Raw genomic sequence first — 53,034 nt, forward strand, 5'->3', positions numbered from 1 at the left:
GTGGGAGCTGGCTTGCCAGCGATAGGCCGCGCAGCGGCCCCGCTTGAGGCCGAGCGCCAGGGGTGGGTTAGAAGCTGTCGCCAGGCACGCGAACCCAGCCCTCCATCAGCACGCGAGCACTGCGGCTCATGATTGCCTTGGTCACTGTCCACTCGCCTTTTACCTGGCGGGCTTCGGCGCCGACCCGCAGCGTGCCCGAGGGATGGCCGAAACGCACGGCGCTGCGCTCGCCCCCGCCCGCCGCCAGGTTGACCAGCGTACCGGGAATGGCCGCCGCCGTACCGATCGCCACCGCCGCGGTGCCCATCATGGCATGGTGCAGTTTGCCCATCGACAAGGCACGTACCAACAGGTCGATCTCGCTTGCCATTACCGCCTTGCCACTGGACGCCGTGTAGGTGCTGGGTGGTGCGACGAAGGCCACTTTCGGTGTGTGCTGACGCCCGGCAGCCTGGTCGACATGGTCGATCAGGCCCATACGCACGGCGCCATGGGCACGGATGGCCTCGAAGCGCAGCAGCGCTTGCGGGTCACCGTTTATGGCGTCCTGCAGCTCCGTGCCGGTGTAGCCGATATCGGCAGCATTGATGAAAATGGTCGGGATGCCGGCATTGATCAAGGTGGCCTTGAAGGTGCCGACACCCGGCACCTCAAGGTCGTCGACCAGGTTGCCGGTCGGGAACATGGCACCGCCGGCACCGTCCTCGTCCGCAGCCGGGTCAAGGAACTCCAACTGCACTTCCGCTGCCGGGAACGTTACCCCATCCAGCTCGAAGTCTCCGGTTTCCTGCACCTCGCCTTCAGTGACCGGCACGTGGGCAATGATGGTCTTGCCGATGTTCGCCTGCCAGATACGCACGGTGGCCACGCCGTTGCGTGGAATGCGCGCGCTGTCGACCAGGCCGCTACTGATGGCGAACGACCCGACCGCAGCAGAGAGGTTGCCGCAGTTGCCGCTCCAGTCGACAAAGGCCTTGTCGATGCTGACCTGCCCGAACAGGTAATCGACATCATGGCCCGGCTTGATGCTGGGCGACAGGATGACGGTCTTGCTGGTGCTGGAGGTCGCGCCGCCCATGCCGTCGATCTGCTTGCCGTAAGGGTCGGGGCTGCCGATGACCCGCAGCAATAGCGCGTCGCGGGCAGGGCCAGGGACCTGCGCCGGCTCGGGCAGGTCTTGCAGGCGGAAGAACACGCCTTTGCTGGTGCCACCACGGATGTAGGTGGCGGGTATTCTTGTTTGCGGTACGTGAGCCATTGCTTTGCTGTCCTGTCTGATGGGCATGAGACCCTCGGGATTGCTTTGCAGCCCATCGCCGGCAAGCCAGCTCCCACAGGGACCGTGCTGCCATCGAGATTGCGCGACTCCTGTGGGCGCTGGCTCGCCGGCGATGGGCCGCAACGCGGCCCCTGCTCTTGGGGTTAGGCGGTAGCTTCGAGGAAGTCCTGGGCGAAGCGCTGCAGCACCCCGCCCGCTTCGTAGATCGACACTTCCTCGGCCGTATCCAGGCGGCAGGTCACCGGCACATCGATGCGCTCGCCATTGGCCCGGGTGACCACCAGGGTCAGGGTAGCGCGCGGCGTACGCGCACCCAGCACGTCATAGGTTTCGCTACCGTCCAGCCCCAAGGTCTTGCGGTCGGTGCCGGGTTTGAACTCCAGCGGCAGCACGCCCATGCCTACCAGGTTGGTGCGGTGAATGCGCTCGAAACCTTCTGCGACAATGGCCTCGACACCGGCCAGGCGCACGCCCTTGGCCGCCCAGTCACGCGATGAGCCCTGGCCGTAGTCGGCACCGGCCACGATAATCAGCGGCTGCTTGCGCTGCATGTAGGTCTCGATCGCCTCCCACATGCGGGTCACCCTGCCTTCCGGTTCGATTCGCGCCAGCGAGCCTTGCTTCACGCTGCCGTCTGCGTTGCGCACCATCTCGTTGAACAGCTTGGGGTTGGCAAAGGTCGCGCGCTGGGCGGTCAGGTGGTCACCGCGGTGGGTCGCATAAGAGTTGAAGTCTTCTTCTGGTAGGCCCATTTTCGCCAGGTACTCGCCCGCAGCACTGTCGAGCATGATCGCGTTGGATGGCGACAGGTGGTCGGTGGTGATGTTGTCCGGCAGCACCGCCAGTGGGCGCATGCCACGCAGGGTACGCTCACCGGCCAAGGCGCCTTCCCAGTACGGCGGCCGGCGAATATAGGTGCTCATTGGCCGCCATTCATACAACGGTGCCACTTTCGGCCCGCGGTCTTCCTCGATGGCGAACATCGGGATGTACACCTTGCGGAACTGCTCCGGCTTGACCGCCGCACGCACCACGGCGTCGATCTCTTCGTCACTGGGCCAGATGTCCTTGAGGCGGATTTCCTGGCCATCGACCACGCCCAGCACGTCCTTCTCGATGTCGAAGCGAATGGTGCCCGCAATCGCATAGGCGACCACCAAGGGTGGCGAGGCCAGGAAGGCTTGCTTGGCATACGGGTGGATACGCCCGTCGAAGTTGCGGTTGCCCGACAGCACGGCGGTGGCGTACAGGTCACGGTCGATGATTTCCTGCTGGATCACCGGGTCGAGGGCACCAGACATGCCGTTGCAGGTCGTACAGGCGAAGGCGACGATGCCAAAGCCCAGTTGCTCCAGTTCTTTCTCCAGGCCAGCCTCTTCCAGGTACAGCTGCACCGCCTTGGAGCCCGGGGCCAGCGATGACTTGACCCACGGCTTGCGGGTGAGGCCCAGCCTGTTGGCGTTGCGCGCAATCAGGCCAGCGGCGATCACGTTGCGCGGGTTGCTGGTGTTGGTACAGCTGGTGATGGCGGCAATGATCACCGCACCATCAGGCATCTGCCCTGGCACTTGCTGCCAGCTGCCGGCAATGCCTTTGGCCGCCAGCTCGCTGGTGGCCACGCGGGCATGCGGGTTGGACGGGCCCGCCATGTTGCGTACCACGCTCGACAAGTCGAAGCTCAGGGTACGCTCGTATACCGCGCCGGCCAGGCTGTCGGCCCAGAGGCCGGCGACCTTGGCATAGGTTTCCACCCGTTTGACCTGCTGTTCTTCACGGCCGGTCAGGCGCAGGTAATCGATGGTCTGCTGGTCGATGGCGAACATGGCCGCCGTGGCGCCGTACTCCGGGGCCATGTTGGAGATGGTCGCGCGGTCCCCCAGGGTCAGGGCGCGCGCACCTTCACCGTGGAACTCCAGGTAGGCGCCGACCACTTTCTGCTTGCGCAGGAACTCGGTCAGGGCCAGCACCAGGTCGGTGGCGGTGAGGTTCGGCGCCAGCTTGCCGGTCAACTCGACACCGACGATTTCCGGCAGGCGCATCCACGATGCTCGGCCAAGCATCACGTTTTCCGCTTCCAGGCCACCCACGCCAATGGCGATCACGCCCAAGGCATCGACGTGCGGGGTGTGGCTGTCAGTGCCCACGCAGGTATCCGGGTAGGCGATGCCATGGTCGCAGTGCACCACCGGCGACATCTTCTCCAGGTTGATCTGGTGCATGATGCCATTACCCGGCTGGATCACGTCGACATTCTTGAACGCTTTCTTGGTCCAGTTGATGAAGTGGAAGCGGTCCTCGTTACGTCGGTCTTCGATGGCGCGGTTCTTGTCGAACGCTTGCGGGTCATAGCCGCCGCACTCGACAGCCAGCGAGTGGTCGACGATCAGTTGTACCGGCACCACCGGGTTGACCTGGGCCGGGTCGCCGCCCTTGTCGGCGATGGCGTCACGCAGGCCGGCGAGGTCGACCAGCGCGGTCTGGCCGAGGATGTCATGGCACACCACGCGCGCCGGGAACCACGGGAAATCGAGGTCGCGCTTGCGCTCGATCAGTTGGCTCAGCGAGGCGTCGAGGGTGGCCGGGTCGCAGCGACGCACCAGGTTTTCGGCGAGAACGCGCGAGGTGTACGGCAGGCCGTCGTAGGCGCCGGGCTTGATCGCCTCGACGGCCGCGCGCGCATCGAAGTAGTCCAGGTCGGTGCCTGGCAGAGGCTTGCGGTATGCAGTATTCATATCGTTATCAGGCTCGGTCACGGTACTCGGTATACAGATCTGGCCAATGGGGGCGCTGCGCAGTCCCTGTGGGAGCGGCCTTGTGTCGCGATTGGGCTGCGCAGCAGCCTTGGCGATCCATGCCTCAGCGCTGCTCGATCGGCACGAACTGGCGCTGCTCGACGCCGACATACTCGGCGCTCGGGCGGATGATGCGGTTGTTGGCGCGCTGCTCGAACACGTGCGCCGCCCAGCCAGTCAGGCGCGAACAGACGAAGATCGGGGTGAACAGCTTGGTCGGAATACCCATGAAGTGGTAAGCCGAGGCATGGTAGAAGTCGGCATTGGGGAACAGGCGTTTCTGCTCCCACATGGTCTTGTCGATGGCTTCGGAAACCGGGTACAGCACCTTGTCGCCCACCTCATCGGCCAATTGCTTCGACCAACCCTTGATCACCTCGTTGCGCGGGTCGGACTCTTTGTAGATGGCATGCCCGAAGCCCATGATCTTGTCTTTGCGCTCGAGCATGCGCAGCAGCTCGGCAGTGGCTTCCTGCGGGCTCTGGAAGCGCTCTATCAGCTCCATGGCAGCCTCGTTGGCCCCCCCGTGCAGCGGGCCGCGCAGCGTGCCGATGGCTGCGGTAACGCAGGAATACAGGTCGGACAGCGTCGAAGCGCACACCCGGGCCGTGAAGGTCGAGGCGTTGAACTCGTGCTCGGCGTAGAGGATCAGCGACACGTTCATGACCTTGACGTGCAGCTCGCTGGGCTTCTTGCCGTGCAGCAGGTGCAGGAAGTGGCCGCCCAGGGTGTCTTCGTCGCTGCTGCAGTCGATGCGCACGCCATGGTGGGTGAAGCGGTACCAGTAGCACATCACCGCCGGGAACAGGGCCAACAGCCGGTCGGTCTTGTCGCGCTGGGCTTCGAAGGTGAGCTCGGGCTCGAGGGTACCGAGCACCGAACAACCGGTGCGCATCACGTCCATGGGGTGGGCGTCGCGGGGAATGCGCTCGAGCACTTCCTTGAGTGCCGGTGGCAGGTCACGCATGCCCTTGAGCTTGTGCTTGTAGTCGGCCAGTTCAGCCTGGGAGGGCAGCTCGCCGTACAGCAGCAGGCAGGCGACCTCTTCGAATTCGGCACCAGCGGCCAGGTCACGCACATCGTAACCGCGGTAGGTCAGACCGGCACCGGCCTGGCCCACGGTGGAAAGCGCAGTCTGGCCGGCCACCTGGCCGCGCAGGCCTGCGCCACTGAGTACTTTTGCTTCGGCCATGGTGTTTCTCCTTTCTTGAACTTGTTATGGAAATCTGGCTGGCTAATCGGGCTTGCCTGTACCCGCCCTTTCGCGGGCAACCCCGCTGCCATGCGGGGCTGGTGTTGTCACTGGCTCAGCCCTTCTTCTGGGCAAACAACGCATCGAGGCTCTGCTCGAAGGCGTGGTAGCCAATGGCATCGTAAAGCTCCATGCGCGTCTGCATGGTGTCGATCACGTTCTTCTGCGTGCCGTCGCGGCGCAGCGCGGTGTACACATTCTCGGCTGCCTTGTTCATGGCGCGGAACGCCGACAGCGGGTACAGCACCAGCGAAACATCGACCGCAGCCAGCTCTTCGGTGGTGTACAGCGGAGTGGCGCCAAACTCGGTGATGTTGGCCAGAATCGGTGCCTTCACCCGGTCAGCGAAGGTCTTGTACATCTGCAGCTCGGTGATCGCTTCCGGGAAGATCATGTCGGCACCCGCCTCGATGCACGCTGCGGCACGGTCCAGGGCAGCGTTCAAGCCTTCGACGGCCAAGGCGTCGGTACGCGCCATGATCACGAAGCTGTCGTCGCTGCGGGCGTCGACGGCTGCCTTGATACGGTCGACCATTTCCTGCTGGCTGACGATTTCCTTGTTCGGCCGGTGGCCGCAACGCTTGGCCCCGACCTGATCCTCGATATGGATCGCCGCCGCACCGAACTTGCTCATCGAGCGCACGGTGCGCGCCACGTTGAAAGCCGAGGCACCGAAGCCTGTATCGACATCCACCAGCAGCGGCAGGTCGCACACATCGGTGATACGGCGCACGTCGGTGAGCACATCGTCCAGGCCAGTGATGCCCAGGTCCGGCAGGCCCAGGGAACCTGCTGCCACGCCGCCACCGGACAGGTAGATGGCCTTGAAACCGGCGCGCTTGGCCAGCAAGGCATGGTTGGCATTGATGGCGCCAACCACCTGCAGCGGGTGTTCAGCGGCGACGGCATCGCGAAAACGCTGACCGGGTGTGCTGTTCACAGTCATTTCTCACCTCGTGGGTTATTGTTGTGGGCGTCCAGATAGTGACGCTCGATATTGCGCTTGGACGCACCGATGTGACGGCGCATCAGAAGTTCGGCCAGTTCGCCGTCACGTTCGGCGATGGCATCGAGAATGCGATGGTGTTCGGCAAAGGCCTGGCGTGGCCGGTTGGGCGTGGCCGAGAACTGGATACGGTACATGCGCACCAGCTGGTACAGCTCGCCACACAGCATCTTGACCAACGTCTGGTTACCGCTGCCCTGGATGATGCGGTAATGGAAGTCGTAGTCACCCTCCTGCTGGTAGTAACCCAGGCCAGCCTGGAACGCGGCATCCCGCTCATGGGTATCGAGCACCCGGCGCAGCTCGTCGATATCGGCCTGGCTCATGCGTTCAGCGGCCAGGCGGCAGGCCATGCCTTCCAGGGACTCACGAATCTCGTACAGCTCGATCAGTTCGGCATGGTTGAGCGATACCACCCGTGCGCCTACATGGGGCACCCGCACCAGCAGGCGCTGGCCTTCCAGGCGGTGGATGGCCTCGCGCAGCGGCCCGCGGCTGATGCCATAGGTGCGTGCCAGCTCTGGCTCGGAGATCTTGCTGCCAGGGGCAATTTCCCCTTTGACGATGGCCGCCTGAATACGCCGGAAGACGTTTTCCGACAAGGTTTCCGATTCGTCTGCCAGCATCGGGCCAGGGGTGGAAAGGTCTTGCATATTGTCGACACCTTGGGAAATCTCTTCGCCAGAAGTTAACCAGCGAAGCCAATCAAGTCAAAGACAAATTCAATATTGTCGACAATCGTCTAAGAACGAACTTAGGCAAGCCAAGCGCTGTCAGATCGCGCACCGCTGGCGTCAATACGTCGTCGTGATAGAATGCCGCGCCTCCGATGGGGTATGGATAGCCTGTCTGTCATGCAGTCATGCTTGTTGACAGATGAACGAGGAAGCTTGCGCAGTAGTTGCCAGTCACCTTGACCTGAACCTTGCCTAGAACCTTGCACTGCATCGCGCCAGGATTATGAGACTCACACCCGTTTTATTGCTGCTTTGCCTCACCCTGCTGCCGGCCATTGGCCAGGCGGCCGGCAAGACCGTGTACGGTCTCAATGAATACGCACGCCTGGGCGACCTGGACCTGGAAGTGGCGGCCAAACTCGACACCGGCGCCAAAACTGCCTCGCTCAGCGCCCGCGACATCAAGCGCTTCAAGCGCAACGGCGAAAGCTGGGTGCGCTTCTACCTGGCCATCGATGCCGCCCACTCGCACCCGATCGAACGGCCCCTGGCCCGCGTCAGCAAAATCAAGCGCCGAGCGGGCGACTATGATGCTGAATCGGGCAAGGCCTACACCGCCCGCCCGGTCATCGAACTCGAAATCTGCATGGGCCAGGCCTTGCGCACCATCGAAGTCAACCTCACCGACCGCAGCGCCTTCCAGTTCCCGCTGCTGATCGGCTCCGAGGCGCTCAAGCACTTCGACGCGCTGGTCGACCCAAGCCTTAAATACGCGGCCGGCAAACCTGCCTGTGCCACCGACGCTCCCAAAGCAGAGTAATCCCGATGCGCTCTCTTACCCTCCATCTGAAAGTCCTGATCACCGTACTGGTGTTGTTGGGCGTGGCAGTCACGGCTTATCAGATCTTCTTCCTTGGCATCCCGGTGACCGAGGATGAAACCGACGACCTGTGGAACATCGACGCCAAGGTCGAGTTCGTGGCCAGCACCAAGGACCCGGTCAAGGTGCAGATGTTCGTGCCGCCACTGAACCGCGACTACGTCAGCCTCAACGAGAGCTTCATCTCCAACAACTACGGGGTGAGCGTCAACCGTGCCGATGGCAACCGCAAGGTCACCTGGTCGGCCCGTCGCGCCAGCGGCAACCAGACGCTGTACTACCGCCTGGTGCTGACCAAGCGCTACAGCAACGAAAAAACCGCGGTAAAAGGCCCGACCTTCCGTGACAGCCTGGCCATCGACGGCCCCGAAAAAATCGCCGCCGAGGCGCTGATGGCGCCTATCCGCCAGCATTCGGCCGACGTCGAGACGTTCGTCAGCGAAACCATCAAGCGGGTCAACAACCTCAACGATGACAACGTCAAACTGCTGCTGGCCGGCGATACCTCACCGATGAAAAAGGCCCAGGTGATCGACCTGCTGCTGTCGATTGCCCACGTACCGATGGAAAAGGTGCACACCATCCGCCTGGTGGCCGACACCCCGCAAACCCCCGAGCTGTGGCTGCGCAGCTACAACGGCAACGACTGGCTGTACTTTAACCCGGACACGGGCGAACAGGGCCTGCCCAGCGACCGACTGCTGTGGTGGACCGGTGACGACAACCTGATTACCGTCGATGGCGGCAAGAAGGCCAACGTCACGTTCAGCATGAACAACAGTGAAATGAACGCCATTCGCCTGGCCAAGCTGACTGACGAGAACACCGACGCCGACTTCCTCGAATATTCGCTGTACGGCCTGCCCCTGCAAACCCAGCAGACCTTCATGATCATGGTCATGATCCCGATTGGTGTGCTGGTGATCCTGGTGCTGCGCAACCTCATCGGTATCCAGACCCTGGGTACCTTCACCCCGGTGCTGATCGCCCTGGCCTTCCGCGAAACCCAGCTGGGCTTCGGTATCGTGTTGTTCACGGTCATCACGGCACTGGGCCTGTCACTGCGTTCGTACCTGGAACACCTGAAGCTGCAGATGCTGCCGCGCCTGTCCGTGGTGCTGACCTTCGTCGTGGTGCTGATTGCGGCGATCAGCCTGTTCAGCCACAAGCTGGGCCTTGAACGCGGGCTGTCGGTAGCCCTGTTCCCGATGGTGATCCTGACCATGACCATCGAACGCCTGTCGATCACCTGGGAAGAGCGTGGCGGCGGCCATGCCATGAAAGTGGCCATCGGCACCCTGTTTGCCGCATCGCTGGCACACCTGCTGATGATGGTGCCAGAGCTGGTGTACTTCGTGTTCACCTTCCCGGCCGTGCTGCTGATCCTGGTCGGCTTCATGCTGGCGATGGGCCGTTATCGCGGCTACCGTCTGACCGAGCTGATGCGCTTCAAGGCATTCGTGAAAAAGGCAGACGTGTGATGTTTGGCCTGATCAAGACGTGGAAAGCCCTGGAGGCCCGGGGCATCATGGGCATCAACCGGCGTAACGCAGACTATGTGCTGAAGTACAACAAACGCAGCCTGTACCCGATTGTCGACGACAAGATCATCACCAAGGAGCGCGCCCTCGCGGCCGGTATCCACGTGCCGGAAATGTACGGTGTCATCGAGACCGAGAAGCAGATCGACAAGCTTCACGAGATCATTGGCGGCCGCAACGACTTCGTCATCAAGCCGGCCCAAGGTGCCGGCGGTGACGGCATCCTGGTGATCGCCGACCGCTTCGAGGACCGCTACCGCACCGTTTCCGGCAAGATCATGAGCCACGAGGAAATCGAGCACCAGGTCTCGAGCATCCTCACCGGCCTGTACTCGCTGGGCGGGCACCGTGACCGGGCGCTGATCGAATACCGGGTCACACCTGACCAGATCTTCAAGAGCATCAGCTATGAAGGCGTGCCCGACATCCGCATCATCGTGCTGATGGGCTACCCGGTCATGGCCATGCTGCGCCTGCCCACCCGGCAGTCCGGCGGCAAGGCCAACCTGCACCAGGGCGCCATCGGCGTAGGCGTCGACCTGGCTACCGGCGTGACCCTGCGCGGCACCTGGCTGAACAACATCATCAGCAAGCACCCGGACACCACCAACGCGGTGGACGGCGTGCAACTGCCGAACTGGGACGGCTTCATGAAGCTGGCCGCCGGGTGCTACGAGCTGTGCGGGCTGGGCTATATCGGCGTGGACATGGTCCTGGACCAGGACAAAGGCCCGCTGATTCTGGAGCTCAACGCCCGCCCAGGGCTGAACATCCAGATCGCCAACGACTGCGGGCTGACCCAGCGCACCCATGCCATCGAAGCGCACATCGAAGCGCTGGCCAAGGACGGCCTGACGGAGGACGTCGAGCAGCGGGTGAAGGTGTCGCAGGGCTTGTTCGGGCACGTACACCCGGGCTGAGATCGCCGGGGCGGCTGCCACATCTCCTGGGGCAGCCGCCTTGCGTCGCGACCAGCCCCAGGCGCCAAACACAGGGTTGAATGTCGCGCCCAGTGCTAGGCGCTGCTCCCGCACAGGTCTACAATCGCCCTCCTCGCTTTTACATCGCCGTCCATACTGATGCCGACCTGTACGCTCCACCCCCTGCCCTACCAACCCGACCCAGCCGCCTATTTCGCCCGCCTGCGCCAGGCGCCCGGCGCCATCCTGCTCGACAGCGCCCGCCCTGGTGCCGAGCGCGGGCGCTTCGATCTGCTCAGTGCCTGGCCGCTGCAACAACTGCAAGCCGAACCCGCAGAGGATGGCCGCGCCTTTCTCGCCCGCCTGCGCGAGGGCCTGGCGCGCCTGGGCAGCGCCGATTTGCCCAGCGGCGTAGAACTGCCTTTCGCCGGCGGCCTGATCGGCTACCTGAGCTATGACTTCGGCCGCCGCCTTGAACACCTGCCAAGCAACGCCGTGGATGACCTCGGCCTGCCCGACGCGCAACTGGGCCTGTATGCCTGGGCGCTGGTCAGCGACCACCAGTGCGGCACCAGCCAGCTGGTGTTTCACCCAAGCCTGGCGCAACGCGAGCGCGAACGCCTGATCAGCTTCTTCGCCGGCAGCGAGCACACGCCCGATGGCGACTTTCAACTGCTCGCCCCCATGGCCGGCGACTTGCAGCCTGCGCAGTACCAGGCCGCCTTCGACCAGGTGCAGCGCTATATCCAGGCCGGTGACTGCTACCAGATCAACCTCACCCAGCGCTTTCGCGCGCCGTGCAAGGGCGACCCGTGGCAGGCCTACAAGGCACTGCGCCAGGCCTGCCCGACGCCCTTTTCGGGCTATCAGCAGTTGGCCGACGGCAGCGCCCTGCTCAGCTTTTCACCCGAGCGCTTCATTCGCGTCAGCCAACGCCAGGTCGAGACCCGCCCGATCAAGGGCACGCGCCCACGCGCCAGCGACCCGGGCGAAGACCGGCGCAATGCCCAGGCGCTGTTGCACAGCCCCAAGGACCGCTCGGAAAACCTGATGATCGTCGACCTGCTGCGCAACGACCTGGGGCGTACCTGCGAGGTGGGCTCGGTGAAGGTGCCGGAGCTGTTCAGCCTGGAGAGCTACCCCAACGTGCACCACCTGGTCAGTAGCATTACCGGCCGCTTGGCCAGCGGCAAGGACGCCCTGGACCTGATCGCCGACAGTTTCCCTGGCGGCTCGATTACCGGCGCGCCGAAGATCCGCGCCATGCAGATCATCGACGAGCTGGAGCCCACGCGGCGGGCACTGTACTGCGGCTCCCTGCTGTATGTGGACGTGCGCGGCGAAATGGACAGCTCGATCGCCATTCGCAGCCTGCTGGTCAAGGATGGCCAGGTCAGTTGCTGGGGTGGCGGCGCAGTGGTGGCCGACTCCGAATGGCAGGCCGAGTACGAAGAGTCGATTGCCAAGGTGCGGGTATTGCTGCAGACACTGCAAGGCCTGTGAGCGCCAGCCCGTCCAGACCCTGTTTTTTTGTTACCATCACCCCCACTACGAGCGCACAGCGCCACAGCCAAGATGGAAACCGCCTGATGAGCCAACCCTTCGACGTCGCCGCCCTGGCCGCGACCTATGCCAACAAATCCCCGCAAGACATCCTCAAGCTTGCCTTCGAGCACTTCGGCGACGACCTGTGGGTTTCCTTCAGCGGCGCCGAGGACGTGGTGCTGGTCGACATGGCCTGGAAGCTTAACAAGCAGGTCAAGGTATTCAGCCTCGACACAGGCCGCCTGCACCCGGAAACGTACCGGTTCATCGACCAGGTGCGCGAGCAGTATGGCCTGCCGATCGAAATCCTCAGCCCGGACCGCGCCCAGCTTGACCCATTCGTCAAGGAAAAGGGCCTGTTCAGTTTCTACAAGGACGGCCATGGCGAGTGCTGCGGCATTCGCAAGATCGAGCCATTGCGGCGCAAGCTGGCAACCGTCAGCGCCTGGGCCACTGGCCAGCGCCGTGACCAGAGCCCTGGCACTCGCAGCCAGGTGGCAGCGCTGGAAATCGACAGCGCCTTCTCCACGCCCGAGCGCACGCTGTACAAGTTCAACCCGCTGGCGCAGATGAGCAGCGCAGAAGTGTGGGGTTATATCCGCATGCTGGAGCTGCCGTACAACAGCCTGCATGAACGTGGCTTCATCAGCATCGGCTGCGAGCCCTGCACGCGCCCGGTGCTGCCGAACCAGCATGAACGTGAAGGGCGTTGGTGGTGGGAAGAGTCCACCCAGAAGGAGTGCGGGTTGCACGCTGGCAACCTGATCAGCAAGGCTTGAACCCATAACGCCGCTGTAGAACCGGGGGCGCAAAGCCCCCGGTGTTCGCGTTTCAGTGCACGGGCAGCTCGACCCCTTCGAACAGCGCTTCGAGCTCCTGCTTGTTGTGGCACTGGATTGCCTTGGCCATCACTTCGCGGGTCAGGTGCGGCGCGAACTTCTCGATGAAGTCACACATGAAGCCGCGCAGGAAGGTGCCACGGCGGAAACCGATCTTGGTGATGCTGGCCTCGAACAGCTCGCTGGCATCGAGTGCCACCAGGTCGCTGTCGAGCTTGGCGTCCACTGCCATGCCGGCAACGATGCCCACGCCAAGCCCCAGGCGCACATAGGTCTTGATCACGTCGGCGTCGGCGGCAGTGAACACTACCTTCGGCGTAAGGCCGCGGTGGTTGAAGGCCTCATCCAGCTTGGAGCGCCCGGTGAAACCGAACACATAGGTCACGATCGGGTATTCGGCTACGGCCTCCAACGTCAGCTTGGGCAGCTTGGCCAGTGGGTGACCTTGCGGCACGACCACGCAACGGTTCCACTTGTAGCAAGGCATCATGACCAGGTCGCCGAACAGCTCCAGTGCCTCGGTGGCAATGGCAAAGTCGACCGTGCCGTCTGCGGCCATTTCGGCAATCTGCATCGGCGAGCCCTGGTGCATGTGCAGGGACACTTCCGGGTATTGCTTGATGAAGCTGCTGATCACCGGCGGCAACGCGTAGCGCGCCTGGGTATGGGTGGTGGCGATGGACAGCGTGCCCTTTTTCTCGTTGGAGAACTCCTGGGCGATCTGCTTGATGCTCTCGACCTTGCGCAGGATTTCGCCCGCGGTATTGATGATGCGCTCACCGGCCGGGGTAACGCGGGTCAGGTGTTTGCCACTGCGCGCGAATACTTCAACACCCAACTCGTCTTCCAGCAGGCGGATCTGCTTGCTGATACCCGGCTGGGAGGTATACAGGCTCTGCGCCGTCGCGGAGACATTGAGGTCATGATGCGCCACTTCCCAGATGTAGCGCAGTTGTTGAAGCTTCATAGATTTCCCTCGGTTCAGCGATGAGTCAGCGGCAGCAAGCAGCGACGATATATAACTATATTAGTGGTTCCGGAAATAAATCTAGAACAATTTTGTTACATGCTGAGGATATGCCCTACAGCCGCGCTCACGTTTTCCTACGCCCCAAATGCTGCGCCAACGGCACCATGTAGACCGGGACCGGCGACAGTTGCAGCAGCCGCACCGCCGTGCGGCCGATTGGCACATCCACACCGGCACCGGCACTGTGGCTACCAAAAATCAGCAGGTCGACACTGAGCCGTTGCGCCTGATCCAGAATGACCTGCGCCGGATCGCCCTGGCGAACCCGTACGGCCTTGATGACGGCAAGGTCGGCCTCCTCGCCCAGCTCATCGCGAAAGTTCTCCAGCACGCGCTGCTCTATATTGGCCATTACCGTATTCACCCCTTGGCTGTGCAACTGGTCGAGCGTTTGCTCGTCGAGGTAGCTTTGCAGGAGAGATTCAGCGAACTGGCCCATGGGCTCGACCGCATGGATCACGTACAACTCAGCCCCGAATGTCCGCGCCAGCGCCAGCGCATGTTGCATGACAAACGGGGCATAGACACCGAGGTCGGTGGCGTACAGCATGGAGCGGATCATTCGACCTCCTGGACTGCCGCTGCGGCAGATCAAGCTTCAGCTTAGCAGCGCGGCAGAGGCACGCTTCGCCGTCCGGCGCGCTGCACGGGTGAGCTGTATCGGGCTGGGAATACCCCCCTCGAAACGCTCAGACCCGGCCTTGGTGCTGGTCGATGAACAACAGCGCCTGATACAGCATTTCCATGCGCGGCAAGCGGCAGCCAGCCGCCCGCGCCTGCGCCAGCGGCTCGGCATAAATGGCCTGCAACTCCAATGGGCGCTTGTGTGCATGGTCGTGGTACATGCTCGGCCAGTAATCAGGCATGCGCTCGGTGACCTGGAACAGGTGTTGGGCGTAGCCTTCCGGCAGCACATGGCCGCATGCTGCGGCACCCTGCACAACTTCTGCCATCAGCGCCAGGACCAGTTCACGGCTGGCGGCGTTGCCCATCAATGCAGTGGTGCTGGCACCCAGCAATACCGAGAGCCCGTTGTAAGGCACGTTCCACACCAGTTTCTGCCAGCGCGCCAGCGCCAGGTTCGGCATGGCGTGCGAGTCGATGCCCGCCGCCTGGAACAAGCTTGTGCCCTCACTGACAAGCGCCGTACCACCATCGCTGGCAGGCCCGCTGTGGTACCCCAGGTTCACGGTACCCAAGGCCTGATGCCGGATCACCCCTGGCCCCTGCCGGTTGACACAGATGAAGCACAGCCCGCCCAGCAGGTGCATGTCGCTGCGCAGTGCCGGGCGCAGCTGCTCCTCGACCCCCAGGCCGTTCTGCAACAGCACCACCTTGGCACCCGGTGCGGCAGCCTGCACGATCAACGGGGCCAGGTGGTCGTTGCTGGTCGCCTTGGCCCCGATCAACAACCAGTCACAGGGCGGCATATCGGCGGCCCTGGCATAGGCTTGCACCTTCAGTTGCAGGGTGCCGTGCTCGGCACTGTCCAGGCTCAGGCCATGCTCACATACCGCCGGGTACTCGCTACGCAGCAGAAAATGCACATCGAAACCGGCCTTGGCCAGCATCAACCCATAGAAGCCGCCAATGGCGCCACTGCCAATGATGCCAATACGTAGTGCGCGCGAATGCATGCCAATCTCCAGCTAACAGGTAGGCGTTCTTTTTACACCGGTTGGGCAACGCTGGGCAGGCCATTCGCGCTTCAACCCTTGGTACAGGTAAAAACCCCACAATGACTGGGCTCAGCCCATTGTCCCGCCCCTTGTAACGCGCTAAGGTTCGGCTCCCCGTTGCGATTATTCTTGCTGCTGGGCCGCACGGGGATTGTTGGCGGCCGGCACCCGTGACCTGACGAGTAACACGATGGCTGATTTACCGATCGATGACTTGAACGTTGCCTCCAACGAGACCCTGATCACCCCTGATCAGCTCAAGAAGGAAATCCCCCTCAGCGCCAAGGCCCTGCAGACCGTGACTGCCGGCCGTGAAGTGGTGCGCAATATTCTCGACGGCAAGGACCATCGCCTGTTCGTCGTGGTCGGCCCTTGCTCCATCCACGATATCAAGGCCGCTCACGAATATGCCGAGCGCCTGAAAGTACTGGCCGCAGAGGTGTCCGACACCCTGTACCTGGTCATGCGCGTGTACTTTGAAAAGCCGCGCACCACGGTCGGTTGGAAAGGCCTGATCAACGACCCGTACCTGGATGACTCGTTCAAGATCCAGGACGGCCTGCACATCGGCCGCAAGCTGCTGCTGGATTTGGCGGAAATGGGCCTGCCGACCGCGACCGAAGCGCTGGACCCTATCTCCCCGCAATACCTGCAGGACCTGATCAGTTGGTCGGCTATCGGCGCCCGTACCACCGAATCGCAAACCCACCGCGAGATGGCCTCGGGGCTGTCATCGGCGGTAGGTTTCAAGAACGGCACCGATGGCGGCCTGACCGTCGCCATTAACGCCTTGCAGTCGGTGTCCAAGCCACATCGCTTCCTGGGTATCAACCAGGAAGGCGGCGTGTCGATCGTCACCACCAAGGGCAACCCATACGGCCACGTGGTACTGCGCGGCGGTAATGGCAAACCCAACTACGATTCGGTCAGCGTTGCGCTGTGCGAGCAAGACCTTGCCAAGGCCAAGATCAAGGCAAACATCATGGTCGACTGCAGCCACGCCAACTCCAACAAGGACCCGGCCCTGCAACCACTGGTGATGGAGAACGTCGCCAACCAGATTCTCGAAGGCAATCAGTCGATCATCGGCCTGATGGTCGAAAGCCACCTGAACTGGGGCTGCCAGTCGATTCCGAAGAACCTGGAAGACCTGCAATACGGCGTGTCGGTTACCGATGCCTGTATCGACTGGTCGGCAACCGAAAAAACGCTGCGCAGCATGCGTGCCAAGCTGAAAGATGTATTGCCGCAGCGCAAGCGTGGCTGATTGACGCCCTATTGAGCGGGCTCACCATGGCCCGCTCTCATGGCCTGGCTCAGGCCTTGGTGGAGTGCCGCTGCTGGCGCTCCATGTAGCGCTCCACGTATGAGCACGACGGTATCACCGTGTAGCCCATCTGCTCGGCATAAGCCAGGGCCTGCTCGGTCAGCGCGGCAGCAATGCCACGGCCGCGCAGGGCGTTAGGCACGAAGGTGCGATAGATATCCAGCGTTTGCTTGCCCAGGTCCATGTACGTCAGGTAGGCACGATGACCGTCCACGGTGGTCTCGAACTGATGACCGGCCTGGTCATGGTGGATGGTCAACGATTCGCTCATCACTACTCCTCACAGGTCTTTCAGGTAGACCCTTCCCTTAACCGATGGTGGTTTAATCCGGCACAGAATGCTCTACGCCACCTGTTGCCCATACGACCACTGGACGATTGCAATCGTTCGAGTCTTCTGGCGCTCACAAGATAGTAGGCGCGGCATGCGGATTTACTCAAGGTTTCGACAGTTAAAAAGGGCCTGGCGCTACCCTCTTCACTTAATGCCGTTGACCCTGCAGCCGCCGGATGCTCTAGGCTTTAAGACGCCGAAAGACCGTGCAAGTCACCCTTAGTTCAACAAAAAAGTTCCTGTACTACACTTGCTTGCGAGCACGGCAGGTTGTTGATCACGCCCAGCTCGCACAGCGTGCCGGGGCCACGTCAAGCAACATTTTTTTTGCAGTTCTTGCGCTCAGTCAGTTTACTTACTACAAGTAATGAGTACTATGTACGCCGGCCAGTTTCTCTTTTCCGAGAGATGGCTATTTAATAGAAAGTCCTTGAAGGGGAACACGATGAACAACGTTCTGAAATTCTCTGCTCTGGCTCTGGCCGCAGTTCTGGCTACCGGTTGCAGCAGCGTCTCCAAAGAAACTGAAGCTCGTCTGACTGCGACTGAAGACGCAGCTGCTCGCGCTCAAGCCCGTGCCGATGAAGCCTACCGTAAGGCTGACGACGCACTGGCAGCCGCTCAGAAGGCTCAGCAGACCGCTGACGAAGCCAACGAGCGCGCTCTGCGTATGCTGGACAAAGCCAGCCGCAAGTAATAATCCTTACGGATTGTTAAGAAGCCGACCCACTTGTGGGTCGGCTTTTTTTTGCCTGCTCGTTGCCGCGCCTTCCAACTGTTACGAAAAGGCCCGCACAAAGGCGGGCCTCCCTGTATCGCCACTGCCTTACTGCAGTTCTGGGGGAATGCTGGAAACCACCGGTGCGCCTGCCTGGTTTTCGACCGGTACGGCAATTTCTACCGGCATGCCATCTTCTGCAGCCACCACATCACGCACCATGTCCCAGTTCATGCGCAGGTTGTTGGCCAGGTCTTCGCGCTTGAGCAAGGCATTGATGACAGCGGTATGCTTGTCGACTACCGACGGATTACCCTGGTCATCCAGCGGGGTGTGTGCCTCGAGGTACACCTTGCCGCCACTGATACCAAACTTGTAAGGCTCGTTGATGATGCGCACCGGCGTACCCACCGGCACCAGCTTGGACAGTTCCAACACGTTGTTGTTGAGCATGCGGAAGCAACCGTGGCTGGTGCGCATGCCGATACCGAACTTCTTGTTCGAACCGTGGATCAGGTAGCCCGGCACGCCCAAGGTGAACTTGAATGGCCCCAGTGGGTTGTCCGGGCCTGCCGGCACCACCGCAGGCAGGATATCGCCGTCTGCCGCGTGCTCTTTGCGGATGGATGCGGGCGGGGTCCAGGTCGGGTTCGGCGTCTTGGCGATGATCTTGGTGTTGGCGATCGGCGAACCCCAGCCTTCACGACCGATACCGAGCGGGAAGGTGTACACCACGTTTTGACCTTTCGGGTAGTAGTACAACCGGTACTCGGCCAGGTTGATGACCACGCCTTCGCGCGGGCCCGGTGGCAGGATGTAGCGGGTGGGCAGGATGATCTCGGTGCCGGCGCCCGGCAACCACGGGTCCACACCCGGGTTGGCAGCGATCATTTCCAGGTAGCCGAGGTCGTTGGCGGTGCCGATATCGGCGAAGGTGTCCTCGTACTTGGCCTTGATCACATGCACCTGGCCGACGATGTCTTCACCAGGAGGTGGCAGTGGCAGCTCCAGCGCAGCAGCGGGGCCTGCTACCAGCAGGGCGGCCAGGGACAGGCTACGGGTGACGGCAGGAAAGCGCGGCAACATCCGGTAAATCCTTCGAAAGGTGGGTCAAGAGAATCGATTGTACACCTGCACTGGTGCCAGCGGGAGGCATTGCTGAGCGGCAAGCGTTTCAGATGATGAAAGGTGCGAGTCGTTCAGCTGCCGTGCAGCTCAGGCCACACCGGACGCATGCCCCGCCGCTGGGCATCGAGGATGGCCCGGCACAGTTCGCACAGGCGGCCATCGCGATAGATCGAGCGCGGCACCCCCGACCAGCGCGGTTGCGCGGGCAGCAGCCCTCCGCACAAGGTACGGTCTACCGGCACACCCAACTCGAGCTGCCGTGCCACCAGGTGCACGCGGACCTCCTGGCAGGCAAACAGGTCAAGCTGCTCATCGGGCTCGATCAATTGGTAGGCGTACAGGGACCAGGCGGGGCGCGGCATCGGTGGCACTCGAAACGGGGGGCGCAACATTAGCCGAAAGCTGCCCCCGTTTAAAGCATCACAGCAAGGGTTTTATCGCCGGCCAGGCATTTTCCAGCAAGCGCTGCTGGGCACCCTGGGCCGGATGAATGCCATCAGCCTGCATCAACTCTGGCACACCCCCTACCCCTTCAAGGAAAAACGGCACCAGCGGGACCTTTTTGTCCGCCGCCAACTGCTCATACACGTTGGCAAACGCACGGGTGTAGCGCACACCATAATTGGGCGGCAGGCGCATGCCCAGCAGCACCACTTTGGCGCCAGCCTGCCGCGAGCGCTCGATCATCGAAGCAAGATTTTGTTGCAATTGCGCAGGCGGCTGCCCGCGCAGGCCATCGTTGCCGCCCAGCTCCAGTACCACCAGGCTGGGCTTATGCGCTGCAAGCAGCGCAGGCAAGCGCGCCTGGCCACCCGCACTGGTGTCGCCACTGATCGACGCATTGACCACCTTGGCGTCGAAACCTTCCTTCTCCAGCCGGGTCTGCAACAGAGAGACCCACCCCTGGCGGCTATCCAGGCCAAAACCGGCGCTGATACTATCGCCAACCACCAGCAACGTTCCCGCCGCCGCGCTCTGGGCCAGGCAATACAGGGCCAGACCGGCACTCAGCCACCTTATTCGCATCGGATTCTCCATGGGCCCCAGCATTCTCGTTGCGCAGAACCTTAGCAAAGTGGTCCCCAGTGCGGAAGGTGACCTCGCCATCCTGCACGCCCTGTCCCTCGACCTGGCCCAGGGTGACAGCCTGGCCATCGTCGGCGCTTCGGGCTCGGGCAAGTCGACGCTGCTTGGCCTGCTCGCCGGCCTGGACCAACCCAGCGCTGGCAAAGTGATACTTGCCGGGCACGACCTCGGGCCGCTGGATGAAGACCAGCGCGCCCGGGTGCGCGCCGAACACGTCGGCTTCGTGTTCCAGTCATTCCAACTGCTGGACAGCCTCAACGCCCTGGAGAATGTCATGCTGCCGCTGGAGCTTGACGGGCGCAGCGATGCCCGCGAACAAGCGCGCAACTTGCTTGAACGGGTCGGCCTTGGCGCACGCCTCAGCCACACGCCACGCCAGCTGTCCGGGGGCGAGCAACAACGGGTGGCCATCGCCCGCGCCTTCGCCGCGCACCCTGCCGTGTTGTTCGCCGATGAACCCACCGGCAACCTGGACAGCCACACCGGCGAACGTATCAGCGACCTGCTGTTCGAGCTGAACCAGGAGCGTGGCACCACGCTGGTGCTGGTTACCCATGACGAGCGCCTGGCCCGCCGCTGCCGCCGCCAGATCCGGCTGGACGCAGGCCGCCTGGTGGCAGCGGTGGAGGCCTGATGAAACACATGCCGCTGTCCCGCCTGTGCGGCCTGGCCCTGCGCCAGTTGCTCCGCGACCTTCGTGCCAGCGAAGTGCGGGTGTTGTTCTTCGCCCTGCTGGTAGCGGTGGCAGCCAGCACCGCCATCGGCTATTTCGGTGCCCGCCTGAACGGCGCCATGCAACTGCGCGCCAGCGAATTCCTTGGCGCCGACCTGGTGTTGCAAGGCAGCGCCCCGGCCCGAGAACAACAACTCGCGGCCGGCCAGGCACTGGGCTTGCGCCACGCTCAGGTGGTCGAGTTCACCAGTGTGGTCGGCGGCGATAGCGGTATCCAGCTGTCCAGCGTGAAAGCGGCCGACAGCGCCTACCCCCTGCGTGGGCAGCTGCGCAGCGCCGCGGCCCCATATGGTGCTGAACGCCCGGGTGGCGGGCCGGCGCCCGGTGAAGCATGGGTGGAACCGCGCCTGTTGGCAGCCTTGGGGCTGTCGATAGGCGACAGCATCGACGTCGGCATGAAAACCTTGCGCATGAGCCGGGTACTGACCTATGAGCCGGACCGCGCCAACAACTTCTACAGCCTCACGCCGCGGGTGATGATCAACCTGGCCGACCTGCAGGGGACCGGGGTGATCCAGCCCGGCAGCCGGGTTACCTACCGCGACCTGTGGCGTGGCGACAGCGAAGCACTGGCGCAGTACCGCCAGGCAATTGAGAAAGGCCTGGCCGCCAACCAGCGCCTGCGCGATACCCGCGATGGCAACCAGCAGATCGGCGGCGCCCTGGGCAAGGCAGAACGCTACCTGAACATGGCCAGCCTGGTGGCAGTGTTGCTGGCCGGCGTGGCCGTAGCCTTGTCGGCCAGCCGCTACGCTGCACGGCGCCTGGACGCCAGTGCCCTGCTGCGTTGCCTGGGCCTGTCGCGCCGGCAGGCCCTTGGCCTGTACTGCCTGCAACTGGCCATGCTCGGCGTAGTAGCGGCGCTGGCCGGCGCGCTACTGGGCTGGCTTGCCCAGCTGGGCCTGTTCCGCGTACTTCACGGCCTGCTTCCCAGCGTGGTCCCAGCCGGGGGCGTACTACCGGCCCTGGCCGGCATCGCCACAGGGCTGGTAGCACTGGCCGGCTTTGCCCTGCCACCGATCGCGGCGCTGGGCCAGGTGCCGCCATTGCGCGTACTGCGCCGCGACCTGTTGCCGATACCGCCCAGCAGTTGGCTGGTTTACGGTGCAGCCCTGTTCGCGCTAGGCCTGATCATGTGGCGGCTGAGCCTGGACCTGCTGCTGACCTTCGCCCTGCTGGCTGGCGGCCTGGTTGCTGCGCTGTTGCTCGGTGGCCTGCTGCTGCTCGGCTTGCGCAGCCTGCGCCGCTTGCTGGTCGGCGCCCCGCTGACCTGGCGCCTGGGGTTGGGCCAGTTGCTGCGCCACCCCATGGCCGCCGCTGGCCAGGCGTTGGCGTTCGGCCTGATCCTGCTGGCCATGGCCCTGGTCGCCCTGCTGCGGGCAGAATTGCTCGACACCTGGCAGGCCCAGCTACCCAAGGATGCGCCCAACTATTTCGCCCTGAATATCCTGCCAGACGACCGCGAGCCGTTCGCTCAGCACCTGCAGCAGGTCAACGCCGTCGCGGCCCCGCTGTACCCGGTGACACCGGGGCGGCTGGTGCAGATCAACCAACAACCGGTGCAGCAGATCGTCAGCAAGGATTCGGCAGGCGAGCGCGCCGTGCAGCGCGACCTCAGCCTGACCTGGGCCGCCGAACTGCCCGAAGGCAATGCATTGACAGCCGGGAGCTGGTGGCAAGCATTGCCCGGCGAACACGAAATCCCCGGGGTATCGGTGGAGGCAGAGCTGGCCAAGAGCCTGAAGCTTCAGACTGGCGACCTGCTGACGTTCGATATCGGCGGCCAACAGCGCCAAGCCAGGGTCAGCAGCTTGCGCAGTGTGCATTGGGACAGCTTCCAGCCCAACTTCTACATGATCTTCCAACCCGGCACCCTGCAAGGTCTGCCGACCACCTACCTGACCAGCTTCTACCTGGCGCCGGGGCACGACCTGGACGTAGTGACCCTGTCACGTGCGTTCCCGGCAGTGACCATCCTGCAGGTCGATGCCCTGCTCGACCAACTGCGCAGCATCCTCGCCCAGGTGACCCTGGCCGTGGAATATGTGCTGCTGTTCGTGCTGGCGGCAGGGCTGGCGGTACTGTTCGCCGGTTTGCAGGCAACGCTGGATGAGCGCATTCGCCAAGGCGCCCTGCTGCGTGCACTGGGCGCGCCCAGGCCGCTGCTGGTCAGGGCACGGCGGATCGAGTTCGGCCTGCTCGGGGCAGCCAGCGGGTTGTTGGCGGCCGTGGGTTGCGAACTGATCACCCTGGTGCTTTACCGCTATGCCTTCAACCTGCAGTGGGGGCCGCACCCCTGGTTGCTGTTGCTGCCATTGACAGGGGCTTTGCTGGTAGGCGGCGCGGGGGTGATAGGCACGCGGCGGGCGCTCAATGCCAGCCCTTTGGCGGTACTGCGGGACACTTGAGGCTGCATGTGCCGGCCCGGCGTCCGGGCCGGCACATGCAGCCGCAATTCACTGGCCGTAGCTGATGCTGTTCACATACCACGTGGCTTCACCGGTAGGTGTGTGTACCAGCACCTCGTCACCCTCCTGCTTCTTCAGCAAAGCGCGGGCCATGGGTGAGTCGATCGAGATGTAGTCATTGCGGCCGTAGATTTCGTCATAACCCACGATGCGAAACTTCATGGTCTCGCCGTCGTCGTTCTCGATCTCGACCCAGGCGCCGAAAAACACCTTGCCTTCCTGCTCGGGCGAATAGGCCACCACCTTCACATCCTCAAGACGCTTGCGCAAATACCGCACCCGGCGGTCGATCTCGCGCAGCAGCTTCTTGTTGTACTGGTAGTCGGCATTCTCGCTACGGTCCCCCAGCGACGCCGCCCAGGCGACCTTCTGGGTGATCTCGGGGCGATAGACCCGCCACAGGTGGTCCAGCTCTTTCTTCAGCGCCGCGTGGCCTTCGCTGGTGATGATGTTGGTGCTCAACAGGCGCTCCTCAGCGGCGGGTGATCAGGCCCTGGCGCGCGATACGGGTGAGGTGGCCGATGACCTCGGCAGCGTCCTGCGGGCCGGGCGACTGAATGACCGCAAGGTCGAAACGGTCCTGCCCATACTGCGCAAGATTGCAGGCGTCGTCGGCGAACTGGATCAGGAATGCGCGTGCGTGGCCCTTGCGCCGGGACAGGCCTTCGAGGTGACGCAAAAGAGTGGGCTGATGCTGGCCGCCGAGCAGGATGCGCGGCGTGCGGGATGCCTGGTGTGCAGGCAGAGGGCTCAAACAGACACTGGTACGTGGGCAACTCATGGTGCTTCTCTCCGCCTCGCGAATCCCGCTGGGCAGCGGTGGGAGGCGTCACCGAACCAGCGCTTTAGCGGTATTTCGGACGAGCCGCACAAGGGCCTTTCCTGCGCCCCGCAAGTAGCTGTTTAAATCGGCGCAGGCGGTATGCTAGAGCGATGAGCTTCAAGTTGCAAGCGACAAGCCGCAAGCAGAAGCAGGCCGAGGAAAGGCCCGCCCTTGCTTGCGGCTTGTCGCTCACAGCTTGCAACGGGTCAGCGGGCGATCAGGCGGTCCAGCGAGAAGCGCCCGGCACCTTCGATCATCACGGCAACGGTACCGGCGAGCAGCGCCAGGGCAAACTCGTAGCCGTTGTTGGACATGAACAAGCCATTGCCAATGTGCACCGAGAAAATCGCCACGATCAGGGTCACGCTCAGTGCCAGCGCCGCCGGGCGCGCCAGCAGCCCCAGCACCAGGGCCAACCCGCCGAAGAACTCGGCACTACCGGACAACAGGGCCATCAGATAACCCGGCGCCAGGCCGATGCTTTCCATCCACTGGCCGGTGCCTTCCAGGCCATAGCCGCCAAACATGCCGAACAGCTTTTGCGCACCGTGCGCCATGAAGATGATGCCGACCAGTATGCGGATAATGCTCAGGCCAGCGCCGGCACGGGTGGAAAACAGGGCATTGAGCGTGTTTTTGTTCATGGCGAAGCGTCCTTGAGGCGATGCAGTTATGTTGAGATGGACGCCATCTTAATCAGTTTCTAAGATATTAAAATCGCAAAAAACCCAACATAGCCATCTAATAAATCGATACTTCATCGCTTGGCTACACGTTCAAGCGCTGCTCGTTCGCGGTTGAATGCCAGGTAGTACTTGTTGACACTGTTGACGAAGTTCACCGGCCCCATGCCCACCTGCTCCATGGCAATACGCTCGGTCTGGAAGAACCATTGGTTGCCATTGAACCCGCGTCGGCGAGCTTCGGCGCGCATGGCTTGAACGCGTTCGGGGCCAAGGTTGTAGGCAGCAAGCACGAACGCCATGCGCTCGCGCTCGTTGATTTTGGGGCTGGCGAAAAACGTGCGGCGGATCAGCGCCAGGTAGCGCGCGCTGGCCAGCACGTTGCCGTCTACCGTGGCCGTGTTGCTCACCCCCACACGCTGGGCTGCTGCCGGGGTGATCTGCATCAGCCCATGGGCGCCACCGCTGCCGCGTGCGGCCGGGTTCAGTGTCGACTCCTTGAACGCCAGCGCCGCCAGGTTCAGCCAGTCGATCTGTTGCGCCTGCCCATGCTTCTGCAACACGGCCCGCAGCGCTGCCAGACGCCGGCGGTCCTTGCTGGCCAACGGGTTGTGCACCCGATACTGGCGGCGGTAAATCCGCTCGAACGCGGCATCCTGGTTGTCTGGCGCCCGGTAACCCTTGAGGAAGCGATCGACTGCAGCGAGCAGCTGCGGCGCATCACGCCCGACATACCAGCGCATGGCCTGCGGCGGCCCCAGCCGCACACCGCTGTGCAGGCGCAGGCGCGGCATCACCCGCGCCCAACGCCGGGCAATAGGCTGCTCCACCACGGTCAGGTGGTAGATGCCGGCCTGGACCATCTCCAGCACATCTTCCACGGCCAATGTCGAGTCGACCCACTCCACCTTGATCGGCGGTCGCTTGCGCAGGGCCAATTGCTGGTTGGCCTGCTGGATGAATGGGCCCGCCGCGCTGGCACTGGTCAATGCCACGGTTCGCCCCGACAGCTGCTCGAGCTTGCTGAAGCTGCGCTCGCCTTTGCGCCCGACCAGTGTCAGCGGCACCTGATCGAGTAGCGGTGCGCTGCTGCTGACACCGCGCACAGTGCCTGGGTCCAGCAGCTCGCCCGGTGCAGCAAGGTCGCCCTCGCCACGCGCCAGGGCGCCGAGCAATTGCTCCTTGGCCCGCGGTATGAGCTGCAGCTCGATCTGTTGATCGTCGTCGCTGCGCGCGTTGAGGAAGTGTTCCAGGGCCCGCAGGCGGTAATACTCGATGCCGACCGGTTCGCCCTTGACCTCGCCCGAGCTATTGCGGCTTTGGTTGACCAGCACCCGCAGCACCTTGCTGCTGCGGATCTGCTGCAAGTCGCGAACCTTGGCAGGCGCAGGGTTATGTTGCGGCCCTTGGGTTTGCGCAAGGGCCGCCCCGGACAAGACCAGCCCGAGCGCCAACAGGAAGGTGAGCCAGAATCGCATGCGCAAAAAGATCCATTCGGGGGCGGCATACAGGGTCGCACGCCAAGTGATAAATGACGGCAAAAGACCCCGGCCACAGCATGAAGTTCTTGGTTTTGTTCAGAAAAACCCGGTTTTTGCTATGCTGGCCGCTCCGCGGCACGAGATACCACCATGCAACTGATCGATATCGGCGTCAACCTGACCAACAGCAGCTTCCACGACCAGCAGGCGGCCGTCGTCGAGCGCGCCATCGAAGCCGGGGTGACCCAGATGGTGCTGACGGGCACCAGCCTGGCAGTCAGCGAACAGGCACTGGAGTTGTGCCAGCAACTGGACGCCAGTGGCGCGCATCTGTTTGCCACTGCCGGCGTGCACCCCCACGATGCCAAGGCATGGGAGGCCGGTAGCGAAGGCCGGCTGCGCCAACTGCTAAGCGAGGCACGGGTACGTGCTGTGGGCGAATGCGGCCTGGACTTCAACCGTGATTTCTCCCCTCGCCACCTGCAAGAAAAAGCCCTGGAAGCCCAGTTGGCGCTGGCCGTTGAGCTACGCCTGCCGGTGTTCCTGCATGAGCGCGATGCCAGCGAGCGCTTGCTGGCCATTCTCAAGGATTACCGCGACCACCTGAGCGCGGCGGTCGTGCATTGTTTCACTGGGGAGCGTGAGGCGCTGTTCGCCTACCTCGACATGGACCTGCACATCGGTATCACCGGCTGGATCTGCGACGAGCGCCGGGGGACGCACCTGCACGCGCTGGTGGGCAACATTGCCGAAGGCCGGCTGATGCTGGAAAGCGACGCCCCCTATCTGCTGCCCCGCACCCTGCGCCCCAAACCCAAGAACGGCCGCAATGAGCCGGCCTTCTTGCCGCAAGTACTGCATGAAGTGGCCTTGCACCGGGGTGAAACGGTCGAACACACGGCAGCGCACACCACGGCCACGGCACGGGCGTTCTTCCAGATCTGAGCTGACGGGGCCGGTTGAGGCAGGAGAACAACACCGTTGTTTTTTCTTGATACACATCAACAACGGCTCTGGCATGAGCTGGCACAATGATGGCACCTTGCCAATATTGTTTCCGCTCAACTCAGAGAAGACCTGCCCATGGGTGCCTGGCTTAGCAATGTTTCCTTGAAGTACAAATTCTGGGCCGTCAACGCGGTGGCCTTTGTCACGACCTTGCTGCTGGTGTTGTATGCCGTGCACCTGGAGCAACGCGCCCGCGCCGAGGTGGCCCAGGTACAGGCGGTGCAGCAAGCCGAGCTGCTGGCTGCCTGGCCAAGCCAGCAGCCAATACCGCGCCAGGCCAATGTGATCAGCTGGTCAGCCGGGCAAACGCCCACCTTTGCCGGTGAACCGCTCGAGCCCCTGCGCGACGGCCAGGGCTGGGTGGACCTGCCAAGTGCCTGGGTGCTGGGCGACAACCCGCTGCGCGGCGCACAGGTCGTGCACAGCGGCAATCAGTACATGGCGGTAGTGGCCCCGTCGCCCAGCCTGCGCCAGGTGTTCTTCGAACGCTTCAGCAATTACGCGGTGTGTGTCCTGATTCTGATGCTGGCCATGCTCGCTGCCTCGCAACTGCTCATCCGTTTTCTGCTCAGCCAGCTCAATACCCTCAAGGATGTGATGCTGCACGTGGAAAAAACCGGCGACCTGGCAGCCCGTGTGCCACTGGCCTGTGGTGATGAGGTCGGCCAGATGGCCGGTGCCTTCAATGCCATGCAGGCCACTTACCACCGCGTCGTCAGCACCGTCGCCCACACTGCCGCGCAGCTGGACTCGGGCGCTGCGCGCCTGGCCGCCAGCATGAACGATGTGCGCCACGGCATGCTTGGCCAGCAAAGCGAGACCGACCAGGCGGCCACCGCCATCAACCAAATGTCGGCAACCGTGCACCACATCGCCCAGCATGCCGGCGCTACCCGTGACCTGTCCCAAACCGCCGACACCTTGGCCGGCAGCGGCAAAGAGGTGGTAAGCCGGGTCCAGGATTCGATTTCCGGGCTGTCCAGCGGTGTTCAGCAAACCGCCGAGATGATTCGCCAGTTGGCCGATGACAGCCAGAAAATCAACGGGGTCGTCAATGTGATTCACAGCATCGCCGAACAAACCAACCTGCTTGCGCTCAACGCCGCCATCGAAGCCGCACGCGCCGGCGACCTGGGCCGCGGGTTCGCCGTGGTCGCCGATGAGGTGCGCAACCTGGCCAAGCGCGTGCAAACCTCCACTGACGAAATCACCACAATGGTCTCGGCACTGCAGTCGGGTACCCGCGATGCGGTGGAGTTCATGCAGGAAAGCTCGTACAAGGCCGATGATTGCGTGCGCCAGGCTCAGGAAGCCGGTGAAGCCCTGGCCGAGATCACCGGTGCCGTGGCGCAGATGCGCGAGAGCAACACGCAGATTGCCGTGGCAGCCGAGCAACAAAGCCAGGTGGCCGAGGAAATGAACCGCGCGGTGGTGAGCATTCGTGATGTCACCGAGCAGACCGTGCAACAGACGGTGGGCTCGGCCACCACCAGTAGCGAGCTGGCGACCTTGGCTGGGGCGCTCAACAAGGCCATCGGCCAGCTCAAGCTATAGCCACCATAGCCAGCCTCGATTGGCCCCCCTGCGCGGGCAGCACTAAGCTTTGGGCATTGGATGAGGAAATGCCCATGAGTAAACGTCTGCCCAACCTGCCCGCCTGGCAATGGCGCGGCTACCACCATAACCACCGTCACCCGACAAACCTGGTGCTGCACCTGATTGCCGTCCCGTTGTTCATCCTGGGCGCGCTGCTGGTACTGTCGGGCCTGTTCGGGCTCGACCTGAGCCAGATCGCGGTGGGTATCATTGCCTTGGTTGCCGGCTTGGGCCTGCAGCGCCAGGGGCACCGCCTGGAAGCCCAGCAACCTGAGCCGTTCGCTAACCGCCAGGATGCCGTGCAGCGCCTGTTGACGGAGCAGTTCATCACCTTCCCGCGTTTTGTTTTCAGTGGCGCCTGGCTGAAGGCATGGCGGGAGCGCCACAAGCACCGGCGCTGAGCCGATGGCCCTGTGCCGGGCTGTCAGGCGAACACGGTGACAGTCTGCCGGCTCAGCGCCAGCAATTGACCTTGAGCGGTCCACAGTGCTGCTGCCGCATGGCCATAGCCATCCCGGGCGTATTCGGTTTCAACGCAATAGCGGCACCAGTCCTGGGTAGACACCGTGATCACAGGCTGAATGAACTCGATCGTCCAGGTCAGCGTGCTGCCAGCTGCGGGTTGCTTCAGGAACGGCATCAGGCTCGGCGGCCACGCATCGACCAAGGCAAGCAGGTGCGCCTCATTGACGCGTTCGTCGGCGACATCGCGCAAGCGCACCCAACCGCCCATCTTCCTCGACTGATTACCACTGAACGGCAGCCCGCCCAAGGCCCAACGCAAGGCCACATGGCGCATGAATTCCGGCGTGACCCCCTTGATATAGGGCAGCTCCGGAGCCGCCTCTTCGAGCGCCTTCATTTCCGTAGCCGGTAACGCCGGTACCTGCACGACCGAAGGCCGCCCTGCCCCGAAGCTGCCTTGCACCAGCGTCACCACTTGGCCCGCCTGTACCGCACGGCCAAGCAAGGTGCTGACCGCCTTGCCCTCGCGCAGCACCTCCACCTCGAAGCGGATAGGTACGTCTGCCGCTGCAGGGGCCACGAAGGTGATGGCCAGGGAGCGCGCTGGGCGGCTGTCACACAGCTTGAGGCGCATCGCCTCGTAAACAAGGGCCGCCATGAGGCCGCCAAATGCCGCTCGGCCTTGCGCCCAGGTCGGCGGAATGCTGACTGCGTCGGGGTTGGCCCGCACGGCGTCGAGCAGTTGATTGAAATTCATGGACCGGCTCCTGCGTGCAGCGAAAAGGGTGTGCCCATCCTAGCCAGCTAACGCGGGACGAACAGCCCTCATTTCGGTCATTTCCCGGGCTGGCGACGTGCAATGGCCTTGGCCAGCGCGGCCAGGGTCACATCGGCGCTTTGCTCGGCCTCCTGCAACTGCTGCTGCCAAACGGCTTGGCAAGGTGCCAGGTCGGCGTGGTCGCGCGCCTGTAGCAACCACTGCAAGCGATCGTGCCAGTCGCCCAGGTCGGCCTGGGCTTTTTTCAGCAGACGCTGCAGTTTCTGGCTGGCATGCTGGAATTGCGGGTAGGCCTCGTCGCCATAGCGCGCACGCTTGATCAACAAACGTAGCCGGTGACGGTCGTGGTTGGGGTCCTGCAAGGCGTGGTGCAGTTTGTGCCACTGCTTGACCAAGCGCTTGTCGACGCGTTTGCCCAATGCCTTGGCCAAGCCTTCGCGGCCCGCTGCGCGCAGGAACAGTGGAAAGGCATCTGCAATCGCCAGCACCCGGGCCAACTGCTGGCTGCGGGCAACGCTGGCGTATGCACTACCGCGGCCTTGCATGCGGCGTTGCCCAGCTTCGGTGTAACCGCTAGCGATCAGTTGCGCAGCCAATACTTCCTGGTCACGCAAGGGCGTGGTCAGGGCCCCCAGCGCGCTTGCAGCGGCCTCCAGCTGCTCCACCCCTGGCAGCCCCCTCAGTGGCCGCAGCAGGCTGCGTAGCCGCCGTACGGCAATACGCAGGTCATGCAGGGCCTCGCTGTCGGTATCGGCAGCCAGGCGTTCGCGACACGCCAGCAGGCGCACCTGCAAGGCCAGTATCTGGGCAACGACGGAGTCAAGCATGGCAGACATGGAACGCTCCTCGATCAACGCCCGGCGCGGGACTCACGAATGTAGAAGCGCGCCTTCTCGGCTTTGCGCGTGCAGCTTTCATAACCTTCGAACTGCTGCTGGGTTTTAGCACCGGTGAGTAACGACAAAGCCTTGGAATAACTCACGGCGCCGGCAAAGCCTTCGGCCTTGGCCAGGTCAAGCTCCTTCCAGGCGGCATCCAGCTGGGTCGCACAACTTTCTCGGTAGGCCGTCTTGCCTGCGCAGCCGGCAAGGGCCAGAGCAATCAGGGGAAGGCAGATCCAGGCTTTCATCGGTGATACCTCAAGGAAAAAAACGGTGGCATTTCGACGCCCCGGCAGTTCAAAAGTGCCCTGCCCGGCCGGCTTTGCCAAAGCGGTTTTACTACAGTAGCTGCACACAATCTACATTGAAGCAGAGGCAACGATGGGTGCATTGTAGAGGCATGATGGCACTGGCCGGGGAAAGTTGATGAGTAAACGCGTGGCACTGGTACTGGGTTCGGGCGGGGCCCGAGGTTATGCGCACATAGGCGTGATCGAGGAAATCGAGCGCCGGGGTTACGATATCGCCTGCATCGCTGGCTGCTCCATGGGTGCAGTCATCGGTGGCATCTATGCCGCCGGCAAGCTGGACGAGTACCGCAACTGGATCGAGAGCCTTGATTATCTGGATGTGCTGCGCCTGGTGGATGTCAGCTTTCGCCTGGGCGCCATTCGCGGTGACAAGGTATTCGGGCAGATCCGCAAGATCGTCGGCGAGATCAATATCGAGCAACTGCGCATCCCCTACACGGCGGTTGCCGCCGACCTGACCAACCAGCAGGAGATATGGTTTCAGGAGGGCTGCCTGCACCAGGCCATGCGCGCCTCGGCGGCCATCCCCAGCCTGTTTACACCGGTAATGCAGGGCAACCGCATGCTGGTTGATGGCGGTATCCTGAACCCGCTGCCGATCGTGCCGGTGGTGTCCAGCCATTGCGACCTGATCATCGCGGTCAACCTCAACGCCACCAACCAGAAGCAGTACCAGCTGCCCGTGATCGAACGCCCGGCAGCGTTCAAGATGCGCTTCGATGCCTTGCTCAGTTCATTGGGCGCACACCTGCCGTTCCGGCGCAAACCGGCCGAAGAATTGATCCGCATCGAACAGGAAATCGTCGCTGAAGGGCTGGCACAGCCCAACCCATGGCAAAGCGAAGCCGCCAGCCCGGGCACACAGCAGCCGGCGGCTGCGCCAGAGCGCGAAGGCGCGCCGAAGTCGGCTACCGGTTCGTTCATCATCGACAACGTGGGCCCAGCCTCCCTGCTGGACTTGATCAACCAGAGTTTCGAGGTCATGCAGACCTCATTGGCACAGTACAAGATCGCCGGCTATCCGCCGGATGTGCTGATCAACGTGCCGAAACGGGTATGCCGGTTCTTCGAATTCTACAAGGCGCCCGAGCTGATTGCCCTGGGGCGCGAGATCGCGCGGGACACGCTGGATAATCATGAAGGGGTGAAGCGCTAGGCCGGAGCAGGCAGCAGAAACAGAACGGGCCGCTCTTTAGGCGGCCCGTTCGTCATGCAGCGATCACGTCAGTAACGGGTGATGTCGGCATTGGCTTCCAGCTGCTTGCGGTAGGCCGCGAAGTCTTGCTGGCCGGCACGCGAGGCAAGGTAGCGGCGAATCTGCTGCTTCTCTTCGTCGGTGGCGGTAGTGCCTTCGTTGACGCCCTTGAGCTGCAGCACCACCAGGCTACCGTCACGCAGCACGACGCTGCCATACACCGGCTTGTCCTTGGCTTGCGGTTTCGCCAGGCGGAACAGCGCCTGCAGCTCCTCAGGATCGATGCCTTCCTCACCGCGGGTCACGGCTTCGTGGGTTTTCCAGCCCTGGCCCTCATGCACACTGCCAGCAGCAATGGAACCGTCGCGCAGGCCGGCGATCAGCTTGTCCGCCTTGGCCTTGAGTTCGGCCGTGGCCTTCTCCTTGGCCAGGTGCTGGCGGATATTCTGGGCCACTGCCTCCAGCGGCAGTTGCTCAGGCTTGCGGTGCTCCTTGACGCGCAATACCACGGTGGTTTCCGGGTCGAGCTCGATGGCGGTACTGTTGGCCCCCTCGTCGAGTACTTCTTCGGAAAACGCAGCCTGCACCACCGAACGGTTGGCAGTAATGCCTTCGCCGCCTTCGCGACCGAATGGTGCAGAGGTGTGGACCTTGAGGTTCAGGTCCTGGGCCGGCTGGGCCAGGTCGGAAGCCTCATAGGCAGCATCCTGCAGCTGCTTGCTGGCATCCACGTAACGCTGCTCGACCAGCGGGGTCTTCAGGTCACGGGTAAGCTTGTCCTTCAGGCTGGCGAAGCTCGGCACCTCTGGCGCCTGTACGCCCAACAGCTTGATCAGGTGGTAACCGAACTGGGTACGCACCGGCGCCGATACCTGGCCATCCTGCAGCTTGTACAGCGCCTCTTCGAAGGCCGGGTCATACACACCCGGGCCGGCGAAACCAAGGTCACCACCGTTGCCGGCCGAACCCGGGTCCTGGGAGAACTCCTTGGCCAGGGTGGCAAAGTTCTCACCCTTGGCCAGGCGCTGCTCGATCTCTTCAGCACGGGCCTTGGCCTGTGCATCGCTGACCTTGTCGTTCACTTCGATCAGGATGTGCGCCGCGTGGCGTTGCTCGGCGAGGTTGGCGATTTCTTTCTCGTACTGGGCCTTGAGCTCTTCGTCGGTCACCTTGACCTGGTCGAAGTAGGCAGACTTTTTCAGCTCGATGTAGTCGATCACCACCTGGTCAGGCGACATGAACTCCTTGGCGTGCTGGTCGTAGTGCGCCTTGACCTCGGCGTCGCTGACCTTGACCGCGGCCGGGTCGGCCTTGAAGGTCAGGGAGGCGAAGTCGCGGGTCTGCTTCTCGAGGCGGGCGAAGGCATCGACTTGCTGGTCGGTGACGAAGCTGCTGCCGGCCAGGCCGGTGCGCAACTGGCCGATGAGCATTTCCTCGGCCAGCATGTCGCGGAACTGCATGCGGCCATAACCCATCTGGCGAATGACCTGGTCGAAGCGATCGGCGCTGAATTTACCGTCTACCTGGAACTCCGGCGTTTGCAGGATCACCTGATCCAGCGCGGCATCGGAGAAGGCGAACTTGGCGTCTTCAGCCCCCTGCAGCAAGAGCTTGCGGCTGATCAGGCCCTTGAGGGCCTCTTCACGCAGCAGTTTTTCATCCAGCAGCGCTGGGTCGAAGTCCTTGCCCAACTGTTGCATCAGCTGGCGGCGCTGCATGTCGGCCGCCTGGCTCAGCTCGTTCTGGCTGATGGTCTGGCCGTTTACCTTGGCGGCGTCCTGGCTATGTGTGGCGGCCTGAAAAATGGCTTCGAAACCGGTCAACGCCATCAATACGACGATTAGGCCGATGATGGACTTGGCAATCCAACCTTGTGAATTGTCCCTGATATTTTGCAGCATGCGTCCCCCAGAAACGGCTGTACCACTGCGTCGACAACCGCGGAGCGTGGGTAGAATCCTGATAAAAGAAAGGCGCATCCGAGGATGCGCCTTTGCTTAGCAAACGTGTCAGGCGGGAACGTTTGCGCCCCGCCATCAGCGTGCTCGGACCAGGCCTGGCCGGGTCCGGCTGAAGACGACTTAGTTGACGGCGTCTTTCAGGCCTTTGCCTGCCTTGAAACCTGGAACCTTGGCGGCTGCAATCTTGATCGCCTTGCCGGTTTGTGGGTTACGGCCAGTGCGCTCGGCGCGCTCTTTGACCGAGAAGGTTCCGAAGCCAACCAGAACGACGTCGTCGCCTGCTTTCAGGGCACCGGTTACGGAGTCGATCACAGCGTCCAGAGCCTTACCTGCAGCAGCTTTGGAAATGTCAGCCGATACGGCGATAGCGTCAATCAGTTCCGACTTGTTCACTCTAAGTCCCCTTATTTCTCTATTGAGTTTGTTTCTAAGTATGTAATGGAAAGCTTACGAAACGTACGTTGGGAGGCTTGTTGACAATAACGAGCCGCTTTATAGCAAGGCCTCGAAAAAACTGTCAAGGAAAGCCTCCCAGACAAAAACCACTAATGCGTGCTGATTCTTTCCTTGGCATCGCTGTCGCGCTTCTCTTCTTTCGCGACGATCTCAGGAGCCACATCTGGCAAGGGCTCCGGGGCGTATTGCAGCGCAATTTGCAGGACTTCGTCAATCCATTTGACGGGTTTGATCTGCAGATCCTGTTTGATATTTTCCGGAATTTCCTTCAGATCGCGAACGTTCTCCTCCGGAATGATGACCGTCTTGATACCGCCCCGATGTGCTGCCAGCAGTTTTTCCTTCAACCCGCCAATTGCCAGCACCTGGCCGCGCAAGGTGATTTCACCCGTCATGGCGACATCAGCGCGCACCGGAATCTGCGTAAGGGCCGAGACCAACGCGGTGCACATGCCGATACCGGCACTCGGGCCGTCTTTCGGTGTGGCCCCTTCGGGCATGTGGATGTGCACGTCGTGCTTCTCGTGGAAGCCGGCGGCTATACCCAGGCTGTGGGCGCGGCTGCGCACCACGGTTTGCGCGGCAGTGATCGATTCGACCATGACATCGCCCAGCGAGCCCGTCTTGATCAGTTGGCCCTTGCCCGGGATAACCACGGCTTCGATGGTCAGCAACTCGCCGCCCACCTGGGTCCAGGCCAGGCCGGTAACCTGGCCGATCTGGTCTTGCTGCTCGGCCAGGCCGTAGCGGAACTTGCGCACGCCCAGCAGGTGCTCCAGCTGCTCGCTGGCCACCTTGACCTTGACCTGCTTCTGCCCGGTATGTTCCTTGACCACTTTACGGCAAACCTTGGCGATCTGCCGCTCCAGGCCACGCACACCGGCCTCACGGGTGTAGAAGCGGATGATGTCGCGAATCGCCGAGACATCGACCTCCAGCTCGTCTTTCTTCAAGCCGTTGGCCTTGACCTGCTTGGGCACCAGGTACTTGATGGCGATGTTGATCTTCTCGTCCTCGGTGTACCCCGGCAGGCGGATGATTTCCATGCGGTCCAGCAGCGCCGGTGGAATGTTCATCGAGTTCGAGGTGCACAGGAACATGACGTCCGAGAGGTCGTAATCGACCTCCAGGTAGTGGTCATTGAAGTTGTGGTTCTGCTCCGGGTCGAGCACTTCGAGCAACGCCGAGGCAGGGTCGCCACGCATGTCGCTGCCCATCTTGTCGATTTCATCGAGCAGGAACAGCGGGTTGCGTACACCCACCTTGGTCATCTTCTGGATCAGGCGGCCCGGCATCGAACCGATGTAGGTACGACGGTGACCACGGATCTCGGCTTCGTCACGCACCCCGCCCAGTGCCATGCGCACGAACTTGCGGTTGGTGGCGGTGGCGATCGATTCGGCGAGCGAAGTCTTGCCGACGCCGGGTGGACCTACCAGGCACAGCACAGGACCACGGATTTTCTTCACCCGTTTCTGTACGGCGAGGTACTCGAGGATGCGCTCCTTGACCTCTTCCAGACCATAATGGTCGGCATCAAGGATCTCCTCGGCTTTGGCCAGGTCCAGGCGGACTTTGCTCTGGGCCTTCCACGGCACCTGCACCAGCCAGTCGAGGTACGAGCGCACCACGGTGGCTTCGGCTGACATCGGCGACATCTGCTTGAGCTTGTTGAGCTCAGCCTGGGCCTTGGTCAAGGCATCCTTGGGCAGGCCGGCAGCTTCGATACGCTTTTTCAGCTCTTCGACTTCGTTGTGGCCTTCGTCACCATCGCCGAGCTCTTTCTGAATGGCCTTCATCTGCTCATTCAGGTAGTACTCGCGCTGGCTGCGCTCCATCTGCTTCTTGACCCGACCGCGAATGCGCTTTTCCACCTGCAACAGGTCGATTTCGGCATCCAGCAGTGCCAGCACGTGCTCCACGCGGGCGGTGAGGTCGACAATCTCGAGGATTTCCTGCTTCTGCTCGATCTTCAGGGCCATGTGCGCAGCCATGGTATCGACCAGCCGCCCTGGCTCTTCGATGCTGTTGAGCGACGACAGCACTTCGGCAGGGACTTTTTTACCCAGCTGCACATACTGTTCGAACTGCGACAGTAGCGTGCGCACGAAAACTTCCGACTCGCGCTCGGCGGAGTCGGTTTCGTCGATCAGCGAAACTTCGGCACGGATGTGCCCTTCCACTTCGGTGAAGCGCTCGACGGCGCCACGCTGTTCGCCTTCGACCAGCACCTTGACGGTGCCATCAGGCAGCTTCAACAGTTGCAGCACGGTGGCAACAGTACCGACACGGTACAAGGCGTCTTCGCCAGGATCATCATCGGCTGGGTTTTTCTGGGCCAGCAGGAGGATCTGCTTTTCGCCCGTCATCGCAGCCTCAAGGGCTTCTATGGACTTTTCACGCCCCACAAACAGCGGGATAACCATGTGCGGGTATACAACGACATCGCGCAATGGCAAAAGAGGCAAGTCGAGGGTGGTCTTCATGATTTCGCCTCTACAGCGGCCTTGTGGCCGGAAACCGGTGGAAATGATGCTTGGACCTAATGTGGGGGCAGGCTTGGGAAATTACAAGCATTAGCACAGGAAAAGCATGAAGGGGCCCGTAGGCCCCTTCATGCTTGCAACCACAAACTGGCCTTTGCCTGTATCAGGCGTCTGGCGCAGCCTTGGCTTGCGGCTCACTGTTCTCGTAGATCATCAGCGGCTGCGAAGTGCCGTCGATGACGCTCTCGTCGATCACCACCTTGCTGACATCCTTCTGCGAAGGGATCTCGTACATGGTGTCGAGCAGCACACCTTCGAGAATAGAACGCAGGCCACGGGCGCCGGTTTTGCGCTCCAAAGCCCTGCGTGCCACGGCCTTGAGCGCATCGCTGCGGAACTCCAGGTCGACGCTTTCCATCTCGAACAGCTTGGCATACTGCTTGGTGAGGGCGTTCTTCGGCTCGGTGAGGATCTGCACCAATGCAGCCTCGTCCAGCTCGTCCAGGGTAGCCAGAACCGGCAGGCGGCCGACGAACTCCGGAATCAGGCCAAACTTGACCAGATCGTCCGGCTCGACCTCACGCAGGGACTCGCCAACCTTCTTGCCTTCTTCCTTGCTACGCACTTCAGCGCCGAAACCAATGCCACCTTTGGTGGAACGGTTCTGGATGACCTTTTCAAGGCCCGAGAACGCGCCACCGCAGATGAACAGGATGTTGCGGGTGTCAACCTGCAGGAACTCCTGTTGCGGGTGCTTGCGCCCCCCTTGCGGCGGTACCGAGGCCACGGTGCCTTCGATCAGCTTCAACAGCGCCTGCTGCACGCCCTCGCCCGAGACGTCACGGGTGATGGACGGGTTGTCCGACTTGCGCGAGATCTTGTCGATTTCGTCGATGTAGACAATGCCCATCTGGGCCTTTTCCACATCGTAGTCGCACTTCTGCAACAGCTTCTGAATGATGTTCTCGACGTCTTCACCCACATAACCGGCCTCGGTCAGGGTGGTGGCGTCGGCAATGGTGAACGGTACGTTCAACAGGCGTGCCAGGGTTTCGGCGAGCAGGGTCTTGCCCGAGCCAGTAGGCCCGATGAGCAGGATGTTGCTCTTGCCCAGTTCGACTTCGTCACCCTTCTTGTCACGCTGGTTAAGGCGCTTGTAGTGGTTGTACACCGCTACAGCCAGCACCTTTTTCGCGCGCTCCTGACCAATGACGTACTGGTCCAGGATGCCGCTGATTTCTTTCGGCGAAGGCAATTTGTGCGCGCTGCTCTCGGCCTGGGCTTCCTGCACCTCCTCACGGATGATGTCATTGCACAGGTCGACGCACTCGTCGCAGATAAATACCGAGGGCCCGGCAATCAATTTGCGCACTTCGTGCTGGCTTTTGCCGCAGAAGGAGCAATAGAGCAATTTGCCGCTGTCCTCGCCGTTACGGGTGTCAGTCATTCGATCGATCCAATCCGGTAGGCTTGCAACACAAGATGAAGGCAATTGCGGGCTTTTTCAAGTCCGCAGGTGGGCGCTTTGGGCACCCACCTGCTCTGACCCCCCGGTTCAGGAGGCCAGTTGCCGCTTGTCGTAGACCGAGTCGATCAGGCCATACTCGGCTGCGCGCGAGGCGCTCATGAAGTTGTCGCGTTCGGTGTCACGCTTGATGGTCTCCAGATCCTGGCCGGTGTGGTAGGCCAGCAACTCGTTCAGGCGCGCCTTGATATTGAGAATTTCCTGGGCATGGATCTCGATATCGGTCGCCTGGCCCTGGAAGCCGCCCAGCGGCTGGTGAATCATCACGCGCGAGTTCGGCAGGCAGTGACGCTTGCCCTTGGCACCTGCGGCCAGCAGGAAGGCGCCCATGCTGCAGGCCTGGCCGATGCAGATGGTCGAGACGTCCGGCTTGATGAACTGCATGGTGTCGTAGATCGACATGCCCGCGGTGACGGAGCCGCCCGGGGAGTTGATGTAGAGATGGATATCCTTGTCCGGGTTTTCCGCTTCGAGGAACAGCATCTGCGCTACGACCAGGTTGGCCATGTAGTCTTCAACCGGGCCAACCAGGAAAATCACTCGCTCCTTCAACAGGCGCGAATAGATGTCGTACGCACGCTCGCCACGGGCGGACTGCTCGATAACCATCGGGACCAGGCCGCCTGCGGCCTGGATGTCAGAGCTCTGCTGAATATAAGAATTGCGGGACATGTCCTGCGCTCACTCCCAAATAGTCATGGCTTGATAACGCACAAGCCAGCTCGAAGGCTGGCTTGTGGGGTTTTCCTACGAGAGAAAACGTATTACTCAGCTTCGGCAGGTGCCTGGGCTGGTTTTACGGCATCTTCGTACGAGACCGACTTGTCGGTCACAGTCGCTTTCTGCAGAACAGTATCTACAACTTGCTCTTCCAGCACAACCGAACGCACTTCGTTCATTTGCTGGTCGTTCTTGTAGTACCAAGCGATGACCTGCTCAGGCTCCTGGTAAGCCGAAGCCATTTCTTCGATCATCTCGCGAACCTTGGCATCGTCCGGCTTGAGCTCGAACTGCTTGACCACTTCGGCGACGATCAGGCCCAGCACTACACGGCGCTTGGCTTGTTCTTCGAACAGCTCGGCAGGCAGTTGGTCAGGCTTGATGTTGCCACCGAACTGCTGAACAGCCTGGACGCGCAGACGGTTGACTTCGTTTTCCAGCAGGGCCTTCGGCGCTTCGATCGGGTTGGCGGCCAGCAGACCGTCCATGACCTGGTTCTTCACCTTGGTCTTGATTGCCTGGCGCAGCTCACGCTCCATGTTCTTGCGAACTTCGGCGCGGAAGCCTTCCAGGGTCGATTCCTTGATACCGAACTGGGCGAAGAACTCTTCGTTCAGCTCAGGCAGCACAGGGGCCGAAACGCTGTTGACGGTGATGGTGAACTCGGCGGCTTTGCCGGCCAGGTCCAGGTTCTGGTAGTCCTCTGGGAAGGTCACGTTGACAACGCGCTCTTCGCCAGCCTTGGCGCCCACCAGACCGTCTTCGAAGCCCGGGATCATGCGGCCGGAACCCAGTACCAGCTGGGTGCCTTTGGCAGAGCCACCGGCGAACGCTTCACCGTCGACCTTGCCAACGAAATCGATGTTGACCTGATCGTCGTTCTGCGCGGCGCGCTCGACAGCTTCGAAGCGAGTGTTCTGCTTGCGCAGCACTTCCAGCATGTTGTCCAGGTCGGCGTCGGCCACTTCGGCGCTCAGGCGCTCAACGTTGATCGACTCCAGGCCGGAAACGGTGAACTCCGGGAACACTTCGAAGATGGCGACGAACTCCAGGTCCTTGCCTTTTTCGAACGACTTGGGTTCAACGGACGGGGCACCAGCAGGGTTCAGCTTCTGCTCAACGATGGCCTCATAGAAGGAAGCCTGGACCAGATCACCGAACGCCTCCTGGCGTGCATCGGCTTCGAAGCGCTGACGGATCACGCTCATTGGCACCTTGCCTGGGCGGAAGCCGGCAACCTTGGCGCGCTTGGCAGTCTGTTGCAGACGCTTGTTGACTTCGTTCTCGACGCGCTCGGCCGGAACGGCGATGGTCATGCGGCGCTCGAGAGCGGAAGTGTTTTCAACAGAAACTTGCATGGATATTCCTCGTTGCACAGACGTTAGCCGGCGTTAGCCCGACTCCAGAATCAAGGGCAAGCATTCTAGTGAGTCGCGCGGCAGAAGTCACCCCACACGGGACGACGGGAAACCACGCCGGTCGATTAGCTTTCAAGGCCCGCACGGCGTGCCGCCGGGCCTCCTTCATCAAGAGCGGCACCCTGCCCATGGCGCAGTGCAGCCGTAATAACTTGTCAAACAACTGCCAGTGGCGAATTCGCTGCCTTTATTCAGGGTCGACTTCGTTGAACTGACAGTATTCTTCCCACTCCAGGCCCAGCGCCTCGGCGACCTCGCGATGCGTTTCAAGGCGCATGGCCCGCAACTGTTCCGGGCTTTCGGCGATCAGTTGCAGCGCCAGCTCCCAGGGCTGCAGCCCCTGCTCCTGGGCCACATCTTCGAACGCCCACTCGATTTGCTGGGCCTGCTCGCGCGCATCCAGCTCGCGAATTTCCTCGAGCAGCTGCGGGTTGGCGTCGGCAAAGCGCTGCAGCGCCAAGGCCTGACGGGCTTCTTTTGCAATCATCGGGCTGTTCCTCTGCCGGCCAACGGGGCCGGCGCTTCAACCGGCTGAAATCTAACAGCTTTTATTGGGCTGCCACCAGAGCATTGCAAGGGGGGACTCACGAAGATTTTGTGCTGAACCGTGCAGTGCCCGCATGACGGAGCAATGAAAACAAAAAAGGCGCCTGATCTCACGACCAAGGCGCCTCTTTAAAATATGGGGTGGACGATGGGAATCGAACCCACGACAACTGGAATCACAATCCAGCGCTCTACCAACTGAGCTACGCCCACCATATAGCGGTGTTACGGTACAACCTTACAAAAACATGGTGCGGACGAAGAGACTCGAACTCTTACAGCTTGCGCCGCTGGAACCTAAATCCAGTGTGTCTACCAATTTCACCACGTCCGCGTAACGCTTAAAACAAAGGCGCCAGATGCTATCGAGGCGCCTTCGAAAATATGGGGTGGACGATGGGAATCGAACCCACGACAACTGGAATCACAATCCAGCGCTCTACCAACTGAGCTACGCCCACCATATTGCATTACAGCCAACTTGCTTGCCAAAGCTGCCTAATGGCGCACCCGGCAGGACTCGAACCTGCGACCATCCGCTTAGAAGGCGGATGCTCTATCCAGCTGAGCTACGGGCGCTTAAGCTTCAAGCCTAACCGAACAAGTATTTAACAGCTAACTGCCAAACGACCCATTCTGCCCGACTTAGCCAACCAGTGCTAGGCTGTGCCCGACAAGTGCGGCGAATCTTATAGGCGACCCCGAAAGTCGTCAACACCTTTTTCAAAAAAATTTAAATTATTTAAGGGCTTAGGGGATTTGCCCGACCACCCGCCTTTGCCCTTCGCCCATGTCGTGCGAGAATGCGCGCTCTTTATTGTTTCCTTCTCGATGGTTAATCACGCGTCTATGACTGCACACCTAATCGATGGCAAGGCAATCGCCGCCAGCCTGCGCCAGCAGATCGCTCAACGTGTCGTGGAGCGTCGCCAGCAAGGCCTGCGTACGCCGGGCCTGGCGGTGATCCTGGTCGGCACCGACCCCGCCTCCCAAGTCTATGTCTCGCACAAGCGCAAGGACTGCGAAGAGGTCGGCTTCATTTCGCAGGCTTTCGACCTGCCCGCCGAGACCACGCAAGAAGCCCTGACCGAGCTGATCGACCGTCTTAACGACGACCCGGCCGTCGACGGTATTCTGCTGCAGTTGCCGCTACCGGCGCACCTGGAGGCGTCGCTGCTGCTCGAACGCATTCGCCCTGACAAGGACGTGGACGGCTTCCACCCGTACAACATCGGCCGTCTGGCCCAGCGTATTCCGCTGCTGCGCCCGTGCACACCAAAAGGCATCATGACCCTGCTGGAAAGCACCGGCCAGGATCTGTACGGCATGAACGCCGTCATCGTCGGCGCTTCCAACATCGTTGGCCGCCCAATGGCCATGGAGCTGCTGCTGGCCGGCTGCACCGTGACTGTTTGCCACCGCTTTACCAAGGACTTGGCCGGCCATGTAGGCCGCGCCGATCTGGTGGTAGTGGCCGCGGGCAAGCCGGGCCTGGTCAAAGGTGAGTGGATCAAGGAAGGCGCCATCGTCATTGACGTGGGCATCAACCGCCAGGCGGACGGCAAGCTGGTCGGCGATGTGGTCTACGAGACCGCCCTGCCCCGCGCCGGCTGGATCACCCCAGTGCCGGGCGGGGTTGGGCCAATGACCCGGGCGTGCCTGCTGGAGAACACGCTGTACGCGGCGCAAGAGCTGCACAAGTAAAGTTGGCACGTAGCGAAAACGGCACCTCTGGCAGGTGCCGTTTTTTTTGCCCGGTTTCGAGGGCTCGGGCTTGATGCACCACAAGAAATGGCGAACGCGAGGCGGGATTGGCAGGTAGTTTGCACTGGCCGTATGGGGCGGGCCCAGCCCGAATCAGGTTCAAGGGTATCAGCGGCACGGGAGCCTGCTTGCTCGCATGCCCTGCTCAAACCATGAACGTCACGCTGCGCACAGAACTAGAGCGCGGCAGGCCCAATTGCCCCATAACTGGTCAGACCGGTAAGGCCAAAAATCCTTGCAAAGAACGATTTTTCGCGCTTTTATGGCATCGCGCTGAACAAACCGGTAAGACCACAATAATTAAGTCCTGCGCTCTTTCGCCCCGTGCGGCTACCGAAGCAAGGACACCGATCTGAGACTTCTCCCATGCTCAAATGGTGCTCGCGTTCGATATTCCTGCAAGTCGTACTTGGCCTTGCCCTCGGCATTGCCTGCGGCCTCAGCTTCCCCGACCTTTCGCTACAACTCAAACCCCTAGGCGACGGCTTCATCAAGCTGATCAAGATGCTCATCGGCCTGATCGTGTTCTGCGTGGTGGTCAGTGGTATCTCGGGCGCGGGCGACCTGAAAAAGGTCGGGCGCATCGGCTTGAAGTCGGTAATCTACTTTGAAGTGCTGACCACCCTGGCGTTGGTGATCGGCCTGGTATTCGCCTTCAGCAGCGGCATCGGCAGCGGCGCCAATATTCACCTGGACCAACTGTCCAGTGCCGATGCCAGCAGCCTGGCCGAGCGCGGTCAACACATCCATGGCGCCGCAGCGTTCTTCATGGACCTGATCCCTACCTCGGTGATCGGCGCCTTCGCCGACAACAACATCCTTCAGGTGCTGCTGTTTTCGGTGCTGTTCGGCAGCGCATTGAACCTGGTGGGCGACTCGGCCGCCGGCATTTCGCGGCTGATCAACGAACTGAGCCATGTGATCTTCCGTATCATGGGCATGATCGTGCGCCTGGCCCCGATCGGTGTATTCGGTGCCATCGCCTTCACCACCAGCAAGTACGGCCTGGAATCGCTGCAGCACCTGGGCGGCCTGGTAGCGCTGTTCTACCTGACCTGTGCAGGCTTCGTGCTGATCGTGCTGGGTACCGTGATGCGCCTGTCGGGCCTGAAACTGCTGCCACTGATCAAGTACCTGCGTGAAGAGCTGACCATCGTGCTGGGCACCGCCTCTTCCGACGCCGTTCTGCCGCAGATCATGCGCAAGCTGGAACACCTGGGCATCGGCAGTTCCACGGTGGGGCTGGTGATTCCCACCGGCTACTCGTTCAACCTGGACGGTTTCTCCATCTACCTGACGCTGGCCATCGTGTTCATCGCCAACGCCACCGGCACACCGCTGGAGATGACTGACCTGCTGACCATTCTGCTGGTGTCGCTGGTAACTTCGAAAGGCGCGCACGGCATCCCTGGCTCGGCGCTGGTGATCCTGGCGGCCACGTTGACTGCCGTACCGGCGATTCCGGTTGTCGGCCTGGTGCTGGTACTTGCCGTGGACTGGTTCATGGGCATCGGCCGGGCACTGACCAACCTGATCGGCAACTGTGTAGCCACCGTGGCGATTGCCCGCTGGGAAAAGGACATCGACCTGGAGCGTGCCAACAACGTACTGGCAGGCAAACCCGGCTTTGCCCCGTTGCCACGCAAACAGCCCAATGCCCACCAGCAGGAATTCTGAGCGAACGTGGCCGGCACTGATGCCGGCCCTTCAAGGAGCGAACCGTGATCAGCTCATCGACCGTCGTCAATTCAGTGGTGGAAAAACTCCGCCAGGCCCTGGCCCGCGGCCAGTGGCGCAGCGGCGACATGCTGCCAGGCCAGCGCGAGCTGGCTGAACAACTGGGCATCAGCCGGCCCAGCCTGCGCGAAGCGGTAACCGTGTTGGAAACCCTGGGCCTGGTGCGCGCGCTGCCGGGCAAGGGTGTACTGGTGCTGGAGGCCGAAGCTGCCGCCCTGGAACCGGGGCTGGATACCAGCGCCGCCGCCAGCCTGGCTGACGTACTGGAACTGCGCTACACCCTTGAACCGTTCATCGTCGGCCTGGTGGCACAATCGGCCAACAGCCAGGATGTTGGCCAGTTGCGCCTCACCCTGATGGACATGCGCGAAGCGCTGGAGGCCGATGACAGCGAAGCTGGGGTCAGGGCCTATATCGCTTTCCATGAGGCCCTCTTCGCCCTGACCACCAACCCGATCTTCCAGAGTGTCGTGCAGCAGACCGGCAACGCCCTTAAACAGAGCGCCGACATGCTGCGCAACTCACCGGAGCATCTGGCGGCAAGGCTGAAGGAGAACGAGGCAGTGGTACGCGCCATTCGCGAACGCAACAGTGCCCTGGCCAGTGCCCAGATGCGCCAGCACATCCTGGCCGAGGGCGCGCGCATGGGCATCCCGCTGAACATCCCGGATGAACACCTGCATCCATGACCTGAGGAGAGCGACCATGAACGCCGCCCCCCACTTGCCTGCCCTGCTCGCGGCCGGCGAAACCCGCCTGTCGGCCGAGCAAATCTACCCACGGCTGTTCGACGCCATTCTCGAACAGCGCCTGCCCCCCGGCAGCCTGCTGCCCGAGCAGGCGTTGGGCCAGGCGTTTGGGGTCAGCCGTACCGTGATCCGCCGCGTGCTCGGGCGCCTGTGTGACCAGCAAGTGGTGGTGCAGCGCCCAAGCCACACCGCGCACCTGGCAGCCCCTGACCCCGAGCAGGCGCGGCAGGTGCTCAGTGCCCGGCGGCTGGCGGAGACCACCCTGATCACCCTGGCCGCACAGCGCGCCCGCCCTGCGCAGATACGCCAACTGCGCCAGTTGGTTGAACGTGAGCGCCAGCACCATGAAAGTGGCGAGCGTTGCGCGGCGATCCGCCTGGGTGGCGAGTTCCACCTCAAACTGGCGCAAGTGGCGGCCAATGCGCCCCTGGCACGGTTTCTCAACGGCCTGGTGCCGATGACCTCGCTGATCATTGCCCGCTACGAGTCGCCGTGCTGCGAACATTGTGCGTGGGAAGAACACGCGGCGATCATCGATGCCGTGGAGCAAGGCGATGCCGAGGCGGCATTGGGGCTGATGCACACCCACCTCGACCGGCTGGAGGAGAAACTCGACCTGGCGTAGCCCGCGCGCAAGGGCCAAGCCCGCTCCTGACGGCCATGCACCGGTCCAGCAGCGGGTGTACCAGGCGGTGGCCTGTAGCGCCCGAGTCAAGCCTTGGCCATGGCCGAGGTCGGTAAGCCGAAGATCCGGTCAAACACCCAGTTGTAGGCGAAGGTGTAGCAAGGGATCAGCACAATGAACGCCATGTCCACCAGCAGTGCCTCTACCAGTGTCATGTCCAGCCACCAGGCAATCAGCGGGATCAGATACACCACCAGGGTCAGCTGAAAGCCGACCGCATGCGCCACCCGTCGCGCCACGCTGCGGCCGCGCTTGGCCTGGCGGCTTTCCCAGCGCTCGAACAACGTGTTGAAAATCAGGTTCCAGAGCATGGCAATGGTTGTGATCATCACCGCCAATGGCCCGGTATGCGACGCCTGGGTCTCTGACAGATAAGCCAGCCCGAGGGTCGACATGCTCAGCCCTATCAGCTCATAGCACGTCACATACACCAGTTTGCGCTTCAAACCCTGCACCTGCATTGCCCTCCAATCCCAATAACGAAGGGTGCGATAATGCTTCACCTCGCTTGACAGCAAAAGTCAGCAGCTGTCAGATCTGCTGACAGGAGGCTGCCATGAACTTTTCCAGCGACAACATCCAGCTGTTTCTTGCCGTGCTCGACCGCGGCTCGTTCTCCGCCGCCGCTCGCGCCCTCAAACGGGTCCCGTCGGCGGTCAGCATGGCCATTGGCAATCTGGAAGCGGAGCTGGGATACAGCTTGTTCGAACGCGGGCCCCGCGAAGTTCGGCCCACCGCCCGGGCCTTGGCCCTGGAACCGCACGCCAGGCTGATTGCCGAGCAACTCGGGCTGTTGCAAGTCCATGCCTTGGAGCTCTCGCAGGGGCTTGAAAGCAGCCTGACGCTGGCGGTGGTGCCGGACATCGATCACCGCCCGTTGCTGGCGGCTATCGCCGACCTCGGTGTGCGCCACCCATTGCTCGATATCGCTTTGCTCAGCGCCCCGCAGGAAGAGGCCCTGCACTTGCTGGACAGCGGCCGCGCCGATCTTTGCGTGGCCTTCGCTGGCCTGCAGGTGGATGCGCGCCGGGGCTTTCAACATATCGGTATGGAAGCCTTGGTAGCCACCCTCGCCCCTAGCCACCCGGCGCTGCGTGAAGCACGCATCCACTACCTCGAAGACCTGACCCGGGTGCGCCAGATCCTCGTGCGCAGCCGGGACCTGCCGCTGGCCGATCCACGCCCGCTGATCGGCGCCACGCACTGGTCGACCGACAGCTTCGACCTGGCCCTGCAGATGGTCGAAGCCGGCCTGGGCTGGGGCGACCTGCCGTTGTCTCGGGTAGCCCCACTGCTGGCAACCGGGCGCTTGGTGCGCCTGGCCTTTCGTAATACGCGCAACGAGTTGCAACTGCCGGTGCATATCCTGTGGCGCAAACAACAGCCACTGCAGCAAGCGGCGAGGTTGCTGATAGAGCAACTGACCAAGGGCTGAGTGCCGTCTGTCGAAAGGTCTGTAAGAAATTACTGTAAGTACTTCAATGTTTTACCCCCCGAGCCGATATCCCGGTCGATAGGCCCCGCAGAACGTCATAAGCGCGCTGCGTCCTCCCCACATTGGCTCAAGGTCTCGAAACATGAACCTGAAATTTCGCCACAAGATCCTGCTCAGTGCCTGCGGCGTCGTGGTCCTGGCATTCGCCCTGTTCACGCTTTATAACGACTACCTGCAACGCAACACTATCCGCCAGAACATAGAAGCCTCGGTGCAGCAGGCCGGGGCCTTGACCGCCAGCAGCGTGCAAAACTGGATGAGCGGCCGCATCCTGGTGCTGGAAAACCTGGCCCAGGATATCGGCCAGCAGGGTGCCGGCGAGACCCTGGCCGGGTTGATCGAGCAACCCTCCTACACGCGCAACTTCCTGTTCACCTACCTCGGTCAGGCCAACGGCGTGTTCACCCAGCGCCCGGACGCCCAGATGCCTGCCGGCTACGACCCACGGCAACGGCCCTGGTATGCAGCGGCGGCCAATGCCGGGCAAACGGTGCTGACGCCACCGTACCAGGGTGCGGTCGGCGGCCTGATGGTCACTATCGCCACCCCGGTGAAAAGCAAGGCCACGGGGGAAATGATTGGTGTGGTTGGCGGTGACCTGACCCTCGATACCTTGGTGGAGATCATCAACTCGGTGGATTTCGGTGGCCTCGGCCACGCCTTCCTCGCCGATGCCAATGGCCAGGTGATCGTCAGCCCGAACAAAGACCAGGTCATGAAAAACCTGAAGGACATCTACCCCGGCAGCGACCTGCGCGTTGCCGCCAGCATGCAGGATGTCACCCTGAACGGCCAGGACCGGATCATTTCGTTCGCGCCGGTCGCCGGGCTGCCTTCGGCCCAGTGGTACATCGGCTTGTCGATCGACAAGGACAAGGCCTACGCCGCACTCAGCCAGTTCCGCACATCGGCCATCATCGCCATGCTGATTGCCGTGGCGGCCATTGCCGGCCTGCTGGGCCTGCTGATTCCACTACTGATGCGCCCGCTGACCACCATGGGCCGCGCCATGCGCGACATCGCCGAGGGTGAAGGCGACCTGACCCGCCGTCTGGTGGTGCAGAACCAGGACGAATTCGGCGAACTGGCAACGTCGTTCAACCGCTTTGTCGAACGCATTCACGCCTCGATCAGCGAAGTGTCGTCGGCCACCCGCCTGGTGCATGACCTGTCGGAGAAAGTGGTCAGCGCGTCGAATGCGTCGATCAGTGGCTCCGAAGAGCAGAGCATGCGCACCAACAGCGTGGCCGCAGCCATCAACGAGCTTGGCGCCGCGACCCAGGAAATCGCGCGCAACGCCGCAGATGCCTCGCAGCATGCCAGTGGTGCCAGCGAGCAGGCCCACGGTGGCCGGGAAGTGGTGGAAGAAGCGATCAACGCCATGACTGCGCTGTCGCAGCGCATCAGCGAATCGTGCGCACAGATTGAAACGCTCAATGCCAGCACTGATGAAATCGGCAAGATCCTGGACGTGATCAAAGGCATCTCGCAGCAGACCAACTTGCTGGCACTGAACGCTGCGATCGAGGCAGCACGCGCGGGCGAAGCGGGTAGAGGCTTTGCCGTGGTGGCCGACGAGGTGCGCAACCTGGCCCACCGGACCCAGGAATCGGCAGAAGAAATCCACCGCATGATCACCAGCCTGCAAGTCGGTTCACGCGAAGCGGTGCACACCATGAACACCAGCCAGGTGTCCAGCGAGCAAACCGTGCAAGTGGCCAACCAGGCCGGTGAGCGGCTGGCCAGCGTCACCCAGCGTATTGGCGAAATCGACGGCATGAACCAGTCGGTGGCCACCGCGACCGAAGAGCAGACCGCCGTGGTCGAAAGCCTCAACCTGGACATTACCCAGATCAATGCGCTGAACCAGCAAGGGGTGGAGAACCTTAACGAAACCCTGCGCCACTGCGATCAACTGGCGCAGCAGGCCGGCCGCTTGAAGCAGCTGGTGGGGAGTTTCCGGATCTGAGAAGCCGGGGGGCGCCCAGCGCTCCCATCTTTACGCGGTTATAACCTAATAACGAACAAGTCTATTTGGCTATAAAAAAATCTATATGCTGGCTGCATCCGATAACGGGCAATGTTGGGCGGTCGAGTAGCGTATGGATGTAGGTTCTTTTGGTTTCACCATTGCGGGACTGGTCGTGGGTTTCATCGTCGGTATGACCGGCGTCGGTGGCGGTTCGCTGATGACCCCGATCCTGTTGTGGTTCGGTATCAACCCGGCGACGGCCGTCGGCACCGATCTGCTCTATGCCGCCATCACCAAGGCCAGTGGCGTCTGGGTGCATGCACGCAACAAGAACATCGACTGGAAGATCACCGGCCTGCTCAGCCTCGGCAGCGTGCCTGCGGCCGCATTGACCCTGTGGTTCCTGAGCACCCTGCATACCGACACATCGGCGCTCAATGCCATCATCAAGCAAGGCCTGGCGGTGGTGTTGATCCTCACCGCGCTGGCCATTCTGTTCAAATCGCGGCTGCAGGCTTTCGCCAGCCACCATGCCGGCGATCACTACCACCTCAGCGCAGGTACCCTGAACACCCTCACCGTGCTGACCGGCGTGGTGCTGGGGGTGATGGTGACCCTGACCTCCATCGGCGCCGGCGCCCTGGGTACCGTGGCGTTATTCCTGCTCTACCCGTTTCTGGTCACCCGTCGCCTGGTCGGTACGGAAATCGCCCATGCCGTGCCGCTAACGCTGGTGGCAGGCCTTGGCCATGCCGGCATGGGCAATATGGACTGGTCGCTACTGGGCTACCTGCTGCTGGGTTCTCTGCCGGGCATCTACCTGGGCAGCCATCTGACCGGGCGGATCTCCGACCGCGTGCTGCGTCCGTGCCTGGCCGCCATGCTGTTGTTGATCGGCTACAAGCTGGCGTTCTGAACCTCACCCAGGCGCAACCGCCACTGCCCGGTATGGCTCAGTTCCAGGCGTGATAGCGGCAACACATCGATACGCTGCCCGGCACTCATAGGGCAGCCCAGTACCTGCACCAGCACGGCACGCATGACCTGCGGATGGGTTACCGCCAGCCATTCACCCGGCCTGTCGAAAGCCGCCAGCCAGGTGGCCATCCGCTGGCACAGCCCAGCGAACGACTCCCCGCCATGCACGTTACTGGCTGGCTCCTGCAACCAATCGGCCAACGCTTCTGGCTGCTCGGCCTGCAACTGCTTCAGCGCCATGCCCTGCCAATGCCCGAGGTCGCAATCGGCCAAGGCGGGCTCGACATGCACCGTGCTCGACAACCACGCCGCTGTTTCGCAGGCGCGCCGCTCTGGCGCCGTCAGCAGTTGCACCGCTGGCAGGAGAGGCGCCGGCGGTTGCGAAAGCGGCAGGATGCCGTCGTCGGCGCAGTGCAGGCGGCCGGTCTTCTGGGCCTGAGTCAGGGCATGGCAAATAAGGGTCAAACGGGTAGCTTTCATCAAGTCCCTCGGGTGGCGGGCTGGTGCGTAGTGCTTGGCATGCTGCGAGGCAGGCATGCTGAACACTAGGCCAGCGCAGGCGCCTGCGCCACCAATGACCAACCGCCACGCCCATCCACCTCCAGCCGGTGAGTATGAAAACCTGCCAGGGTGCTGCGGTGCCCGACACTGAGCAACAGTGCCCCAGGCATTTCCGAGCGCAGCAGCGCATACAGGGCATGCTCGAGCCCCTCATCCATCGCTGAGGTGGACTCATCAAGAAACACCACATGCGGCCGGTTGAACAGAACCCGGGCAAAAGCCAGGCGCTGCTGCTCGCCCACCGACAGAATATGCGCCCAATCGCAGCTGACCTCCAGGCGCTCGGCCAGGTGCCCAAGATTGACCTGGTGCAGTACCTGCTGCATACGCGCCTGATCCTCGGGCTGCCCCACCGCCGGGTAGGCAATGACCGTGCGCAGGTCCCCCAAAGGCAAATAGGGACGCTGCGACAAGAACAGCGCCTGATGGCCCAGTGGGCGCCGCACCTCCCCTTCGGCATAGGGCCACAGGCCAGCCAGGGCGCGTAGCAGGGTGGTCTTGCCGCTGCCTGAAGGCCCCTTGATCAACAGCGCCTGGCCAGCTTGCAGGCTCAGGTTCAGGTCAGTGATCAGGGCGTGTCCATCCGGGCGCAGCACTTTCAGGTCGGCAATCTGCAGCGCATGGGCCTGCTCCGCGGTGAGTACCCGCGGCAATGCCCTTGCCTGCGCGTTGGCATCGAGAAAACCGGTCAGACGGTCCAGCGTAGCCCGGTACTGCGCGAATGCATCGTACGATTCACGAAAGAACGAGAGTGCATCCTGCACCTGCCCAAATGCCTGAGACGTTTGCATGACGTCACCCAGCTTGATTGCCCCGCTGAAGAAGCGCGGTGCCTGCAGAATGAACGGGAACACGACTGCCACCTGGCTGACCCCCAGGTTGAAACCACTGAACTTGAGGTTTCGGAATACCAGCGCCCAGGCATTCACGATCAGTGCCGCGAAGCGCCCCAGCAAGGTGCCCCGCTCAACCTCGGCACCTTGGTAGAAAGCGACATTCTCGGCATTCTCACGCAGGCGCATCAGCGCATAGCGGAAGTTGGCGGTGAGCTTTTCGTTGAGGAAGTTCAGGCGAATCAAAGGCTGGCCCAGGCGGAAGGCGATCCAGGTGGCGACGACCACATACAGGTACACGGCAAACACCATCGCCCTGGGAATTTCAACACCGGCCACGGCCAACGGCGCTGACAACCCCCAGAGGATCCCGGTGAACGCCACCAGGGACACCAGCGCACTGACTGCCCCCAAGGCCAAGGACAGGGAGTTGCTGACGAAGGCGTTTACGTCCAGCTCGATACGCTGGTCGGGGTTGTCGACCGGTTCGGCAAGAAATTGTCCACGGTAGTAAGCATCACCGTGCATCCAGTCATGGGTCAGGCGCTCGGTCAACCATACCCGCCAGGTGATGCTGAAGGCCTGGTTCACATAGAAAGAGCACAGCGAGCGCAGCACATGGATGCTGGCCAGCACGGCGAAGACCCCGAGCAGGTACCAGAATGCCCCTTGATTCGTAACCGCTCCATAAAC

General features: G+C 62.2%; 48 protein-coding genes, 4 tRNA genes and 2 pseudogenes. 21 read left to right on the forward strand and 33 right to left on the reverse strand.

Annotated features, from left to right (window positions below; translation table 11 throughout):
• Positions 1-67: 67 nt before the first annotated feature.
• The 5 genes from prpF to GYA94_RS18870 form a co-directional block, all read right to left on the reverse strand.
• Positions 68-1,258 (reverse strand): 2-methylaconitate cis-trans isomerase PrpF, encoded by a 1,191-nt coding sequence (prpF, locus tag GYA94_RS18850; protein WP_161892873.1) that lies wholly within the window; start codon positions 1,256-1,258, stop codon positions 68-70.
• A 164-nt stretch (positions 1,259-1,422) separates the two neighbouring features.
• Entirely contained in the window at positions 1,423-4,011 is a 2,589-nt protein-coding gene (gene acnD / locus GYA94_RS18855) for a Fe/S-dependent 2-methylisocitrate dehydratase AcnD (protein ID WP_161892874.1), read from the reverse strand.
• Positions 4,012-4,135: 124 nt separating this feature from the next.
• Entirely contained in the window at positions 4,136-5,263 is a 1,128-nt protein-coding gene (prpC, locus tag GYA94_RS18860; protein ID WP_161892875.1) for a bifunctional 2-methylcitrate synthase/citrate synthase, read from the reverse strand.
• A 115-nt stretch (positions 5,264-5,378) separates the two neighbouring features.
• A complete protein-coding gene (gene prpB, locus GYA94_RS18865; protein ID WP_029884943.1) occupies positions 5,379-6,269 on the reverse strand; it encodes a methylisocitrate lyase in 891 nt (296 codons plus the stop codon).
• Positions 6,266-6,982, reverse strand: a complete 717-nt coding sequence (locus GYA94_RS18870; protein ID WP_009683857.1) for a GntR family transcriptional regulator — start codon at positions 6,980-6,982, stop codon at positions 6,266-6,268. Before GYA94_RS18870 ends, prpB begins: the two co-directional genes overlap by 4 nt.
• Before the next feature lie 307 nt (positions 6,983-7,289).
• Here GYA94_RS18870 and rloA point away from each other — a divergent pair, with 307 nt between their 5' ends.
• The 5 genes from rloA (at position 7,290) to GYA94_RS18895 (ending at position 12,671) form a co-directional block, all read left to right on the forward strand.
• Positions 7,290-7,826: a retropepsin-like aspartic peptidase RloA gene (rloA, locus tag GYA94_RS18875; RefSeq protein ID WP_029884944.1), complete on the forward strand. Its 537-nt coding sequence runs from the start codon at positions 7,290-7,292 to the stop codon at positions 7,824-7,826.
• Positions 7,827-7,831: 5 nt separating this feature from the next.
• The gene (rloB, locus tag GYA94_RS18880; protein ID WP_029884945.1) at positions 7,832-9,367 is read left to right on the forward strand and encodes an osmotic stress tolerance membrane protein RloB; all 1,536 of its coding nucleotides are present in this window, start codon (positions 7,832-7,834) and stop codon (positions 9,365-9,367) included.
• Positions 9,367-10,347 (forward strand): alpha-L-glutamate ligase-like protein, encoded by a 981-nt coding sequence (locus GYA94_RS18885; protein WP_009683854.1) that lies wholly within the window; start codon positions 9,367-9,369, stop codon positions 10,345-10,347. The genes rloB and GYA94_RS18885 overlap by 1 nt, the downstream gene beginning before the upstream one ends.
• A gap of 159 nt (positions 10,348-10,506) precedes the next feature.
• Complete coding sequence (gene pabB / locus GYA94_RS18890) at positions 10,507-11,850, forward strand: aminodeoxychorismate synthase component I (protein WP_161892876.1); 1,344 nt, start codon at positions 10,507-10,509, stop codon at positions 11,848-11,850.
• An 86-nt stretch (positions 11,851-11,936) separates the two neighbouring features.
• A complete protein-coding gene (locus GYA94_RS18895; RefSeq protein WP_009683852.1) occupies positions 11,937-12,671 on the forward strand; it encodes a phosphoadenylyl-sulfate reductase in 735 nt (244 codons plus the stop codon).
• 52 nt (positions 12,672-12,723) lie between these two features.
• Here GYA94_RS18895 and cysB read toward each other — a convergent pair whose 3' ends face one another.
• The 3 genes from cysB to GYA94_RS18910 form a co-directional block, all read right to left on the reverse strand.
• Positions 12,724-13,698, reverse strand: coding sequence for an HTH-type transcriptional regulator CysB (gene cysB / locus GYA94_RS18900; RefSeq protein WP_009683851.1), 975 nt, complete (start codon positions 13,696-13,698; stop codon positions 12,724-12,726).
• A gap of 127 nt (positions 13,699-13,825) precedes the next feature.
• Positions 13,826-14,323 (reverse strand): universal stress protein, encoded by a 498-nt coding sequence (locus GYA94_RS18905; protein ID WP_009683850.1) that lies wholly within the window; start codon positions 14,321-14,323, stop codon positions 13,826-13,828.
• A 127-nt stretch (positions 14,324-14,450) separates the two neighbouring features.
• Positions 14,451-15,398, reverse strand: a complete 948-nt coding sequence (locus tag GYA94_RS18910; RefSeq protein ID WP_110679596.1) for a putative 2-dehydropantoate 2-reductase — start codon at positions 15,396-15,398, stop codon at positions 14,451-14,453.
• A 232-nt stretch (positions 15,399-15,630) separates the two neighbouring features.
• Here GYA94_RS18910 and GYA94_RS18915 point away from each other — a divergent pair, with 232 nt between their 5' ends.
• On the forward strand, positions 15,631-16,707 hold the full coding sequence (locus tag GYA94_RS18915; RefSeq protein WP_009683848.1) for a 3-deoxy-7-phosphoheptulonate synthase: 1,077 nt from the start codon (positions 15,631-15,633) through the stop codon (positions 16,705-16,707).
• Positions 16,708-16,756: 49 nt separating this feature from the next.
• On the opposite strand, the gene GYA94_RS18920 is transcribed toward GYA94_RS18915, so the two are convergent.
• A complete protein-coding gene (locus GYA94_RS18920; RefSeq protein WP_009683847.1) occupies positions 16,757-17,038 on the reverse strand; it encodes a GNAT family N-acetyltransferase in 282 nt (93 codons plus the stop codon).
• A gap of 508 nt (positions 17,039-17,546) precedes the next feature.
• Here GYA94_RS18920 and oprI point away from each other — a divergent pair.
• Positions 17,547-17,798, forward strand: a complete 252-nt coding sequence (gene oprI, locus GYA94_RS18925) for an outer membrane lipoprotei OprI (RefSeq protein WP_003259780.1) — start codon at positions 17,547-17,549, stop codon at positions 17,796-17,798.
• Positions 17,799-17,927: 129 nt separating this feature from the next.
• On the opposite strand, the gene GYA94_RS18930 is transcribed toward oprI, so the two are convergent.
• The 3 genes from GYA94_RS18930 to GYA94_RS18940 all read right to left on the reverse strand — a co-directional run bounded on the left by GYA94_RS18930 (position 17,928) and on the right by GYA94_RS18940 (position 19,973).
• The gene (locus tag GYA94_RS18930; RefSeq protein WP_009683846.1) at positions 17,928-18,905 is read right to left on the reverse strand and encodes a L,D-transpeptidase family protein; all 978 of its coding nucleotides are present in this window, start codon (positions 18,903-18,905) and stop codon (positions 17,928-17,930) included.
• A 113-nt stretch (positions 18,906-19,018) separates the two neighbouring features.
• A complete protein-coding gene (locus tag GYA94_RS18935; protein ID WP_009683845.1) occupies positions 19,019-19,309 on the reverse strand; it encodes a hypothetical protein in 291 nt (96 codons plus the stop codon).
• 58 nt (positions 19,310-19,367) lie between these two features.
• Positions 19,368-19,973, reverse strand: a complete 606-nt coding sequence (locus tag GYA94_RS18940) for an arylesterase (RefSeq protein ID WP_009683844.1) — start codon at positions 19,971-19,973, stop codon at positions 19,368-19,370.
• 10 nt (positions 19,974-19,983) lie between these two features.
• On the opposite strand from GYA94_RS18940, the gene GYA94_RS18945 reads away from it, so the two are divergent.
• Both GYA94_RS18945 and GYA94_RS18950 read left to right on the forward strand, forming a co-directional pair.
• Positions 19,984-20,667 carry an ABC transporter ATP-binding protein gene (locus tag GYA94_RS18945; protein ID WP_054905364.1) on the forward strand — a complete coding sequence of 228 codons (684 nt, stop codon included), beginning with the start codon at positions 19,984-19,986 and terminating at the stop codon, positions 20,665-20,667.
• Positions 20,667-23,174, forward strand: coding sequence for an ABC transporter permease (locus GYA94_RS18950; RefSeq protein ID WP_161892877.1), 2,508 nt, complete (start codon positions 20,667-20,669; stop codon positions 23,172-23,174). The genes GYA94_RS18945 and GYA94_RS18950 overlap by 1 nt, the downstream gene beginning before the upstream one ends.
• A gap of 48 nt (positions 23,175-23,222) precedes the next feature.
• Here GYA94_RS18950 and greB read toward each other — a convergent pair whose 3' ends face one another.
• The 4 genes from greB to GYA94_RS18970 form a co-directional block, all read right to left on the reverse strand.
• A complete protein-coding gene (gene greB, locus GYA94_RS18955) occupies positions 23,223-23,696 on the reverse strand; it encodes a transcription elongation factor GreB (protein ID WP_009683840.1) in 474 nt (157 codons plus the stop codon).
• 10 nt (positions 23,697-23,706) lie between these two features.
• Complete coding sequence (locus GYA94_RS18960) at positions 23,707-24,015, reverse strand: hypothetical protein (RefSeq protein WP_029884952.1); 309 nt, start codon at positions 24,013-24,015, stop codon at positions 23,707-23,709.
• Between the two features lie 248 nt (positions 24,016-24,263).
• Positions 24,264-24,701, reverse strand: coding sequence for a DoxX family protein (locus GYA94_RS18965; protein ID WP_161892878.1), 438 nt, complete (start codon positions 24,699-24,701; stop codon positions 24,264-24,266).
• 113 nt (positions 24,702-24,814) lie between these two features.
• On the reverse strand, positions 24,815-26,218 hold the full coding sequence (locus tag GYA94_RS18970; RefSeq protein WP_161892879.1) for an MltF family protein: 1,404 nt from the start codon (positions 26,216-26,218) through the stop codon (positions 24,815-24,817).
• A gap of 153 nt (positions 26,219-26,371) precedes the next feature.
• Between GYA94_RS18970 and GYA94_RS18975 the strand changes: the two genes are divergently transcribed.
• The 3 genes from GYA94_RS18975 to GYA94_RS18985 all read left to right on the forward strand — a co-directional run bounded on the left by GYA94_RS18975 (position 26,372) and on the right by GYA94_RS18985 (position 29,226).
• Positions 26,372-27,166 (forward strand): TatD family hydrolase, encoded by a 795-nt coding sequence (locus GYA94_RS18975; protein ID WP_161892880.1) that lies wholly within the window; start codon positions 26,372-26,374, stop codon positions 27,164-27,166.
• A 138-nt stretch (positions 27,167-27,304) separates the two neighbouring features.
• Complete coding sequence (locus GYA94_RS18980; RefSeq protein ID WP_110679592.1) at positions 27,305-28,783, forward strand: methyl-accepting chemotaxis protein; 1,479 nt, start codon at positions 27,305-27,307, stop codon at positions 28,781-28,783.
• Between the two features lie 74 nt (positions 28,784-28,857).
• A complete protein-coding gene (locus tag GYA94_RS18985; RefSeq protein ID WP_054905359.1) occupies positions 28,858-29,226 on the forward strand; it encodes an Mpo1-like protein in 369 nt (122 codons plus the stop codon).
• Positions 29,227-29,249: 23 nt separating this feature from the next.
• On the opposite strand, the gene GYA94_RS18990 is transcribed toward GYA94_RS18985, so the two are convergent.
• The 3 genes from GYA94_RS18990 to GYA94_RS19000 all read right to left on the reverse strand — a co-directional run bounded on the left by GYA94_RS18990 (position 29,250) and on the right by GYA94_RS19000 (position 31,197).
• Positions 29,250-30,047, reverse strand: a complete 798-nt coding sequence (locus GYA94_RS18990) for an acyl-CoA thioesterase (RefSeq protein ID WP_161892881.1) — start codon at positions 30,045-30,047, stop codon at positions 29,250-29,252.
• A gap of 77 nt (positions 30,048-30,124) precedes the next feature.
• The gene (locus GYA94_RS18995; RefSeq protein WP_161892882.1) at positions 30,125-30,904 is read right to left on the reverse strand and encodes a CHAD domain-containing protein; all 780 of its coding nucleotides are present in this window, start codon (positions 30,902-30,904) and stop codon (positions 30,125-30,127) included.
• Positions 30,905-30,918: 14 nt separating this feature from the next.
• On the reverse strand, positions 30,919-31,197 hold the full coding sequence (locus tag GYA94_RS19000) for a hypothetical protein (RefSeq protein ID WP_003259403.1): 279 nt from the start codon (positions 31,195-31,197) through the stop codon (positions 30,919-30,921).
• A 178-nt stretch (positions 31,198-31,375) separates the two neighbouring features.
• Here GYA94_RS19000 and GYA94_RS19005 point away from each other — a divergent pair, with 178 nt between their 5' ends.
• Positions 31,376-32,416: a patatin-like phospholipase family protein gene (locus GYA94_RS19005; protein ID WP_054905356.1), complete on the forward strand. Its 1,041-nt coding sequence runs from the start codon at positions 31,376-31,378 to the stop codon at positions 32,414-32,416.
• Positions 32,417-32,484: 68 nt separating this feature from the next.
• Here the strand turns inward: GYA94_RS19005 and GYA94_RS19010 are convergent, their stop codons facing one another.
• The 11 genes from GYA94_RS19010 to GYA94_RS19060 all read right to left on the reverse strand — a co-directional run bounded on the left by GYA94_RS19010 (position 32,485) and on the right by GYA94_RS19060 (position 42,146).
• On the reverse strand, positions 32,485-34,356 hold the full coding sequence (locus tag GYA94_RS19010; protein WP_009683829.1) for a SurA N-terminal domain-containing protein: 1,872 nt from the start codon (positions 34,354-34,356) through the stop codon (positions 32,485-32,487).
• Between the two features lie 180 nt (positions 34,357-34,536).
• Complete coding sequence (hupB, locus tag GYA94_RS19015) at positions 34,537-34,809, reverse strand: nucleoid-associated protein HU-beta (protein WP_054883552.1); 273 nt, start codon at positions 34,807-34,809, stop codon at positions 34,537-34,539.
• A 152-nt stretch (positions 34,810-34,961) separates the two neighbouring features.
• On the reverse strand, positions 34,962-37,358 hold the full coding sequence (lon, locus tag GYA94_RS19020) for an endopeptidase La (RefSeq protein WP_009683827.1): 2,397 nt from the start codon (positions 37,356-37,358) through the stop codon (positions 34,962-34,964).
• A 163-nt stretch (positions 37,359-37,521) separates the two neighbouring features.
• On the reverse strand, positions 37,522-38,805 hold the full coding sequence (clpX, locus tag GYA94_RS19025) for an ATP-dependent Clp protease ATP-binding subunit ClpX (protein WP_054911999.1): 1,284 nt from the start codon (positions 38,803-38,805) through the stop codon (positions 37,522-37,524).
• 108 nt (positions 38,806-38,913) lie between these two features.
• Positions 38,914-39,555, reverse strand: coding sequence for an ATP-dependent Clp endopeptidase proteolytic subunit ClpP (gene clpP, locus GYA94_RS19030; protein ID WP_009683825.1), 642 nt, complete (start codon positions 39,553-39,555; stop codon positions 38,914-38,916).
• 92 nt (positions 39,556-39,647) lie between these two features.
• Complete coding sequence (gene tig / locus GYA94_RS19035) at positions 39,648-40,961, reverse strand: trigger factor (RefSeq protein ID WP_029884960.1); 1,314 nt, start codon at positions 40,959-40,961, stop codon at positions 39,648-39,650.
• A gap of 247 nt (positions 40,962-41,208) precedes the next feature.
• Entirely contained in the window at positions 41,209-41,508 is a 300-nt protein-coding gene (locus GYA94_RS19040) for a DUF6388 family protein (RefSeq protein WP_110679588.1), read from the reverse strand.
• 196 nt (positions 41,509-41,704) lie between these two features.
• Positions 41,705-41,780 (reverse strand) — tRNA-His (locus GYA94_RS19045).
• 36 nt (positions 41,781-41,816) lie between these two features.
• A tRNA-Leu gene (locus tag GYA94_RS19050) sits at positions 41,817-41,901 on the reverse strand.
• Between the two features lie 51 nt (positions 41,902-41,952).
• A tRNA-His gene (locus GYA94_RS19055) sits at positions 41,953-42,028 on the reverse strand.
• 41 nt (positions 42,029-42,069) lie between these two features.
• Positions 42,070-42,146 (reverse strand) — tRNA-Arg (locus tag GYA94_RS19060).
• 270 nt (positions 42,147-42,416) lie between these two features.
• Between GYA94_RS19060 and folD the strand changes: the two genes are divergently transcribed.
• The 4 genes from folD to GYA94_RS19080 all read left to right on the forward strand — a co-directional run bounded on the left by folD (position 42,417) and on the right by GYA94_RS19080 (position 46,442).
• Positions 42,417-43,271: a bifunctional methylenetetrahydrofolate dehydrogenase/methenyltetrahydrofolate cyclohydrolase FolD gene (gene folD, locus GYA94_RS19065; RefSeq protein ID WP_009682641.1), complete on the forward strand. Its 855-nt coding sequence runs from the start codon at positions 42,417-42,419 to the stop codon at positions 43,269-43,271.
• A 426-nt stretch (positions 43,272-43,697) separates the two neighbouring features.
• Complete coding sequence (locus tag GYA94_RS19070; protein ID WP_009682642.1) at positions 43,698-45,008, forward strand: C4-dicarboxylate transporter DctA; 1,311 nt, start codon at positions 43,698-43,700, stop codon at positions 45,006-45,008.
• A 44-nt stretch (positions 45,009-45,052) separates the two neighbouring features.
• Positions 45,053-45,757: a FadR/GntR family transcriptional regulator gene (locus GYA94_RS19075; protein ID WP_029884962.1), complete on the forward strand. Its 705-nt coding sequence runs from the start codon at positions 45,053-45,055 to the stop codon at positions 45,755-45,757.
• A 16-nt stretch (positions 45,758-45,773) separates the two neighbouring features.
• The gene (locus tag GYA94_RS19080) at positions 45,774-46,442 is read left to right on the forward strand and encodes a GntR family transcriptional regulator (RefSeq protein ID WP_054905976.1); all 669 of its coding nucleotides are present in this window, start codon (positions 45,774-45,776) and stop codon (positions 46,440-46,442) included.
• Between the two features lie 86 nt (positions 46,443-46,528).
• Here the strand turns inward: GYA94_RS19080 and GYA94_RS19085 are convergent, their stop codons facing one another.
• Positions 46,529-46,957 (reverse strand): PACE efflux transporter, encoded by a 429-nt coding sequence (locus GYA94_RS19085; RefSeq protein WP_009682645.1) that lies wholly within the window; start codon positions 46,955-46,957, stop codon positions 46,529-46,531.
• Positions 46,958-47,058: 101 nt separating this feature from the next.
• On the opposite strand from GYA94_RS19085, the gene GYA94_RS19090 reads away from it, so the two are divergent.
• The 4 genes and pseudogenes from GYA94_RS19090 to GYA94_RS19100 all read left to right on the forward strand — a co-directional run bounded on the left by GYA94_RS19090 (position 47,059) and on the right by GYA94_RS19100 (position 50,885).
• The gene (locus GYA94_RS19090) at positions 47,059-47,937 is read left to right on the forward strand and encodes a LysR family transcriptional regulator (protein WP_110679587.1); all 879 of its coding nucleotides are present in this window, start codon (positions 47,059-47,061) and stop codon (positions 47,935-47,937) included.
• A 142-nt stretch (positions 47,938-48,079) separates the two neighbouring features.
• Positions 48,080-49,111, forward strand: a pseudogene (gene mcpA, locus GYA94_RS28780) (methyl-accepting chemotaxis protein McpA); the annotation flags it as partial.
• 258 nt (positions 49,112-49,369) lie between these two features.
• A pseudogene (mcpA, locus tag GYA94_RS28785) lies at positions 49,370-49,966 on the forward strand (methyl-accepting chemotaxis protein McpA); the annotation flags it as partial.
• A gap of 133 nt (positions 49,967-50,099) precedes the next feature.
• Positions 50,100-50,885, forward strand: a complete 786-nt coding sequence (locus GYA94_RS19100; protein WP_009682648.1) for a sulfite exporter TauE/SafE family protein — start codon at positions 50,100-50,102, stop codon at positions 50,883-50,885.
• On the opposite strand, the gene GYA94_RS19105 is transcribed toward GYA94_RS19100, so the two are convergent.
• A complete protein-coding gene (locus tag GYA94_RS19105; protein WP_161892883.1) occupies positions 50,867-51,427 on the reverse strand; it encodes a histidine phosphatase family protein in 561 nt (186 codons plus the stop codon). The genes GYA94_RS19100 and GYA94_RS19105 overlap by 19 nt on opposite strands.
• A gap of 65 nt (positions 51,428-51,492) precedes the next feature.
• Positions 51,493-53,034: ABC transporter ATP-binding protein/permease (locus GYA94_RS19110; RefSeq protein ID WP_161892884.1), on the reverse strand; the 1,542-nt coding region annotated here is incomplete at its 5' end.

The organism is Pseudomonas juntendi (assembly GCF_009932375.1).
Lineage (GTDB): Bacteria > Pseudomonadota > Gammaproteobacteria > Pseudomonadales > Pseudomonadaceae > Aquipseudomonas > Aquipseudomonas juntendi.

What these genes read in the sequence shown, in the direction of transcription:
- prpF (WP_161892873.1), bottom strand. Translation starts at nt 1,258, where the DNA reads ATGGCTCACGTACCGCAAACAAGAATACCCGCCACCTACATCCGTGGT.
- acnD (WP_161892874.1), bottom strand. Translation starts at nt 4,011, where the DNA reads ATGAATACTGCATACCGCAAGCCTCTGCCAGGCACCGACCTGGACTAC.
- prpC (WP_161892875.1), bottom strand. Translation starts at nt 5,263, where the DNA reads ATGGCCGAAGCAAAAGTACTCAGTGGCGCAGGCCTGCGCGGCCAGGTG.
- prpB (WP_029884943.1), bottom strand. Translation starts at nt 6,269, where the DNA reads ATGACTGTGAACAGCACACCCGGTCAGCGTTTTCGCGATGCCGTCGCC.
- GYA94_RS18870 (WP_009683857.1), bottom strand. Translation starts at nt 6,982, where the DNA reads ATGCAAGACCTTTCCACCCCTGGCCCGATGCTGGCAGACGAATCGGAA.
- rloA (WP_029884944.1), top strand. Translation starts at nt 7,290, where the DNA reads ATGAGACTCACACCCGTTTTATTGCTGCTTTGCCTCACCCTGCTGCCG.
- rloB (WP_029884945.1), top strand. Translation starts at nt 7,832, where the DNA reads ATGCGCTCTCTTACCCTCCATCTGAAAGTCCTGATCACCGTACTGGTG.
- GYA94_RS18885 (WP_009683854.1), top strand. Translation starts at nt 9,367, where the DNA reads ATGTTTGGCCTGATCAAGACGTGGAAAGCCCTGGAGGCCCGGGGCATC.
- pabB (WP_161892876.1), top strand. Translation starts at nt 10,507, where the DNA reads ATGCCGACCTGTACGCTCCACCCCCTGCCCTACCAACCCGACCCAGCC.
- GYA94_RS18895 (WP_009683852.1), top strand. Translation starts at nt 11,937, where the DNA reads ATGAGCCAACCCTTCGACGTCGCCGCCCTGGCCGCGACCTATGCCAAC.
- cysB (WP_009683851.1), bottom strand. Translation starts at nt 13,698, where the DNA reads ATGAAGCTTCAACAACTGCGCTACATCTGGGAAGTGGCGCATCATGAC.
- GYA94_RS18905 (WP_009683850.1), bottom strand. Translation starts at nt 14,323, where the DNA reads ATGATCCGCTCCATGCTGTACGCCACCGACCTCGGTGTCTATGCCCCG.
- GYA94_RS18910 (WP_110679596.1), bottom strand. Translation starts at nt 15,398, where the DNA reads ATGCATTCGCGCGCACTACGTATTGGCATCATTGGCAGTGGCGCCATT.
- GYA94_RS18915 (WP_009683848.1), top strand. Translation starts at nt 15,631, where the DNA reads ATGGCTGATTTACCGATCGATGACTTGAACGTTGCCTCCAACGAGACC.
- GYA94_RS18920 (WP_009683847.1), bottom strand. Translation starts at nt 17,038, where the DNA reads ATGAGCGAATCGTTGACCATCCACCATGACCAGGCCGGTCATCAGTTC.
- oprI (WP_003259780.1), top strand. Translation starts at nt 17,547, where the DNA reads ATGAACAACGTTCTGAAATTCTCTGCTCTGGCTCTGGCCGCAGTTCTG.
- GYA94_RS18930 (WP_009683846.1), bottom strand. Translation starts at nt 18,905, where the DNA reads ATGTTGCCGCGCTTTCCTGCCGTCACCCGTAGCCTGTCCCTGGCCGCC.
- GYA94_RS18935 (WP_009683845.1), bottom strand. Translation starts at nt 19,309, where the DNA reads ATGCCGCGCCCCGCCTGGTCCCTGTACGCCTACCAATTGATCGAGCCC.
- GYA94_RS18940 (WP_009683844.1), bottom strand. Translation starts at nt 19,973, where the DNA reads ATGCGAATAAGGTGGCTGAGTGCCGGTCTGGCCCTGTATTGCCTGGCC.
- GYA94_RS18945 (WP_054905364.1), top strand. Translation starts at nt 19,984, where the DNA reads ATGGGCCCCAGCATTCTCGTTGCGCAGAACCTTAGCAAAGTGGTCCCC.
- GYA94_RS18950 (WP_161892877.1), top strand. Translation starts at nt 20,667, where the DNA reads ATGAAACACATGCCGCTGTCCCGCCTGTGCGGCCTGGCCCTGCGCCAG.
- GYA94_RS18960 (WP_029884952.1), bottom strand. Translation starts at nt 24,015, where the DNA reads ATGAGTTGCCCACGTACCAGTGTCTGTTTGAGCCCTCTGCCTGCACAC.
- GYA94_RS18965 (WP_161892878.1), bottom strand. Translation starts at nt 24,701, where the DNA reads ATGAACAAAAACACGCTCAATGCCCTGTTTTCCACCCGTGCCGGCGCT.
- GYA94_RS18970 (WP_161892879.1), bottom strand. Translation starts at nt 26,218, where the DNA reads ATGCGATTCTGGCTCACCTTCCTGTTGGCGCTCGGGCTGGTCTTGTCC.
- GYA94_RS18975 (WP_161892880.1), top strand. Translation starts at nt 26,372, where the DNA reads ATGCAACTGATCGATATCGGCGTCAACCTGACCAACAGCAGCTTCCAC.
- GYA94_RS18980 (WP_110679592.1), top strand. Translation starts at nt 27,305, where the DNA reads ATGGGTGCCTGGCTTAGCAATGTTTCCTTGAAGTACAAATTCTGGGCC.
- GYA94_RS18985 (WP_054905359.1), top strand. Translation starts at nt 28,858, where the DNA reads ATGAGTAAACGTCTGCCCAACCTGCCCGCCTGGCAATGGCGCGGCTAC.
- GYA94_RS18990 (WP_161892881.1), bottom strand. Translation starts at nt 30,047, where the DNA reads ATGAATTTCAATCAACTGCTCGACGCCGTGCGGGCCAACCCCGACGCA.
- GYA94_RS18995 (WP_161892882.1), bottom strand. Translation starts at nt 30,904, where the DNA reads ATGTCTGCCATGCTTGACTCCGTCGTTGCCCAGATACTGGCCTTGCAG.
- GYA94_RS19000 (WP_003259403.1), bottom strand. Translation starts at nt 31,197, where the DNA reads ATGAAAGCCTGGATCTGCCTTCCCCTGATTGCTCTGGCCCTTGCCGGC.
- GYA94_RS19005 (WP_054905356.1), top strand. Translation starts at nt 31,376, where the DNA reads ATGAGTAAACGCGTGGCACTGGTACTGGGTTCGGGCGGGGCCCGAGGT.
- GYA94_RS19010 (WP_009683829.1), bottom strand. Translation starts at nt 34,356, where the DNA reads ATGCTGCAAAATATCAGGGACAATTCACAAGGTTGGATTGCCAAGTCC.
- lon (WP_009683827.1), bottom strand. Translation starts at nt 37,358, where the DNA reads ATGAAGACCACCCTCGACTTGCCTCTTTTGCCATTGCGCGATGTCGTT.
- clpX (WP_054911999.1), bottom strand. Translation starts at nt 38,805, where the DNA reads ATGACTGACACCCGTAACGGCGAGGACAGCGGCAAATTGCTCTATTGC.
- clpP (WP_009683825.1), bottom strand. Translation starts at nt 39,555, where the DNA reads ATGTCCCGCAATTCTTATATTCAGCAGAGCTCTGACATCCAGGCCGCA.
- tig (WP_029884960.1), bottom strand. Translation starts at nt 40,961, where the DNA reads ATGCAAGTTTCTGTTGAAAACACTTCCGCTCTCGAGCGCCGCATGACC.
- GYA94_RS19040 (WP_110679588.1), bottom strand. Translation starts at nt 41,508, where the DNA reads ATGATTGCAAAAGAAGCCCGTCAGGCCTTGGCGCTGCAGCGCTTTGCC.
- folD (WP_009682641.1), top strand. Translation starts at nt 42,417, where the DNA reads ATGACTGCACACCTAATCGATGGCAAGGCAATCGCCGCCAGCCTGCGC.
- GYA94_RS19070 (WP_009682642.1), top strand. Translation starts at nt 43,698, where the DNA reads ATGCTCAAATGGTGCTCGCGTTCGATATTCCTGCAAGTCGTACTTGGC.
- GYA94_RS19080 (WP_054905976.1), top strand. Translation starts at nt 45,774, where the DNA reads ATGAACGCCGCCCCCCACTTGCCTGCCCTGCTCGCGGCCGGCGAAACC.
- GYA94_RS19090 (WP_110679587.1), top strand. Translation starts at nt 47,059, where the DNA reads ATGAACTTTTCCAGCGACAACATCCAGCTGTTTCTTGCCGTGCTCGAC.
- GYA94_RS19100 (WP_009682648.1), top strand. Translation starts at nt 50,100, where the DNA reads ATGGATGTAGGTTCTTTTGGTTTCACCATTGCGGGACTGGTCGTGGGT.
- GYA94_RS19105 (WP_161892883.1), bottom strand. Translation starts at nt 51,427, where the DNA reads ATGAAAGCTACCCGTTTGACCCTTATTTGCCATGCCCTGACTCAGGCC.